Consider the following 57,671-nt stretch of genomic DNA (forward strand, 5'->3'; position numbering starts at 1 on the left):
GGCATCGGCTCCAACGCCGGTGTGTACTCGAGCGACGGCGGCCCGTTTTACGTCATGCGCGATTTCTTCGGCGCGCTCACGCCCAGCCTTGCCAAGGCCAACATGGGCGACGGCTACCCGCAGATGGTGCTCACGGTCGTGACCATGTTCGTGGGCCTGTTCCTGATCGTGCTGTTCGCGCACAAGAAGATCAAGGGCTCCGTGCTGCTGGGCATGCTCTGCGCGTCCGGCATCTACTGGGCGGGCGAGGCCATCTTCCTGCACACGAACCCGTTTGCGTCGCTCAAGGGCGCGTCGTTCGTGCCTGCGTTCGGCGACATGGCCGAGACGACCCTGTTCAAGTTCGACTTTTCCGCCCTCGGCGAGATCGGCTGGTTCACGGTCGTGACGCTCGTCATCACGTTCTGCATCATTGATATGTTCGACACCATCGGCACCCTTGTCGGCACGGCGAGCCGCGCCGGCATGGTCGACAAGGACGGCAACATGCCGCGCATGCGCGAGGCGCTGCTGGCCGACGCCGTCGGCACCGTCGCGGGCGCGTGCACCGGCACGTCCACCGTCACGACGTTCGTCGAGTCCGCCTCCGGCGTCGAGGCCGGCGGCCGCACGGGCCTGACCGCTCTGACGACCGGCGTGCTCTTCCTTGCGAGCATGTTCCTTGCGCCCATCGCCGCCATCATCCCCGCCGCTGCGACGAGCTCCGCGCTCATCTACGTCGGCCTGCTCATGCTCGGCGGTCTCAAGAAGATCGACTTTGACGATATCTATCAGAGCCTGCCGGTGGCCATCATGCTCATCTCCATGCCGATCTCCGGCTCGATCGGCCACGGCATCGGTCTGGGCCTCATCAGCTATTCCGTGCTCAAGCTCTGCACGGGCAAGGGCAAGGAGGTCTCGGTGCTGACGTATGTCATCTCGGTGATCTTCCTCGTGAAGTTCTTCCTCATCGCCTGAGGAAAAATATCCGTCCGCACGGCCGGGCGCGTCTGAATGGACGCGCCCGGTTTTTTGCGCCCTGCGCGCTGCCTTACGAAGATGTAAGCCAACTGTAAGCCAAAACGATGGCGATGTGATGCCGTCCGGGGCTATACTGATGCCAGAAACCGGGGCGGGAGCGCCCCATGGGAGGCAAGGATCATGACAAATCTTCTGGGCAGTATCCGGCTGGCGGCTTATGCGTTTCCGCTCATCGCGGTGCTGGTGGCCGTGCCGTTTTTTGACCGGCAGGTGCGTGCGCGCTGCTTCAACTGGGTGCGCACCGTGTTCGGCGGTCTGTTTTTGTTTTACGTGCTGTGCGTGCTGGCGCTCGTGTTCTTCCCGCTGCCGGATGCGGCGCAGGCGGCGCGGCTGAGCGGGTATGAGATCCAGCTCGTGCCGTTTCAGTTCGTGGCCGATTTCCTGCGCGAGACGCCGCTCGTGCTCTCCGATGCGCGCACGTATCTGCCGGCGCTTTTTGACCGCACGGTGCTGCAGGTCGTGTGCAACATTTTGATGCTGCTGCCGTTTGGTATGTACCTGCGCTATGTCTGCGGGCTGGATCTCGGCAAGGTCGCGCTCGCGTCGCTCGCGTTTTCGGCGTTCATTGAGCTGGGGCAGCTCACGGGGCTGTTTTTCGTGTTCCGCGGCTCGTACCGCCTGTGCGACGTGGACGACCTGATGCTCAACACGCTCGGCGGCCTGCTCGGCGGCGAGCTGGTGCACGCGCTGGAAGCGTATCTGCCGCCGCTCGATGCGTTCGACCGCTTCCCGGGCAGCAGCGCGCTGGCGATGCAGAGACTTGGATAAACATATTCCAACGAGGACCCAGCGAAGCGGTTCTCATTGGAGAAAAAAACAGCATGGCGTCGGCCATGCCGTTTTTTTGCTGCCGGGGCATTATGCCTCCTCCGTGTCGCCGTCGATTTCGTCGCGGCCGCGGAAGAGCAGGGAAATGCACCAGATCGCGGCCAGACCCACGAGCGTGTAGATCACGCGGGCGACCACGGAGGCCTGCCCGCCGCAGATCCACGCCACGAGATCGAACCGGAACAGACCGATGCTGCCCCAGTTGAGCCCGCCGATGATCGCAAGGATCAGCGCGATACGGTCGATCACCTGCATATGCTTCCATCTCCTTTGCTGTGTACTCCCGGTCAGTATGCCCCGGCGCGCGAAAAAAGATTCCGCCGCCGACAAAACAAGTGCCCGACCGACACCGTTCGCTCTTTACATTTTGCGCGCCCGGCGCTACAATACCATTACAGCTTATCCAATTGACTTCCGCAGTTTGGAAGCCACGGCTCATATCTTTATCCCACGACCCTGTTTTTGGCGGACTGTTTTCAGTCCGCCCTCTTTTTTTCTGCGCGCGCCCGATTTCGCCGCGTTTTGCGCAATATGTGGATTATTTTTGTGTTGTAAAACACAAGATATGGAGGGTGTGCTATGCAGTTTTCCAACCATCGCAGCCGCGCGGCCCGCGGCAGCATCGTGTATCTGGCGGTGGACGCGATCGCGCCGAGCGCGGTCCAGCCGCGGCAGAATTTTTCCCCGGCGCAGCTCGAGGAGCTCTCGCGCAGCATCGCCGAGTACGGCGTGCTCAGCCCGCTGACCGTGCGACCGCGGCAGGGCGGGTATGAGCTCGTGGCCGGGGAGCGCCGCCTGCGCGCCGCGCGCATGGCGGGGCTCCATGAGGTGCCGTGCATCATCATGGAGCTGGATCTCGAGGAGGCGAGCTTCATCGCGCTGGTGGAAAATCTCCAGCGCAACGACCTGGACTTTCTCGAGGAGGCGCGCGGCATCGCGCAGCTCATCCGGCTCTTCGGCCTGAGCCAGGAGGAGTGCGCGCGGCGGCTGGGCAAGTCGCAGTCGGCCGTGGCGAACAAGCTCCGCCTGCTGCGCCTGCCGGAGGATGTGCTCAACGCCATGCGCAACGCCGGACTCACCGAGCGGCACGGCCGCGCGCTGCTGCGCCTTGAGACACCGGCCGAGCAGCGCGAGGCGCTGGCCTATATCCTCAGCCGCGACCTGAACGTCGCCGCAACGGACGCCTACATCGAGCGCCTGCTCGAGGCCAAGACCGCGCCCGAGAGCGAGCAGCAGAAGACCTTCATCCTCAAGGACGTGCGCGTGTTTCTCAACACGATCTCGCACAGCCTCGACCTCATGAAGCAGGGCGGCATCGACGCCGGCATGCACCGGCAGGAGACGGACGAAGCGCTCATCCTGACGATCAACATCCCCAAGGCGCGGCGCAGAGAGCCGGCGCCGAAACAGGGCGAGCCCGTGCCGGTCGGGTAAAAAAATCGCGCGCAGCGCTTGACAGCGGCGCGGCGGCTTCCTATACTCTTACATAAAGAAGGGGCCGCCCGGCAGGGCGGACAAAGGAGGTCACTGCATGAAAACGCTGATCCTGTTCGCCTCGCGCTACGGCGCGACGGAGGAGATCGCCTATATGCTCAAAAGCGCCGTCGGCGGCGACGTGACGGTGCGCAACATCCGCGAGCGCGGCATTACGCTCGACGGGTACGACACGGTCATCATCGGCAGCTGCGTGTACATGTTCAAGCTCGATAAGCACATCCGGCACTTCCTGCGCCGGAACGAAAAGACGCTCATGGGCAAGCGCCTCGGGGTGTACCTGAGCTGCTACACCACGCCCGGCACGGAGGGGTATCTGGAGCACTTCTTCTCGCCGGAGCTGCTTGCGCACGCGGCCGCGAAGGACATTCTTGGCGGCAAGATGCAGTACGAGAAGATGAGCTATGCCTACAAGCAGCTCTTCGGCGCGCTGATGACATCGCCGCAGTACCGCGCGCAGTATGCCGAGCCGAAGCTCGACATCGCGCGCATCGACGCCTTCGCCGCCGCCATGCGCGGCTGAGCGGCCGGCAGAAAAAATCACCCGCATCCGACCCGGATGCGGGTGATTTTTTGCTTTTTGGAGTCTCAGTACGTGGTCACGCCGGTGAAGGCGAGCTCGGCGTTGCCGGTCAGGCGCACGCCGTCGTCGTCATAGGTGACGATCAGGTCGCCGCCGCTGACCTTGACGGTGATGGGTTCGCCCTTCGGGCACAGGCCGTTTTCCGTGGCGGCCACCACGGCCGCGCACGCGCCGGTGCCGCAGGCGCGGGTCTCGCCGTTGCCGCGCTCCCAGACGCGCATCTTGATCGTCGTGCGGTTGACGACGCGGATGAACTCCGTGTTCGTGCGCGCGGGGAAGATGTCCGCGTGCTCAAACTGCGGGCCGAGGTGCGCGACGTCCACCTCATCCACGCGATCGGCAAAGACGACGCAGTGGGGGTTGCCCATCGAGAGGCACGTGATGCGGTACTCCCCGCCGGCGATCGTCACCGGCCGGTCGATCACGCGCTCGCCCTCGAGCATCACGGGCACATTGGCGGGCTCAAACGCGGGCTTGCCCATGTCGACCGTCACGAGGCCGACCGTGCCGAAGCGCGTGTACAGGTGCAGCCGGTGCACGGTGCCGCCGGCCTCGATCGTGAGATCGTCGCGCGGCACGATGCCGTTGTCGTACAGGTACTTGGCCACGCAGCGGATGGCGTTGCCGCCCATGCCGCCGGCGCTGCCGTCGCGGTTGAAGACGCGCATTTTCGCGTCGGCCACGTCGCTGTGCTCGATGAGCACGATGCCGTAGCCGCCGATGCCGCGGTGGCGCGAGCAGAGCGGGATGCACAGCGACTCGGGGCAGGTGATGTGTCCGTCAAAGTTCTCGACGTAGATATAGTCGTCGCCGGTGGCCTGCATTTTCGCAAACTTCAGGCTCTGGCGCTCGGTGCGCATGTGGTTGATGTCCACGAGCTCGGTGTTGCGCTCGTTGTAGCGGCTGGCGATGATGTCCGCCAGGGCGTTGGCCGTGTCGAGCGAGGTGAAGCACGGGATGCCGAGCTGCAGCGCGCGGCGGTGCAGGGCAATGTAATCGTCCATGGTCGCGTCCTTGAGCGCGCCGGTGTAGACGATGTAGTCGATGCAGCCGCTCTCGAGCAGGGCGAAGGCGTGGTCGCTCTCGCGGATGCCGTCCACGGTCACGACGTCGATGCCGAGGCGCGCGATGGCGGCGGCGGTCTCCTCGGTCGCGTAGAGGGCGAAGTGCAGGTCGTCGAGCTTCTTGGCCAGCGACACGATCTCGCCGAGGTCGTGCGTGTCCACGCTCACGAACACGCCGTGGCGGCCGTCCGGGTGCTGGCCGACGACCATGCCGGCCGAGGTCAGGCCCTTGAACAGCGCCTCCTGCATCGTCTTGCCGAGGCCGAGCACCTCGCCCGTGGACTTCATCTCCGGGCCGAGGTAGGCGTTGACGTCGCCGAGCTTTTCAAACGAGAACACCGGCACCTTGACCGCGTAATACGGCGGGATGGGGTGCAGGCCGGTGCCGTAGCCGAGGCCAGCCAGCGGCGCGCCGAGCATGACGCGCGATGCCACGTCTACCATCGGCACGCCCGTGACCTTGCTGATGTACGGCACGGTGCGCGAGGCGCGGGGGTTGACCTCGATGACGTAGAGCTCGTTTTCCCAGATGAGGTACTGGATGTTCACAAGCCCCTTCGTGCCGAGCGCGAGGGCGAGCTTGCGCGAGCTGTCGACGATCTTGTCCGTCATCATGTCGTTGAGGTTGTACGGCGGGTAGACGGCGATGGAGTCGCCGCTGTGCACGCCGGCGCGCTCGATGTGCTCCATGATGCCGGGAATGAGCACGTCCGTGCCGTCGGAGATGACGTCCACCTCCAGCTCCGTGCCCATCATGTACTTGTCCACGAGCACGGGGTTGTCGATGCCCTGCGCGAGGATGCGCTGCATGTACGTCGTGACCTCGGCGTCGTCGTGGACGATCTTCATGTTCTGGCCGCCGATGACGTACGACGGGCGCAGCAGCACGGGGTAACCGAGCGTCTGCGCGGCGTGCAGGGCCTCGGGCAGCGTCTGCACGCCCATGCCCTTCGGGCGGGAGATGTGGAAGCGCTCGAGCAGCTCGTCAAACCGCTCGCGGTCCTCGGCGATGTCGATGCCCTCGGCCGATGTGCCGAGGATGCGGATGCCGTGGCGGTCGAGCGTCTGCGTGAGCGCGATGGCGGTCTGGCCGCCGAAGGCGACTACGACGCCGACGGGCTGCTCCACGTCGATGATCTGCAGCACGTCCTCGGCCGTGAGCGGCTCGAAATACAGCCGGTCGGCGGTGTCGTAGTCCGTGGAGACGGTCTCGGGGTTGTTGTTGACGATGACGACGTCATAGCCCATGGCCTTGAGCGTCCACACGCAGTGGACGGACGAATAGTCAAACTCGATGCCCTGGCCGATGCGGATCGGCCCGGAGCCGAGCACCATGACGACAGGCTTGCCGCTGCGCGGGAAGGTGCGCGCCTCGCAGCGCGCGTCCGCGCTGGCGTAGAAATACGGCGTCTGCGCGTCAAATTCGGCGGCGCAGGTGTCGACCATCTTGTAGCCCGCGCGGAAGGGGGGCAGCGTCTCGCTGCCGGACAGGCGGCGCAGCGCCGCGTCCGGATAGCCGAGGTACTTGCCGCGCTGATAAAGCTCCGGCGTCAGGCCGTTTTGAATGCTCGCCTCGTAGTCCACGAGGTTTTGCAGCCGGGACAAAAACCAGCGGTCGATGCGGGTGATGTCGTGGATCTCGTCGATGGACACGCCGCTGCACAGCGCCTCAAAGACGGTGAACAGGCGGTGATCGTCACAGTCGGCGAGCCGGTCGCGCACCGGGCGGTCAGACAGCGGTTTGGCGTGCAGCGTGTCGAGATGGATCTCGGCGCCGCGCACGGCCTTGAGCAGCGCGCTTTCAAAGTTCGTGCCGATGGCCATGACCTCGCCGGTGGCCTTCATCTGCGTGCCGAGGCGGCGGGACGCGCCGACGAACTTGTCAAACGGCCACTTGGGGAACTTCACGACGACGTAGTCCAGCGCGGGCTCGAAGCAGGCGCAGGTCTTGCCGGTGATGTCGTTTTGAATTTCATCGAGCGTGTAGCCGAGGGCGATCTTCGTCGTGATCTTGGCGATCGGGTAGCCGGTCGCCTTCGACGCGAGCGCCGACGAGCGCGACACGCGGGGGTTGACCTCGATAACGGCGTACTCAAAGCTGTCGGGGTTGAGCGCGAACTGGCAGTTGCAGCCGCCGACGATATCGAGCGCGGAGATGATGTTCAGCGCCGCGCTGCGCAGCATCTGAAACTCCTTGTCCGAGAGCGTCAGCGCCGGGGCGACGACGATGCTGTCGCCGGTGTGCACGCCGACGGGGTCGAAGTTTTCCATGCTGCACACGGCGATGACGTTGCCTACGCCGTCGCGCATGGTCTCAAACTCGATCTCTTTCCAGCCGTAGATGTAGCGCTCGACGAGGATCTGCGTGATCGGGGACGCGTCGAGGCCGGTCTGCGCAGCGGAGGAGAGCTCCTCCGGGCTGTAGGCCACGCCGCCGCCCGCGCCGCCGAGCGTGAACGCCGGGCGGATGATGACGGGGTAGCCGATGCGGTCTGCTACGGCGAGCGCCTCCGCCACGGTGTTGGCGATGCCGGAGGGGATGGTCGGCTCGCCGATGGCGGCCATGGTCTCCTTGAAGAGCTCGCGGTCCTCGGCCTTGTCGATGGCTTTGGCGTTCGTGCCGATGAGGCGGACGTTGTGCTGCTGCAAAAAGCCCTCCTTGTCGAGCTCCATCGCCAGCGTCAGGCCCGTCTGGCCGCCGAGACCGGCGAGAAGACTGTCCGGCTGCTCCTTTTCAATGATGCGCTTGACGGAGGTCAGCGTGAGCGGCTCGAGATAAATCTCATCCGCGAGGGCCTTGTCGGTCATGATCGTCGCGGGGTTGGAGTTGACGAGCACGACGTTCACGCCCGCGTCGTGCAGCACGCGGCACGCCTGCGCGCCGGCATAGTCAAACTCCGCCGCCTGACCGATCACGATCGGGCCAGAGCCGATGACCATGACTTTGCGGATGCTGGAATCAATCGGCATGGTGCGCACCTCCCATCAGGTCACAGAATCGGTCGAAGAGAAAGGCCGTGTCGTGCGGGCCCGAGCACGCCTCGGGGTGAAACTGCACGGAAAAGGCCCGCAGGTCGGGGTAGTCCACGCCCTCACACGTGCCGTCGTTGGCGTTGATGTAGCGGATGACGCCGGTCTTCACGCTCTCGGGCACGACGGCGTAGCCGTGGTTCTGGCTGGTGAGGAACGTGCGCGTGCCGCACACGTCGCGCGCCGGCTGGTTCACGCCGCGGTGGCCGTATTTGAGCTTCACGGTGCTGCCGCCCTGCGCCAGCGCCATGAGCTGGTGGCCGAGGCAGATGCCGAACATCGGGATGCGGCCGAAGAGTTTGGCGATCTCCGCGATCTGGTCGACGTTGTCCGTCGGGTCGCCGGGGCCATTGGAGAGCATGACGCCGTCATACCCGGCGGCGAGGATGTCCTTCGCTTTGGCAGAGCAGGGCAGCACCGTCACGGCGCAGCCGCGGCGGCAGAGCTCGCGCGCGATGTTGCGCTTCGCGCCGTAGTCGATGAGCGCCACGCGGTGCAGCACGCTCCCCTCCGGCTGGAGGGTGTAGGGCTCCGGCGTCGTCACCTGCGGCACGGGGTCCGTGATGCGGTAGGCGCGCAGGGGCGCAAGATCGTCCGGCACCGTGTCGCAGATGGCAGCGTTCATCGTGCCGGCCTCGCGCAGGATGCGCGTGACGGCGCGGGTGTCGATGCCGGCGATGCCGGGGATGTTGTTGGCTTTCAAAAATGCGTCGAGCGTTTCCTCGCACCGGAAGTTCGACGGCGTTTGGCACTGCTCGCGCACGACATAGCCGCGCACGCAGCACTTGCCCTCAAAATCGGCCGGGATGATGCCGTAGTTGCCGATGAGCGGGAACGTCTGCAGCACGATCTGGCCGCAGTAGCTCGGGTCGGTGAGCGTCTCGATGTAGCCGTTCATGCCGGTGGTGAACACCAGCTCGCCCACCGTGTCGCACGGTGCGCCGAAAGCGAGGCCCGCAAAGACCTCGCCGTTTTCGAGTACGAGATAGCGCTTCATAGCTCGATCTCCGCAAGCGTCGCCGCCATGACGGCCTTGATGGTGTGCATGCGGTTTTCGGCCTCCTGGAACACGACCGACTGCGCGCTTTCAAACACATCGTCCGTGACCTCCATCGCCTCGCGGCCGAAGCGCGTGCACATCTCGTTGCCGATGGCGGTCTTTTTGTCGTGATACGCCGGCAGGCAGTGCATGAAGATGGCGTTGGGGTCGGCCTTGGCCATGAGCGCCGCGTTGACCTGATACGGTGCGAGCGCGGCAATGCGCTCGGCCCAGACGCTCTCGGGTTCGCCCATGGAGACCCAGATGTCGGTATAGATCACGTTCGCGCCCTGCACGGCCGCGGCGGGGTCGGAGATGAAGTCGAGCGTCGCGCCCGTCTGCGCCGCGATGGCCTGACACTCGGCGACGAGCTGCGCATCGGGGAAGTAGCCCTCGGGTGCGCAGGCCGTGAAGTGCATGCCCATCTTCGCGCAGCCGACCATGAGGGAGTTGCCCATGTTGAAGCGCGCATCGCCCATGTAGACGAGGTGGATGTTCTCCAGCGAGCCGAAGTGCTCCCGGATGGTCAGAAAGTCCGCGAGGATCTGCGTCGGGTGGAACTCGTCCGTCAGGCCGTTCCAGACCGGGACGGAGGCGTACTGCGCCAGCTCCTCGACGATGCACTGGCCGAAGCCGCGGTACTCGATGCCGTCGAACATGCCCGAGAGCACGCGCGCCGTGTCGGCGATGCTCTCCTTCTTGCCGATCTGCGAGCCGGTGGAGTCGAGATACGTGCTGCCCATGCCCAAATCGTGCGCCGCGACCTCGAAGCTGCTGCGCGTGCGCGTGCTCGTCTTTTCAAAGATGAGCGCGACGTTTTTGCCCTCGCACAGGCGGTGCGGGATGCCGGCCTTTTTCTCTGCCTTGAGCTGGGCGGCGAGCCGGAGCAGATAGTCGATCTGCTCGGGGGTGTAGTCGAGCAGCTTGAGAAAATCGTTGCCTTTGAGATTCATGACGGTGTTCCTCCTTATTCTCCGGCGCAGACGTCTTTGAGCACGCTGACCGCCTGCTCGAGCTGCGCCATGGGGATGTTGAGCGCCGGCAGCAGGCGCACCTTGTTCTTTGCCGAGATGACGAGCACGCCGCGCGCCATGCATTCACTGATGACGTCCTTGACCGGGCGCTCGGTCTCCACACCGAGCATCAGGCCCAGGCCCGTGACGCTCCTGACGCCCTTGGCGCCGGTGAGAGCCTTGACGATGAAGTTGGACTTTTCCTGCACGGACTGCAGCAGCGGGCCGTCGAGCCGGTGCAGAATGCTCAGCGCGCCGGCGCAGCAGACGGGGTTGCCGCCGAAGGTAGAGCCGTGGCTGCCGGGGGTGAGCACGTCCTGCACCTTCTCGCCGAGCAGCGTCGCGCCCAGCGGCAGACCGCCGCCGAGGCCCTTGGCCGTGGAGACGATGTCCGGCGTGATGCCGTAGTGCATGTAGCCGTAGAGCTTGCCGCTGCGGCCGTTGCCGATCTGCACCTCGTCGCAGATGAGCAGCAGGTCCTGCTCGGCGGCGAGCTGGGCAGCACCTTTGACAAATTCCTGCGTCAGCGGGATGACGCCGCCCTCGCCCTGCACGACCTCCATCATGATGGCGGCGCACTTGTGCGCGGCGACCTGCGCCTTGAGATCGTCGAGGTTATTCGCCTCGGCGTAGGCAAAGCCCTCCGTCAGCGGCAGAAAGTCGTGGTGGAACACGTCCTGCCCGGTCGCGGCGAGCGTTGTGATCGTGCGGCCGTGGAAGCTGTTTTTGAGCGTGATGATGGTGTGGTACTCCGGGCCTTTGTGGTCGGCGGCGTACTTGCGCGCGGCCTTGATGGCGCACTCGTTGGCCTCCGCGCCGGAGTTGGAGAAGAAGACCTTCTTCATGCCAGTCTTCTCGCACAGCAGCTGCGCCAGCTGCGCGTCGGGCGCGGTGTAGTAGAGGTTGGATGCGTGCTGCACGGTGCACAGCTGCTCGGTCACGGCGCGGATCCACGCGGGGTCGGCGATGCCGAAGCTGTTGACGGCGATGCCCGTCGCCATGTCGATATAGACCTTGTCGTCCGTGTCCCAGACGAGCGAGCCCTTGCCGCGCGCGATCGTCACGGGGAAGCGGGCGTAAGTGTTGGCGATATAGGTACTGTCAAGTTGCGGAATGTTCATCTGTTTTTCCTCCTTGCCCGGCAACGAACATGGTGCCGATGCCTTCGTTTGTCAGCATTTCGATCAGGATGGCGTGCGGCACGCGGCCGTCGATGATAAAGACGCGGTGCACGCCCCAGCGGATGGCGTCGATGCAGCAGGTCACTTTCGGCAGCATGCCGCCGTTGATGACGCCGGACTCGATGAGCTGCAGCGCGTCCGCCGTGTGGATGACGGGGATGAGCGTGGAGGGGTCGTCCTTGTCGCGCAGGATGCCGCTGATGTCGGTCATGGCGATGAGGCTCTCGGCCCCCAGCTCGCCCGCGATGCGCGCGGCCGCCGTGTCGGCGTTGATGTTGTAGACGTGGCCCTGCGTGTCGCACCCGACGGTGGACACGACGGGGATGTAGCCCTTGTCGATCACATCGAGGATGGGGCGCACGTCGACCTTCGTGATCTCGCCCACGTAGCCGAGGCGCTCATCGCGCACGCGCGCCTGGATCATCTGCCCGTCGATGCCGGACAGGCCGATCGCCCGGCCGCCCTTGTGGCCGATGAGGTTGACGAGCGTCTTGTTGATCTTCCCGGCGAGGACCATCTGCACGACGTCGGCCGTCTCCGCGTCCGTGACGCGCAGGCCGTCGACAAACTGCGTCTGCTTGCCGAGTTTTTCGAGCGTTTCCGTGATCTCGGGCCCGCCGCCGTGCACGAGCACGACCTTCACCCCGATGAGCGACAGCAGCACGATGTCGCGCATGACGGAGTCTTTGAGCTTGGCGCTGATCATGGCGTTGCCGCCGTATTTGATGACGACGATCTTGCCGCTGTATTCCTGTATGTAGGGCAGCGCGTGGACGAGTACCTTCGCGCGCTGCGGATTCGTAATGTCCATGATGGTGTTCCTCCCGGTTCAGGTGCGGTAGTCGCCGTTGATCTTCACATAGTCATACGTCAGGTCGCAGCCCCAGGCGGTCGCGCCCTCGTCGCCGGACTTGAGGTCGACGAGGATCTCGATCTCCTTTTCGAGCAGGACCTTTTTGGCTTCCTCCTCGGAAAACGGGATGCCCGCGCCGTCGACGCACACGCGCACCGTACCGGCCGCCGAGCGGAAGGCGACGTCCACCTTGTGCACGTTTACAGGAGCGCCGCTGTAGCCGATGGCGCACAGCACGCGGCCCCAGTTGGCGTCCGCGCCGAACATGGCGGCCTTGACGAGCGACGAGCAGATGATGCTCTTGGCCACGGTTTTCGCGGTGCAGTGGTCAGCGGCACCGGTGACGCAGCACTCGAGCAGGCGCGTCGCGCCCTCGCCGTCGCCCGCGATCTGGCGGCAGAGCCAGACGGTCACGCTGTTGAGCGCGCTGCAAAACGCTGTGAAGTCCGCGCCGGGCGCGGTGATCTCGGCATTGCCGGCGAGGCCGTTTGCCAGCACGGCGACCATGTCGTTCGTAGACGTGTCGCCGTCGATGCTGACCATGTTGAACGTGTCCTGCACGTCGCCGGAGAGCGCGGCCTGCAGCATGGCGGGGCTGACGGCGCAGTCCGTCGTGAGGAAGACGAGCATGGTCGCAAGGTTCGGATGGATCATGCCGGAGCCCTTGGCGATGCCGCCGATCGTGCAGGTCCTGCCGCCGGCGGTGAACTGCACGGCGATCTCCTTCGGGTGCGTGTCGGTGGTCATGATGCCCTCGGCCGCCTGGCCGGAGTGGTCGCCGAGCGCGGCGGCGAGCTGCGGCAGGCCGGAGCGGATGGGCGTGAGATCGAGCGGCTGGCCGATCACGCCCGTGGACGCGACGATGACGTCCTGCGGCGCGATGTGCAGCTGCGCCGCCGTGAGCGCGCTCATCTCCTCGGCGACGGCGACGCCGTCAGCGTTGCAGGTGTTGGCGTTGCCGCTGTTGCAGATCACGGCCTGGGCCTTGCCGTCAGCCAGGTGCGCCTTCGTCACGGTCAGGGGCGCGCCCTTGACGAGGTTCGATGTATAGACCGCCGCGGCGCTGGCCGGGACGGCGCTGTAGATGAGCGCGAGGTCGCGCTTGGACTGATTTCTGCGGATGCCGCAGTGGATGCCTGCGGCGGAAAAACCCTGTGCGGCGCACACGCCGCCGGTGACTTGCTTCATCATGCGTTCCTCCTTACAGATCGAGGCCGAAGCCCTTTTCCCTGCCCATGACGAGGTTCAGGCACTCGAGCGCGGCGCCGGACGCGCCCTTGCCGAGGTTGTCGAACACGGACGTGAGCAGGATGCGCTCGTCATTGCCGGAGACGGACACGACCATGCTGTCCTTGCCGGACATGGCGGCGGCGGACAGGAAGCCGTCCGCACACGCGGGGTCGCGGTAGGTCACGACAGGGCCGGTATATTTCGCGGCGTAGGCGGCCTTGATATCTTCGGCCGTCTTGCCGGGGCAGAGCTGCGAGGCGAAGAGCGCGACACTCGTCTCCATGCCGCTGTAGAAATTCGCCACGATCGGCGCAAACACCGGCGCGTGCGTCAGGCCCGGGATGGCGCACATCTCGCGCAGGTGCTTGTGCTGCTGCGCAAGACCGTACTGCCGGGGGGCAACGTACAGGGGGTCGAGGGTGTCCGCCTCATACTCGGCGATCATCTTCTTGCCGCCGCCGCTGTAGCCCGTGAGCGAGTAGCACGTCAGCAGGGCGTCCGGCGGCAGGATGCCCGCCTCGACGAGCGGGTAGACCAGCACGATGAAGCCGCTGGCGTGGCAGCCGGGCACGGCGATGCGCTTGGCGGTACGGATCGCGGCCTCGCGCTCGGGCGACAGCTCCGGGAAGCCGTACGTCCAGCCGGGGGCCGTGCGGTGCGCGGTCGAGGTGTCGAGCACGACCGTGTCCGGGTTCTCGACCAGATCTGCCGCCGTGATCGCCGCCGCGTCCGGCAGGCACAAAAACGCGATGTCCGCGCGGTTGATGAGCTCGCGCTGGGCTTTAATGTCGTGGTGCAGCTCGGGCGGCAGGGTCAGCAGGTCAATATCTTCGCGCTGGGCCAGCCGGTCGTAAATGCGCAGGCCGGCCGTGCCGGAGCTGCCGTCGATGAAAATGGTCGTTTTTTCGTTATGCATATCTCGTCCCTCACAAGCGGATAAAAATCCATTTATATAAGGCCAATATACTACTGCGCGAATAAATATGCAAGACATTCATGAAAAATCCACTGCGATTTGTGGAATTTGAAAAAACACGCCCAGCGAGGAAAAAATGCCTTGTGCAGCATGTACATATCTGACCACGCGAAATTGGGACATTTGCCGGACAACGGGGGCAAAAAACCGCCGCCCGGCCATTTTTACAAATGGATAGGCGGCGGATATATGCATTAAATCTGGAATTCTTTGCTGTATTCGGAGTAGTATTCGTCAAAGCTGTGCGAGTGCATGGCCATGACGCTGTTGATATATTCGTGGGTGTCGAACGAGTCGGACTCGAGCTCGATCATGGCGACGGCGATGTTCGAGCAGTGGTCGGACACGCGCTCGCAGTTGGTGAGCAGGTCGTTGAACGCGAAGCCGTGGTTGAGCGTGCACTCGCCGGTCTGCAGGCGGTCGATGTGGTGCAGCTTCATCTCGTCGCAGAGGTTGTCGATGAGCTCCTCGAGCGGCTCGACGCGGTAGGCCGCGGCGACGTCGTTGTCGAGGAAGGCGTTGATCGTGATCTCGAGGATGCGCGTCACGGCCGCGAGCATGACCTTGAGCTCGCGCGCGCCGGTGGGTGAAAAGACGATCTTCTTCGTGTAGAGCTCCTGCGCCGTCTCGCCGATGTTGAGCGAGTGGTCGCTGATGCGCTCGAGGTCGCTGATCGTGTGCAGGTACTTCGACACATCGGCCGTCTGGCGCGGCGTGAGCTCCTTGCTCGTGATCTTGATGAGGTAGGTGCCGAGCTTGTCCTCGTAGTGGTCGATGGCTTCCTCGTTTTCCTGCAGGGCGGCGAACTGCTCGTCACTGAACTTGTCGAGCAGGGAGAACGCGGACAGGATGTTGTCCTGCGCTTGACGGGCCATGGAGTCGATGGCCAGGCGGCTCTGCTCGATGGCCAGCGCCGGGTGCGCGAGAAAGCGCTCCTCGAGCCGGTCGATGTCGGCGAGCGCGCCGGTGGACGCTTTGTCCGGGAACAGGAACGAGACGAGCTTTTCCAGCAGGGGGATCATCGGCGTGAGCAGCAGCACGGTCGCAAAGCGGAAGATCGTGTTGAGCAGGGCGATGCTCACGGTGGTCATGGTCGTGTCCGTAAACGGGAAGTGCACGGCTGCATTGACCGCGTAGAACACGACGCCCCAGACGACCGCGCCGATGACGTCGATGAGCAGGTAGACATAGGCGGTGCGCTTGCCCTTGACGCTCGCGCCGAGGGAGGACAGCAGCACCGGCACGGCCGCGCCGATGGCGATGCCGAGCGTGATGGGGAAGGCCACGGAGAACGTGATCGTGCCCGTGATGGCCAGCGCCTGCAGAATGCCGACGGCGGCCGACGCGCTCTGCAGGATGCAGGTGAACACCGTGCCGACGAGCACGCCGAGCAGCGGGTTGGAAAAGCGGGTCAGCAGCTGGATGAACGCGGCGCTGTCCTTGAGCGGGGCCACGGCGCCGCTCATGGAGGACATGCCGTACATGAGCACGGCGAAGCCGAGCAGAATGTCGCCGATGTGGTGTTTGGTCAGGTCCTTGCAGAACATGCGCAGCACGATGCCGACCACGGCGACGACGCCCGTGAGCGTCGCGGTGCTCAGCAGCGACACCCAGCCGGAGCCGCTGATGTCCGACAGGCAGAGAATCCAGCCCGTGATGCTCGTGCCGAGGATGGAGCCGAGCACGATGCCGATGGCCTGGCGCACCTGCATCATGCCGGAGTTGACGAAGCCGACGACCATGACGGACGTGGCCGAGGACGACTGGATCACGGCGGTGACACCCGTGCCGAGCAGGACGCCCTTGAGCGGGGTGCTCGTGAGTTTATAGAGTATGATCTCGAGCTTGTTGCCGGCCACTTTCTTCAGCCCGTCGCCCATGAGCGTCATGCCGAACAGGAACAGGGCCACGCCGCCAAGCAGAGAGATCACATTGTTGATCCCCAAAACGCTTCACGCTCCCTCTGTGATATTTTTGCGCTTACCTCTCACTATATCAGAAAGCGGTGCAAAGATAAATGCCGGAATTGCACTTGCGTGTGACGAAATTTGACGAAAAAACCGGACGATTTTTGTGCAGAATATGGCCTTTTCCACAAACGAACGGCCGTCGCAATCTTGACAATGTGCCGTCTGTCGTGCTATATTCCTATTATAATAATGTGTGTATATCTGCGCGCGGCTATGCGCGCGGGGAATGGAGGCACTTATGGCGGAAGAGAAGAAAAAGATCCTGATCCACACGGCGGACGGCGACCACGTGGTCTCCGTTGGGGAGCACAAGCCGAAGCAGACCTTCGGCGCCATGCCGGTCAAGGACTATGTGGCTGCGGTGGCGGACCCGGACGGCCTGCCGCAGGCGGGCAGTGTCGGCGCGGTCGTGTCGGCGCTGGCGGCGGCGATGGGGTCGCTGGCCGTGCGCGCGCTGCGCTCGGACGATGCGTCGCTGCAGAAAACGGCCGAGGAGCTGCGCCAGATGACCGACTACATGGTCTTTCAGATCGACGAGGAGCTGCGCGCGCGCGAGCCGCTTGACCGGCGCAGAGTCGAGGAGAACGTCACGCGCACCGATCTCGACAGCGCGCTGCGCGTTGCGAGCGACATTCCGAACGAGATCGTGTACATCATGTGCCGCTGCATCGAGCTCATGAAGGAGGTCGTGGACAAGGGCGACGACCTGACCGCGTGCAGCGCGCTCGCGGCCGTGCATCTGAGCATGGCGGCCATCCGCTGTATGCAGGCGGAGCTGCTGTCGTATGCCAAGATCATGGACGACGACGTGTTCGGCTACACGATCGTGCGCGAGGCCGAGCTGAACCTGGCCGACCATCAGGAGCTGGTGGACGGGCTGGTCGAAGAGCTCACGCGCCGTCTGACACGCGCGAAAAAGTAAGACATAAGGCAGAAAAGGACGCCCACCCGGGCGTCCTTTTTTGCGGCTTGCAAAGCCGGGCCGCGTGTGCTATGATGCACACGGAAATCTGAGCAATGCATTGGACAGAGTAGGAACAGCGCGTCAAGTGCGCCGGGATGGGAAGTTGTCCGGCGACGAAGGGGTCGCGCGCCCCGCGGTGCTGTTGCCGCTTCCGCTGCCACCAAGGGAAGACCCCCGCCGTGGCAACTGTCACGAAAGGAGTCTTGCAAATGCATACGAAATGGACCGCCCGCCGCCTCGCGGCGGACGCAATGTTTGCCGCCATGGTCACGGTGCTGGGGCTGGTGTCGATCAGCACCGGCAACCTGAAGATCACCGTCGAGGCGCTGCCGGTGTTTCTCGGTGCGCTGCTGCTCGGCCCGGTCGACGGGCTGGCCATCGGCGGGGTGGGTACGCTGCTGTACCAGCTGCTGCGCTTCGGCGTGAGTGCCACGACTGCGCTCTGGATCGCGCCGTATGTGCTGCTGGGGCTGTGCGTGGGCGCGGTGTCGGCGCGGCACGGTTACGATTGCACGCCGCGGCAGCTCGCGCTGCTGGCCGTGCTCGGTGAGCTGGGCATCACGGTGCTCAATACCGGGTCGCTGTATCTCGACAGCCTCATCTACGGGTACTATTCGCCGGTGTTCGTGTTCGGCACGCTGCCGCTGCGGCTGGCCATCTGCGCGGGCAAAGGTATCGTGCTCGCGCTGCTGCTGCCGACGCTGCTGCGCGTCACGCGCCGTGCGCTGCAGCCGCATACCAACTGAAGACCAGAAAACCGCCGCCCTGGCCGGGGCGGCGGTTTTTTGAGACTGTCAAAAAGTATTACTTTTTGACAAGGGGGGGTGCAGTCTGCTGCGCGCATAATTTGTGCGTCGCCGGCGCACAAATTCCACACTTGCAGCCTGAGAAGTATTTTCTTCGCCGCACATGTCGCCGAAGAAAATGATTGGACTTTCTTTGCGCCCGCAGGCGCAAACTCTACGAGGTCCCTTGACAGTCTGGCCGCCGCTCAACATGAGCGGCGGTTTTTGCGTGCCGCCGCGAAAAAGCAGCCCGGCAGGTATCTGCCGGGCTGCTCCATCCCTTGGGGCGGCGGGCCGCCCCGGTTCTCCCCCCTGCTGCACAAACGATCTACGCAGCAGCATTGGCACTTGGCCGGTGATCCGGCGGCGGGCATCCAAACCGCTGCCGGGTGATGACAAAAACTCAGTCGAATTTCGGCTGCTCGAGATAGTCGGTGTACTCGCGCAGGAACTTCTTTTCCTCCGGCTTGAGGTCCAGGCCGATCGTGCCGCCCGGATTCATGTTATAGTCGGGGTCAAAGTAGTCCTTGAGCACGCGGAACACGCCGTACTCCTTCTCGCCGATGTAGCCCTCGAGCCAGGGCGCGAACATCTTGCCGATGCCGTGGTGGTGGCTCACGGCCGCGCCGGAGCGCTGGATCGCGTCGAGAATCGTGGTGTGGTAGGCTTTGAAGGCGTCCTCATCCTGCATGCGGGTGAGGAAGATGAAATACAGGTTCGCACCCTGCGGATAGCAGTGCGACATGTGCGTCGTGACGACGGTGTTCGGCAGCGCGTGGCAGATCTTGCGCACGTCGGCGTGCACCTGCTCCATGTTCGACCAGTTGACCGTGCACTCGAGCGTGTCGGTCGTGATGCCGAAGTCCATGAGCGTGTCGCGCAGGTAGGGGTCGTTGAAGCGGCCCTTCTCCCAGCTGCGGGTGACGTAGCCGGTCAGCGGCATGCCGCCGTGACGGAGCGCGATCTTTGCAATGTTGCGCGCGACGTTGCGGCTGTAGCCCTTCTCGCCGTCGGTAAAGCCGAGGAAGAGGCAGCGCTCCATGTCCTTGTAGCCGAACTTGTCGAGCAGCGGCTGCAGCGGTGTCTCGTCGACGTTATAGAGCTTGAGCATGAGGTTGGTCTCTTCCGGGTCGGACAGGCGGAACACGGACGAGTAGCCGCACTCGCACTGCATCATCTCGCGGGCGGCCTTCATGGCCTCGTCCCACGTCTTGAAGATGTAGGAGAAGCGCTTGCGGTTTTGCGGCATCCAGCGGAAGATGCGCAGCGTGACCTCCGTCAGCACGCCGAACGTGCCCTCGGAGCCCATCATGATCTGGTTCAGGTTCGGGCCGGTGGCCTCGCGGGAGTAGTGGCTGGTCTGGATCGTGCCGATGGGCGTGGCGTACTTCTGGCTGAGGACGATGTCGGCGATCGTGCCGTAATACGTGCTGTTCTGGCCCGCGCCGCGCGTGACCGTCCAGCCGCCGACGCTCGAATACTCGAACGACTGCGGGAAGTGGCCGCAGGTGTACTGCCGCTTGGCGCCGAAGAGCTCCGGCGCGCTCTGGAGCGTCTTTTCCAGATCCGGGCCGGACATGCCGGCCTGCACGGTGATGGTCTGGTCGATCTCGTTGAAGCTGATGACCTTGTTGAAGTTGCGGCGCATATCCAGCGAGATGCCGCCCTTGACCGGCTCGACGCCGCGGGTGACGCTGCTGCCGCCGCCGTAGACGTACAGCGGGATGTGGTGCTCGGTGGAGTAGGCCACGATCTGCTCGACCTGCTCGGTCGTCTCGGGGTAGAGCACGACGTCGGGCACGCTGTCGATGCGCTTGTGGCGCAGACGCAGCAGGTCGTAGGCCGTGGCGCCGTAGGCCACGCTCAGACGGTCGTAGTCCGTGGTGGAGACATTCTGCTCGCCGACGATCTTTTTGAGCGCCTCGATGTGCTCGGCCGCGAGCTGCACCGGGTGATCGGGCAGCTCCACGGGGTCAAAGCCGGTGTCGTCGGAATATGCCTTGAAATCGTCGTCCGTCATCTGGAACTTCTCTTTCATGAGCGTGTACAGAGACTCCTTCGGGTATTTGAAGAAGTTCGGGTCGCCCCAGCGGAAGATGGAGCGGTAGCTGTCCGCCGGCGCGGGGGTGAGCAGCCATTTCGGCTCGAATCCTTTGTACGGTTTGTTGCTCATTGTGCAATCCTCCTCTTGACTTGGATCAGTTTCTGATAGATCGGGCGCAGGCGCGGGTAGATCTTGCGGTAGGCCTGCTCGTAAATGTCGTTATATACCTCGTGATTCCGCTCGTTTGGCTGGAACGTATCCTTGACGTGGACCATGGCTTTGGCCGCGGCGTCGAAATCGGCGAACACGCCCTTGGCCACGAACGCGACCATGGACGAACCGATGGAGCACGCCTCGTGCGTCTGCGAGCGCACGACCGGCAGGCCGAACACGTCCGCCGCGATCTGGCAGACCACGTCGCTCTTTGCGCCGCCGCCGCCGATGCGGATCTCGTGAATGGTCAGGCCCGAGCGGTCCTCCATGATGCGCAGCGCCATGTACAGCTCCAGGCACAGGCCCTCGATGATGGCGCGGTAGAAGTGGTAGCGCGTGTGGTAGTCGGAAAAGCCGATGACCGCGCCGAGCGAGTCCGGGTGCAGGATGCCGGCCGTCCAGTACGGCTGCAGGAGCAGACCGTCGCTGCCGGCGGGCAGGTCGCGGATGCGCTCGTCGAGCAGGGCCTCGGGCGCCATGCCTTTTTCCTTGGCATCGATGGCGTCGGCCGTGCCGAATTCCTTGACGAACCACGACAGCAGCCACAGACCGCGGTAGATCTCGATCTCGGGATTGTAGTGGTCGTTGAGCACGCCGGGGTAGGCGGGCAGAAACTGCTGCGGCTCGACGTACTCGGTCGTGCTGAACTGGATGGTAGCCGTCGTGCCCAGCGAGATGGACGCCTTGTCGGAATCGACGACGGCGAGGCCGAGCGTCTCGCAGCCCTTGTCCGAGCCGGTCGAGATCAGCGGCAGGCCGGCGGGGATGCCGGTCAGGGCACAGACCTCGTCCGTGACCGTGCCGATGACCGTGCCGGAGGGCACGAGGTCACACAGCTTTTCGTTCGGCACGTCGCAGAAGCAGCGCGTGAGGCTGCCGGGCTTCATCCAGCGGCGGTTTTTGTAGTCGAACGGGATGTGGCCGATCTGGTTCGAGGCCGAGTCGATGAGGTTGCCCGTGAGCTTGTAGTTCAGGTACGTGGGCAGCATGACGTATTTGGCGGTCCTGGCCCAGATCTCCGGCTCGTGGCGCATGATCCAGTTGCCGACGGAGGCGGCGTAGACTACCTTCGCCGTCGGCTCCATGCCGGCGACCTTGAAGAGCATCATGTTTTTGACAGGCATGGCGCCGTTCGGGTCAACGGTGCGCTTATCCAGCCAGAGAATGATGTCGCGCAGGGGCTCGTTGTTCGCGTCCAGACACACGACCGTGTCGCGGATGACGGTGATCGTCATGGCGATCACGTCCGGCAGCAGGGCGTTGCTGCGCGCGCACAGCTCGCGGCAGCACTCGCACAGGCGGTCGAAGTAGAAGTTCGGCTTCTGCTCGGCCCAGCCGGGCTCTTTGGAGAAGTAGGGCTCGGCATACTTGCTCTGCACGACGTCTACGATCCGGCCGTCCGGGTCGACGAGCAGGGCGCGTGCGCTCTGTGTGCCGATGTCGCACGTCAGCACCAGCGGTTTGCTCAAGATGATTCCCTCCTAAGATTTATTTTTGCTCTCGATACAAAATATTCATTCGGGTCTGTGCCTGAGGAGGCTGCTCGTGGCGATGACATCCACGCCGAGACCGAGCACGTCCGGGATCACGACATCGCCGCGGCCGATACGCTCGGATACGGTGACGGTTTTGAGCGCGTCCATGACATCGAAGATGCGGTCTTTCGGAATGTCGGCCGACACGCGCACCGGCAGCACCGGCGCGTCCGGGAAGGCCGTGCGCACGGTTGAGCAGATGGTGCGCCTGGGCGCGGTCATCTCCGAAACGGCAAACTCCCGGCCGCGGGGGCAGGTGTTGCCGGTGACGGACCAGCCGTCGCCGTCGCGTTCGATTTTCAAGGTGCAGCCGCGCGGGCAGCCGATACAGGTGAGTTCTTTCATGCCTCTGCCACCTCGATCGTAAAGTGGACATCGCGCGCGTGGGCGATGCCGAGCTTGTCAAAGTCCAGTGTGAGCTGCTGCATCTCGGGCGGGCGCAGGAAGGGGTAGCGCCGCGACCAGGTTTCCTTGCCGTCGATGGTCAGCACCACGCGGCACGGGCCGAGCACCGCCGCGCTGCGGAAATACAGCGTGACGCTGCTGTTGTCCTCCGTGCGGTCGAGCCGCTGGGGGACGAGATAGCCGAAATCGTCCGAGATCGTGAGCGCGATCTCGTCGCGTGTGTGCGCGGCAAAGTGCGCCGCGCTCTTGCCCGCCAGCTCGCCGGAGGCGGACACATAGTCCACGAGGTCGTTGACGTGCAGCGCGTTGCCGCACGAGAAGATGCCGGGCACTTCCGTCATGAGCTGCCCGTCGCACACAGGGCCGCGGGTGTGCCCGTCGAGCGGGACGCCGAGCGACTCCGCCAGCTCGTTTTCCGGGATGAGGCCGACGGACACGATCAGCGCGTCGCAGTCGATGCGCTGCTCCGTGCCGGGGATGGGGCGCATGGCCTCATCGACCTCCGCGACCTCCACGCCCGTGAGCCGGTCTGCGCCGAACACGCGCGTGACCGTGTGGCTCAGGTGCAGCGGGATATTGTAGTCATGCAGGCACTGGTGGATGTTGCGCGTCAGGCCAGAGGGAGTGGACTTGGCCTCGTACACGCCGAGGACCTCTGCGCCCTCGAGCGTCAGGCGGCGGGCCATGATGAGCCCGATGTCGCCGCTGCCGAGGATGACGCAGCGCCGGGTCGGCAGCTCGCCGAGCAGGTTCGTAAAATGCTGCGCGGTGCCGGCCGTGAACACGCCCGCCGGGCGCGTGCCGTGGATAAAGACCTGTTTTGCCGTGCGCTCGCGGCAGCCGGTGGCCAGCACGAGCGTGCGGGTGTCATAGCGCGCGACGCCGTCGCGGCTGACGGTGACGACCGCGAAGCCGGCGGGCGTTTTCTCCACGCGCGTGACGAACGTCTGTGTGTGCGCCTCAATGCCCAGATCCTCGAGCCGGTCGATGAAGCGCTCGACATATTCCGGCCCGGCCAGCCGCTCGCCGAAGCGGGCGAGGCCAAAGCCATCGTGAATGCACTGTTTGAGCATGCCGCCCAGGCGCGCCTCGCGCTCGATGAGCAGCACGTGCGCACCGTTTTCGTGCGCGGAGATGGCGGCCGCGAGCCCGCCGGGGCCGCCGCCGATGACGATGACGTCGTACATCATGCCTGCACCTCCCCGGATTTCGTCGGGCCGAACGTGATGGGCGCGTCGGCCGAGGACTTGCGCACCGCGCTGAGCGGCACGCCGAGATACTCCGCGATGATGCGCACCACCTGCGGTGAGCAGAACCCGCCCTGGCAGCGGCCCATGCCGGGCCGCACGCGCTTTTTCACGCCGTCGACCGTCGGCACGCACACGTTCGAGCGCAGCGCGTCGAGGATCTCGCCGCGGCTGATCTCCTCGCAGCGGCAGACGATGACGCCATAGTCGGGGTTTTTCGCAATGTACGCCGCGCGCGTGGCGTCGTCCATCTCCCGCAGGACGGGGATGCCCGGCCGGTGGGGGTCAAAGTCCGGATTGATGGCCACGGGGCGCTCGCGCGCGAGGATGCGCACGGCCATGTCCGCCACGTCGACCGCGACGGCGGGCGCCGTCGTCAGGCCGGGGGACTGGATGCCCGCGACGTGGATGAGGTTGTGCGTGCGGCGGCCGCGCTCGATGATGAAATCCTCCTCGAACGTAGGCGCGCGCACACCGGTGAAATAGGTGATGATGTCGCGCTCGGTCAGCGCGGGCATCGTGATCTTCTGCTTTTCGAATACGTGCGCGATGCTCTCGGGATATGTCGCCGTGTTCTCTTTTTCATAGGTCTCCACCGCGTCGGGCCCGATGAGCAGGTTGTCGTGCACGGTGTGCAGGATGCCGCCGCCCTTCGAGTGCGTTTTCGACACCATGTCGCTGCCCTTCACGGACGCGATCGAATGCATGAACGCGCCGGCCTTGCGGTCGAGGATGCTGTTCGTGCCGCGGCGGGGGTGGATGGAGAAAAAGCGGTCATCCGCCATGCGCGCCACGTCCTCGGCGAACACGCCGGCCGCGTTGATGACGAGCGCGGGGTGCAGCGTGCCGCGGTTGGTGTGCACGGCGGTGATCTGCCCGTCCGCGACGTCCATGCCCAGCACGGCGGTGTTGAGCGCGATGCGCGCGCCGTTTTGCACGGCGTTTTCCGCGTAGGCGATCGTCAGCCCGTAGGGGCAGACGCAGCCAGAGTCCGGATTCGAGATGGCAAAGCGGGTCTTTTTGTTGAAGTTCGGCTCGCGGCGCAGCAGCTCCCTGCCGGAGATGAGCTCGGTGTCGGCGATGCCGTCGTGATATTTGCGCCACATGCAGTAGCCCCACACGGCGGGACGCAGCCAGCCGTGCTGGAAGCAGACATATTGCCCCACGCGGTGAAACGGCACGTCGAGCTCCTTGCAGACCTGATCGTACATGGCGTTGCCGCGGCGGATGTATTTGTGCTTGATGCTGCCGCGCCCGAGGTCGATGCCCGGGTGCACCTCGCCGTCGTTGCGCCCGGAGGCGCCGAGCGCGAGGTCACATTCCTTATCTACGACGAGAATGTCGAGCTTCTGGCGCGCAAGCTCGCGCGCGATCGACACGCCCGAGATGCCGCCGCCGATGATGAGCACGTCGGGCGTCTGCCCGTCGAGCGCATCGTCATGCAGCGCGGGCACGCGCATGGGCGCGTCCTTGCCACCGGTGAACGTGATGTCATTGACGACATGGCACGTGGAATATTTCGTTGCGGCCATCTGGCCGGCGCGCACCACGTCGTCCCAGCGGTCGAGTTCGCCGCGCAGGACGATGCAGCCGTCGGCCAGCGCCGCCGTGACGCGGCCGCCGAAGGCGCGGTGCAGTTTTCGGTTCAATGCGGAGATCTTCATGAAAGACAGGCCTCCCGGAAGATGAGTCGGCCAAGCGGCCGACTGGATGTCACAAATATACCCTTTTTCGACCGGGAAGTCAAGGATTCGCCCTGGGTCAAATCTGCTGAAATTTCCCTGCCAGACTGGACAAATCGCCCAAAATCGCGTACAATAAGACACGATTTATCTCATAAGATCAGAAATGAGGAAAGCAAATGGCCGCTCCGCGCAACGACAATGTCAAGGAGAAGATCCTCGACGCCGCGACCGGCCTGTTGGACACGCAGACGTTTGCCGATATCTCGCTGGCCGAGATCGCCGCGGCGGCCGGCGTGTCCAAGGGGACGCTCTATTACTATTATAAAAATAAAACGGATATCCTTTTCGACATCACCAACCGCTATCTCGACCGCCAGTGGGACGAGCTGATTGCCTGGACGGAGAATAAGGACAAGGACACGTCCGTGCACCGGCTGGTGAAGTACGTCGTCGAGCGCAACACCGCCTCCGCCGGCATGCGCCTGCACCTGATCCACGCCGCCATGCTCGGCGACGAGGCGCTGCGCGCCAAGCTCATCGACCGCTACGCCGCGTTCGAGCGGCTCATCGCCGAGAAGATCGCCGAGCGCACCGACGTCGTCTCCGCCGACTATCTCACGCAGCTGATCCTGCTCGCGTCCGACGGCATGATCGTGCAGGAGGCGCTGCGCAACGACAACTTTGACGCCGCCGCCTTCGTGCGCCAGAGCGAGGCGTATCTGCGCGTTTTGCGCCCCGCCGACCGGATTTGAGTGTCATTTCTCAACAAATGTGTCGAAAGTCGCCCTCTTGTCCGGATTTGTGAAAGAATTAGCGTGTAACCGGTTGACACCGCATGGAACACGTGATATTTTTGTTATGACCAGGTGGTAGAGCAAGCGCCTGCTCGTTCCGCCGCGGCCAGGGGACGCCGCAAAGGCTTTTTTCGTATGTCGAAGGCGCCGGAATGCACCCGCATCCCGACGCTTTTTTACATAGCTGCAATGGGAATTATTTTGAAAGAAGGGACAATATGAAAGACCTGAAACATCTGATTTTCTTCGAAAATCTCCTGCAGGACGCGCAGAATGAGCTCGTCACGCAGGCGGTCAATGACGGGAAAATCGCCCTCGGGTACAACTGCTATTACATCCCCGAGGTTCTGCTCAACCTGCCGGGCTGCTTCTCGAGCCGCCTGCGCGCGCCGCGCTGCGAGTCGACCGACATTGCGACCTACTACATGACCAGCCGTGTCTGCCCGTATGTCCGCTCCATCCTCGAGCGTGCCATTGAGGGCGGCTACAACTACCTCAATGCGCTCTTCGGCGCCGAGTGCTGCGCGTCCATGGAGCGTATGGAAGAGCACTTCTTCCTCATCAATCCCGTGAAGAACGATCGCTTCTTCGTCACGCAGATCGATCCCCCGCTCAAGGGCGATAAGACCAGCTATGACTACTACAAGGGCCAGCTGCAGCTCAAGGTCGTTGACCAGCTTGCCGAGCGCTACGGCGTGGACACCTCCGATGCCGCCATGCGCGCGACCATCGAGAAGTTCAACGAGCTGTGCGATGTCATCACCGAGATCGGCAACTTCCGCAAGCTGCCCAACCCGCCCATTACCGGCTATGAGTTCCACGTCATCCAGCTCGTGAGCGAGGTCTGCCCGCACGACCTGATCCTCCCGTACCTCAAGGAGACGCTCGCCGAGATCAAAAAGCGCAAGCCCGAGAAGGAATTCCCCTTCCGCGCACGCGTCGTGGTCGCCGGCTCCGAGATCGACGATCCCGAGTTTACGAAGCTCCTCGAGACCTGCGGCGCCATGGTCGTGGCCGACCGCTACTGCTTCGGCAGCTTCCCGAGCCGTGAGCGCATCGAGATCCAGGACGGCGAGACCGCGTTTGACGCCATCTGCCGCCACTACCTGCACTGGAACCAGTGCGCCCGCTTCATGGAGGGTGCGAAGATCGACCAGCGCCATGCTGAGGTCAAGCGCCTTGTCGACGAGTTCCATGCCGACGGCGTGATCTACGAGAACATGAAGTTCTGCGAGTTCTGGAGCTATGAGAAGGTGCTCGCCTCCCATATCCTGACCGAGGAGATGGGCGTGCCGTGCTGCACGATCGAGAAGGAATACGCGCTCGGCTCCATCGGCCAGCTCCGTACCCGTTTCCAGGCCTTCGTCGAGAGTCTGGAAATCAAGAAAATCAATTCTTGACACAGGAGGGGAATGAAAACTATGAATTGCCCTGTTACGAAATTTATTGACTCCAAGATGCAGAGATTCGACCCCCTCTGGCAGGCTCAGAACGGTGTCGGCGGTCTCCGCAGCCGTTACTATGATAAGACCGGCGTCGCCAAGTACCGTGAGTGGCGTGGTCTGCACGACACCATGGTCGACTACCGTGCATGGCTCAAAAACGTCATGTCCATGGCTGCCATGGTCGCCTCCGCGCCGATCCCGTGCCTGAAGGGCTTCTGGGAATACCGCTGGATGGGCTCCTACCTCGGCACGTTCATGTTCATCGACCGTCTGTTTGAGGGCTACCGCGGCCCCGAGCTCGTGATCGCGCACATGAATATGCACGCCATCGTGCAGAGCCTGACCAAGAAGATCGCCCTTGTGCTGTCTCACGACCTGCGCATCGGCGGCAAGGACAGCGATAAGATCATCCCTGTGGACGAGGTCATGCCGCCGCTGTTCCTGACCGGCTTCAAAGACCTGATCCCCATCCCGCTGCAGACGCTACCGGAGTTCATCATCTGCGATGTTGACCAGCAGCTCGAGCCGTACTACATCGACGTAGCCGAGTCCTTCGGTCTGCCGGCAGACGTCTGCTCCCGCTGCGCGGCGGAGACCGGCGTTGCCCTCAACGACGACTTCCCGCTCTTCGGCAAGGCCATGCTCTCCACGAACATGCCCTGCAACGCCTCCGAGGCGACGTCCATGTTCCAGCGCCGCCGCATCGGCCTGCCGGACTTCCAGATCACCATGGCCATGATCCACAACGAGCCGGCCGCCCACCCGTACTCCGCGCAGGTCCTGCGCGACTGCATCGAATTCGTCGAAAAGGAATACGGCGTTGAGTATGACTGGAACGCCCTGTTCAAGCGCGCCAAGCACATGAACGAGCAAAACGAGATCGAGCTCGAGAAGTGGGATTACTTCAAGACTCCCTACTGCCCGCTGACCGGCATCAGCGAGACCCTGTACCGTCTGTACGCCTGGGCCTCCGCCAACGGCCAGGAGGACTACTTCACCAAGAACGACCGCAAGGTCATCAAGATCCTGCGCAAGTGCTACAAGAATAAGTACGTCCCGTATGGCGGCACCACGCGTCACCGTGCGTTCCTGTGGGGACCGTCCGCCGTGTACTACACCGACTTCCCGACCTGGACGCAGAACTGCTGGGGCATCAACATCGTCCTGAACATGGACTCCACCATGGGTCACAACATGATCAGCACGACCGACCCCGATCAGGCGCTCATGGATCTGGCGCTGTTCAGCGAAAAGGGCGTTATGCGTCACATGGCTGTCGGCGGCTGGGACAACGTCAACTCCGTCTGGGAGTGGGCCACGAACTTCAACTGCGACATGGTGCTCATGAACGACAACATCGCCTGCAAGGGTATGCTCGGCGTGCACGCCATGATGGAGGAGCAGGCACGCGACCTTGGCTTCCACTTCATCTTCATCGAGCACGACCTCGAGGACTGCCGCACCGTGCCGCGCCGCGATATGCGTAAGTGCGTCAACGAGTATATGTCCATCGTGCTCAACGAGCAGCCGCTCGACCCGACGCTGGTCGACTTCGACGACTCCGCGGCGTACTAAGAAAGGCAGGTACCGACTATGAATATGAAACTCGCTGCAAAGATTATGGGCAAGGTCGGCCTGGTCGGCTTTATCGGCTTCGTTGCGACCTTCACGATCTATATGTTCAATCTGGAGAACAAGCTCATCTACTATGTGCTGCGCCCCTTCCTGAACAAGCACTACGATTCTCAGGTGCGCGACAAGCGCATCGTCTGAGCGTTTCGCAAATCGCATAAATCGAAACCCCGCTGCTTCGGCAGCGGGGTTTTTGCGTGTGCCGCAGGCACACGCTCCACAGAGGACCGCTTCGCTGGGCCCTCTGTGGAAGAGATCGCAGCTCGCTGCAGCGCACGCATTGTACACCAAAGGCGCCCAATGCGCACGTTTGCGAGCCGAGCGGTATTTTCTCCGTCGTACACGCCGCCAGAGAAAATGATTGGAATTTTTTTGCATCTGCGGACGCAAACTCTGCGAGGCTTCGTGACGTTACGGAGCTTTTCGGTCGTCCGGCTGCGGAGGCTCGACCGCGGGTACGGGCGGAGACGAGGCTTTATGACGTCACAAATGCCGCAGGGCGCGAAAAAGCCCGCGTGCAGTGCACGCGGGCTGCTTTTCGCAAGGATCTTGTCCGATCTTACTTGATGCCGTACTTCTTGTTGAACTTGTCAACGCGGCCGCTGGTGTCAACGAGCTTCTGCTTGCCGGTGTAGAACGGGTGGCACTTGGAGCAGATCTCGATGGAGATGTTCTGCTTCGTGGAGCGGGTCTCGTACACGGCGCCGCAGGCGCAGCGGATCGTGGTCGGCTGGTAATTCGGATGGATACCGTCTTTCATAGTCATTCACCTCATAATAAGCTGTCTTGAGCACGGGCTGGTCCGTGGTTACAAAACGCAATCTGAATTCTAGCATACCGGTGACAAAATTGCAAGCGGTTTTCGCATTTTTTTACGCATCCGGGCCCGGCACGTCGCTGACCTGGCCGCAGTGCAGAAAATACAGCACGCGGCGGCAGACCGGCTGGCCGGTGATGCGCGCCATCGCCCCGGCGTAGGCGCGCAGCTGCGCGGCGTAGTACGCCGTGCGCGCCGGCACGCCCTCGGGGCGGATGCGGTCGGTCTTATAGTCCACGATGACGAGACCGTCCTTTGTTTCGAACCACGCATCGACCACGCCCTGCAGCAGCACCTGCTCCTCACCCGCGCCGGGGAAGAACGTCTCCGCCGGGCACAGCAGCGAGAAGCAAAACTCGCGCCGCAGCGTGCCGGCTGCCTCTGCCGCCGCGAGCTGCGCGCCGAGCTCGGTGCGGCCCAGCCGCAGGAGCGAGGCCGTGTCCACGGCCTGCGCCTCGCGCCCCGTGAGTTCACCGCGCGCGGTCAACGTTTCTACCTGCGCGCGGATGCCCTCCGGCGTGCGCGCGTCGGCAAAGCGCAGGTATTGCAGGATGCGGTGCGTGGCCGTGCCGCGCTCGGCCGCGGTGAGCTTGCGCGCGCGCGCCGAGAAGTCCGGCCGGCGAAAGGTCTGCGTGCGCGGCGCGCCCGCCAGCAGCGGCGCGCCGGCGTCCTCGGGCGGCGCATCCTCCGCCTCCAGCCGCTTGAGCTCCGTCGCCGTCACCTTTGACGGCAGGTCGACTGCCTGCGCGTGCGCGTAGCGGAACGTGAGCGCGCGCTCGAGCTGTGCCAGCAGGGCGGGGTCGGGCTTCGGCAGCGCGGGTCCGGTCTCCGTCTCCGCGCGCTCTGCCGCGGCGTCTGGCTTCAGATAGACGTAGTTCCGGCGCAGGAAGCGCTCGTCCCGGTCGAGCAGCGCGCTCTGCAGCAGCCAGAACAGGGGGCTGGCCATGCCGCGCAGCAGCTCCGGCGGGAGCGGCGCGCTCGCGGTGGCCTCCAGCCAGCCGGTCGTTTTGGCGATGCTGTGCGTCGTGCCCGTGATGATGAGGCGCTCCTTCGCGCGCGTCATGGCCACGTACAGCAGGCGCATCTCCTCCGAGAGCGTCTCGGTCAGCAGCTGCGCCGCGATCGCCTGCCGTGCGATGGTGGGGTACTCCACGCCGTGCTCGAGATCCGTGCACTTCGGCCCGAGGCCGAGCGCCGGGTGCACGAGCACGCTCGCGCGCGTGTCGGATTTGTTGAACAGGCGCGCCGTGTCGCACAAAAACACGAACGGGAACTCCAGCCCCTTGGATTTGTGGATGCTCAGGATGCGCACGCTGCGGCTCTCGCTGCCGGGGACGGTGGGCTCTTCGCCCTCGGCCGCCTGCCGCTGCATCCAGAGCAGGAAGCGGTGCAGCCCGCGCGCGCCGGTGCGCTCAAACTGCTGCGCCAGGTCGAGCAGGAGCAGTACGTTGCGCCGCCGCAGCTCGCCGTCCGGCATCGCGCTCGTGAGCGCCATGACGGCGCGGTCGTCCACGACGTGCCACAGAAATTCGCCCAGCGGCAGCTCGATCGACAGCGCGCGGTAGCGCGCGAGCACGTCGAGAAAGTCCCGGCAGTCGTCGCGCGTCTCGGCGGCGAGCGTGACTGCGGTGTAAAAATCGTGCTCGCGGTCGCACGTGCGCACGGCGGCCAGATCGTCCGCCGTCAGGCCGAACAGCGGCGAGCGCAGCGCCGCGATCAGCGGCACGTCCTGGTGCGGATTGTCCACCACCGCCAGCAGCGAGCAGAGCACCGACACCTCCTCGGACGTGTAGAACCCGCCGCTCGTCTCCGCCGATACGGGGATGCCCTGCGCCTCGAGCGCGGCGCGGTACACGGGGCCGACGCTGTTGGCGCTGCGCAGCAGGATGACCACGTCGCCGTAGTGCGCGGGGCGCTCGGCGCCGTTTTCCCACACGGATGCGCCGCCGTCGATCAGCGCGCGGATGCGCCGCGCGACGTAGTCCGCCTCCAGCACGGATTTTTCCGGCGTGGGCGCGTCGTCGTCCGCGTCCGGCAGTTCGAGCACGGCGAGCTCCGGCTTTTCGCCGTCGTCCGGGTAGGGTGCTCCGGCGCGCAGGCGGGCCGCGTCGTCATAGTCCAGCTCGCCGAGCGCGCGGGACATGATGTTGGAAAAGACGTGGTTGGCGCCGGCCAGCACCGCGCGGCGGGAGCGGAAATTCTCCCGCAGGAGGATGCGCCGCGGCGCACCGGGCAAGGCTGCGCGAAAATCTGCAAAGCGCGCGTATTTGTCGAGGAAGATCGTGGGGTCGGCGAGGCGGAAGCGATAGATCGACTGCTTGACATCGCCGACGAAAAAGAGGTTATTGCCGTCGCGCGACACGGCGCGGAAAATGAGATCCTGCACCTCCGACACGTCCTGATATTCATCGACCATGATCTCGGTGTAGCGCCCGGAGAGCTGGCGCGCCAGCTCCGTCGGCGCGCCGTCGTCGTCCGTGAGCAGCTGCGCGGTCATGTGCTCGAGGTCGGAGAAGTCCACAAGGCTGCGCCGCCGCTTTTCGGCGGCGTAGGCCGCGCCGAAGTCCAGCGTCAGCGCCAGCAGTGCCTGCATGGCCGGGGCGGTCGTGTGCAGGTCGGCCAGCGCCTGCGCGGAGGGGACATTGATCTGCTTTTGCAGCGCCTGGATGGCTTTTTTTGCCGCGTCGCGCTGCGCCTTGACGCGGTCGCGCACGTCCGGGTCGGGCGGCTTGCGCGTGCTGCCGAGGCGCGGGAACGGTACGTTCTGCAGCGCCGCCACGGCAGCGTCCCAGCTTTGATCGCAGGCGCGCACGACGGCGCGCAGACCATCGGCCGTCTCTGCGAAGCTCGTGCCGTAGATGCCGTAGAGCCACGCCATGTCCTGCGCCGCCATGATGTCCAGCTGTTTATCGAGCACGCCCGCCCAGTGCGCCGCGCTCTCGCGCACGCGCGCCAGCAGCGCCTGCCCCCACGGGGTAGCGCCGGCGTCGGTCACGCCGTCGAGCGCGAGCAGGTCCACCTGCCGCTGCGCCCACTGCTCGGGCCGTGCGTGGCACTGCATTTTGTCATAGAGCGAGAGCACCAGCTCGCCCAGGCGCGCATCGTCGCGCCCGCCGCCGACCGTGTCGGCCAGCAGGCGGAAGGGTGCGTCGGTGTCGAGGCGTGTATAGGCGCGCTCGAGCGTGTGCTCGAGCGCCGCTGCGCGCAGGGCGGCGCAGCGCTCGGTATCGGCGACCTGAAAGTCCGGCGCGAGGGCGAGGGCTGCACAGTTGGCGCGCAGGAAGTCGGCGCAGAAGCTGTGGATCGTGCCGATCTCGGCGCGGGCGCACAGCGCGACCTGCCGCCGCAGGCGGCGGTTTTCGGGGTCGGACGCAATGCGCGCATAGATTCCGTCGAGAATGCGGCTGCGCAGCTCGGCCGCGGCCGCGCGCGTGTAGGTGATGACGAGGAAATGGTCGATATCGACCGGATGTTCCGCGTCCGTGAGGTAGGCCATGAGCCGCTCGGTGAGCACGCGGGTCTTGCCGCTGCCCGCCGCCGCGGACACGAGCACGGTGCTGCCGCGCGTGTCGATCGCGGCGCGCTGCTCGGGCGTGAAGTTGAGTTCAGGCATCCGGCGTGCCTCCTTTCAGGTTGCTCCAGACCTTGTCGGCCGGGAGCTTGGTGAGCACACGGTGGCAGTCGCCCCCCATGCCGGGCGTGAAGTGGCAGACGGTCAGATAGTCGCAGTGCGTGCAGGCCGTGTCCTGCCCGGAGCGGAAGTAGGGGTCGGCCGTGATGCTACCGCCGCGCAGCTCGTGCGCGAGGTCGAGCAGTGTCGTTTCAATATGCCGCGCGAGCAGGCCGAGCTGCTCCGCGCTTGCGAGCGCGTCCGTTTTGCGACGGGGCGAGACGGGCAGGTACTGCGGCGTGTCGCTGTGCTCCATGGCGTGCAGCACGGCGGCATCGTCGAGCAGCAGGCCGGAGCGGCGCACAGCGCCGGCGCGCTCTCGGGCCGCCTCCTCCGGCGAGAGCCGGCGGTCGGCAGGGATGAGCACGTCGCGCGCCGGAACGTAGAGCACGCCGGCCGGCACGATCTCGTGCCCGTAGCGCGCAGGGCCGGAGCGCTCGAGCGCGAAGAGGTACAGCAGCATCTGCAGCCCCATGCCGTACCATACGTCCGAGAGCGAGAACGCCTTGCGCCCGGTCTTGTAGTCAACGACGCGCAGGTAGAGCTTGCCGTCGTGCAGCCAGCCGTCCACGCGGTCGGCCACGCCGCTCATGTTGAGCGTCACCTCACCGTCCGAGAGCGTGATCGGTGCGATCTGCTCGGGGTCTGCGAAGTTGAGTTCAAAATCCAGCGGCACGAAGTCGCCCGCGCGCAGCTCGTGCGCCATGTCGGCCACGACCTGCCGCACCTGCCGGCACAGGCGGCGGAAGAGGTAGGTAAAGCGCGCGGATTTCTCCCGAAAGTCATTGAGTTCGTCGTGGATGTAGCGCTGCGTCCAGCGGTCGGTAAACGCGCCGAGCTGCTCGTCCGTCACGGCGGCGAAGCCGCCGGCGTCCGTCGCGTCCTGCGCCGTGTGCTGCAGGACGTAGTGGAAGAACGTGCCGATCTCCGGCGGGTTGAACGCCGCCGGGCGGCGGGGCCTGGCTTTGAGCCCGTACTGCAGGAAGTAGGCGTACCGGCACGCGGAAAAGCGCTCGGCCTTCGACGCCGAGAGGTACAGCCGCTTGCCGTAGAGCGCGCGCACGCGCTCGGGCGAGAGCCGGCCGCGGGCGGTGTGGGCCGCGCGCGTGAGCGCGGCGAGCGCGGCGGGGTCGTGCTGCCGGAACCACGCGCGCGCCGCGACGGCGGCGGGATCGGTCGCCCCGCGCAGCGTGCGCCCGGCCAGCTCCAGCGCCGGGGCGGCGGCCAGCAGGCGCTGCGCGTCCGGGTTCGCGGGGCGGGGCAGCGTGCCGAAAAGCTGCGCGATGCGCGTGACGAGAAACGACGGGCGCGTGGGCGTGCCATTGCCGTCAAAGAGCGGGTAAGATACAGCGAGCGTCTCCGCCGGGAGCGTCACGCACTGGTAGATGAGGTTGTATTCGCGCCAGAGCGCGTCGTCCGTGCCGCCGCCGATGTCGAGCTCCAGCTCCAGCAGCTCGCGCCGCTCCTCGGGCGAGAATACGCCGTCCGGCTCGCCGGCGCGCGGCAGCCGGTCGTCCGACGCACCGAGCACGATCAGGTGCCGGATGCCGCGGCGGCGCATGCGGTCAAGGTCGCCGGCGGTCACGCGGTCGAGCGCGACGGGGATCGTGCCGATGTCGTAGCAGGCGAGCATGCGCACAAAGAGCGTCGCAAATGTGTCGGCATCCATCTCCGTGTCGCCGAGGATGGCGGCGAACTGCTCAAGCGCGCCGACCGTCAGCTCCCAGAGCTGGGCGTACTCGGCCGCGAGCGCGGCGCGCCCCTCGGCGCGCAGACTTTCGGCCAGCGCATCGAGCCGCTGCGCGAGGTGCAGCCGCTCGAGAAAATCCGCCAGCGCCATGGCCTGCGCCTCCGCCGTGGCGGCGGCGCTGCTCTCCGCGCCCAGCTGCCGCAGGGGCCCGGCCGCGCGCTGCCGCAGGTCATTGATCTCCTTCAGGCGGGCGGCGGATTCGTCCGTGTCCGGCGCGCCGTAGCCGTCCGGGTGCTGCTGCCACGGGGTCGGGCGTGTCCACGCGCTGCCGCGGATGGACCAGAGCAGGACGTAGTTTTCGAGCGTGTCCGTCTCCTCCGGCGTGAGCCCGGCGAGGCCCGTGCGCAGGTAGGCCGAGACGTCCTCGGCGTCCCAGCCGCCGGTCACGATGTCGTAGGCCGCGCGGATGAGCGCCACGAGCGGCTTTTGCATCAGGTCGGTGCGGCGGGCAAAATAGAGCGGCACGCCGTAGTAGGCGCACATGCGCTCGAGCGCGGGCGCGTAGTCGGAAAAGCCGCGCACGGCGATGGCAATGTCGCGCCAGCGGCAGCCCGACTGCACGATCTGCAGCGCGCGGGCGGCCGCCCATGCGCACTCGGCCGCGAGATCGTCCGCCGTGTGGACGGTGATCGTCTGCGCGGGATCGTCAAAGTGCGCGGAGGTGTAGGAAAACAGCTGCTGCTCGAGTACGCGCAGCGGCGTGTCGGCCGCGCGGGCGGGGCAGGACTCGACCGTGGCCTGCACGCCGCAGTCGTCCGCCATGTCGAGCAGGACGCGCGCCGTGCGCCGGGCAGCGCCGAAGATCTCGCTGCCGCCGGAGAGCTGATCGAGCGTGAGGCAGACCGTCACGTCCGCGCCGGCGGTCAGCAGCGCGCGCACGACGGCCAGCTCCTGCCGCGTGTAGTCGGTGAAGCCGTCGAGGTAAAAATGTCCCGTGCGGCCAAGCGTGCTCGCGGGGATGCGCTCGGCCAGGCGGGTCAGCCGGTCGGTGGGGTCTGCGTGCCCCTGCGCGGTCACGGCGTCATACGCCGCGAGCACGAGCGCAAGGTCGCGCAGCTTGTCGCCCAGATAGCCGGGGCAGCGCGCGGCCGTGGCCTCGAGCGCGTCGGGCGTGACGCACGCGGTCTTGAGCTCATCGACCGCGCCGAGGAGCGTCTGCTGCATCTGCGGCCGGCGGGCGGCCGCGCCGAACAGCCGCAGCCGCGGCGCCACCTGGCTCAGTGCCAGCGCCATGCACAGCAGCCGCCCGCCCTGATCGAGCAGCGGCGCCTCGCCCGCGCCGGTCTCGGCCGCGACGCGGCGCGCCAGCCCCGTGAAGCTCAGCACCTCGGCGTACAGACTCAGGCTGTCGCCGCAGGCGGCGCACAGCGCGCGCTCGGCCTCGTGGCTGTATTGCTCCGGCACGAGCAGCACCTGCCCCGGCGTGCGCGCCGCGACGGCTGTGCGGATGCGCCCCATGAGCAGGTCGGTCTTGCCGCTGGCGGCAGGGCCATAGAGCAGGTGCAGCATAAGATCCCTCCTTGCGATTTGGTTCGATGATAGCATATTTGCTGTCCCATTAAAAGGACACTTAAGCGGGGCTGCCTCGAGAAAAGCCCAAAAAACGAAAAAATTCCCAATTTATGATTGCGCATTGCGCGGATCTGTGATACCTGAAAGGTGTTTTCTGTGACGGTACCGGCGGCGGTCAGAGATTGCCGGAGTGCCGGAAATTGCGTGAATTGTGAGTGGATGATGTCATGAAATTCTTTTTCAATCTGCTTGGCAACATCATGGTTGCGATCGTTGTGCTTTTGCTGTTGGCCTTTCTCATTCCGAAAATTCTGTAATCGGCTTCCGGACGGCGGAAGTTACAGCTGCGATGGGCTGCCTGCTGGGAATACGCAGGCGGCCCTCTTTCTTTATTTGCGCTTTTTTGAGCGGAACGATGGGTGTGCCTTCTTTTGCCGCCTTACCACACCTGCCAGCGCAGGGCGAATGCGGCGAGATAGCCGAGCGAGGCGAGCGCGCTCAGGGCGGTAAGGACGCGCCCGGCGGTGCGCGCTCGCGTGCACTGCGCCAGTGCCAGCGGCACCGGCAGCAGCACGAGCAGGTAGCGCGGCGCGCTCAGCAGCCACGTCGCGCCGACGGCGACGATGTAATACGCGAGAAACCACGCCGTCTGGCTCGCGCGCAGCTTCGGCGCGGCCGCGGCCAGCAGGCCGAGCGCAGCAAAGCACGCGATCAGGTTCGGCAGCCAGAGGCCGAGCGCGTCGCGCCAGACGCCGGAGGTCAGACTGCGCAGAAAATAGTCCGTCTGATACGCGGCGGTGCTGAAAAACAGGCCCGTGCGCTGGTTCCAGTGCTCGCGCTGGTAGATGAGAAACTGAAACGGGTTTCCAGATACGCGCCAGTTGATATAACAATACGCCGCGAAGCCGAGCGGCACGAGCAGCGCGCCGACGACCTGCCGGGTGTCCACCCGGCGGCGCTGCACGGCGTCGTGCACGAGCTCCCACAGCAGCGGCACGAACAGCAGCAGCCCGAGCGAGCGCGTGAACGCGGCATAGGCTCCGCACAGCCCGCCGAGGATGGGCCGGCGCGTGCGGGCGAGGTAGAGCGCCGCGGCCGTCAGCAGCAGAAACAGACTTTCGCTCATGGGCGCGGCGAAGAAAAAGCACCCCGGCGCGAGCGCGAGAAAGCGCAGCGCGCGCACGGCGTCGCGGTGCGGCAGGTCGAGCCGCAGCAGCCGGTAGATCATGCACCCCGCGCCCGCGAAGCACAGCGCCGATGTGAGCAGCCCCGCGCAGATGTCCGAGGGAATGAGGCGCATCACCGCGCGCACCACGAGCGGGTAGCCCGGCAGGAACACGAGCTGCACGACGCGGTCGGGATCGCCGGCGGCGATGTAGCCGTCGCGCGCGATGTCAAGATAGTGCCGGCTGTCGGTGCAGCGCCAGAATTCGAGCGCCTGCGCGAGCGTTTCCGGCTGCCCGGCGAGGGCGCGGACGCTCCACGTGAGCAGGAGCAGGACGAGATCGAGCGCGAGCAGCGCAGCGAAAATGCGCGAGCCCATGTGCGCGGGTTCGGCCGCCGGAACGGCGGCGGGCGCATCGCCCTCACGCTGCCAGAAGTGCACCCACGCGGGCACGAACCGCAGCCCCACGGCGGCAAACAGCGCCGCGCTGCACCCGGCGGCGATGCCGCCCGGGACGGACAGACCCGGCGTGCGCACGCACCAGAGCACGAACAGTGCCGCGAGCGCGGCAAGGCCCAGCGCATCGAGCACGATGACGGCGCGGCGGGATCGCGGCTGCATGGCGGCACCTCCTGACAAGACGAGAATAATAAATTGTAGCACGTGCGGCGGGAAAAGACAATGCGCGGGCTGCGGTGGGGCAGCGCTGAAGGACGTTGAAAGCCTTCTCCTCAAGGAGAAGGCATCGCCAGGGGCGATGCATGATCTCATTCGAAGCGGGCCTTGCCCCCTCGGGCGCCCCTGCGGCTCAGACATCTTGGAATGATGCATGATTCGCGCCTCGATGAAATGCCTTCCGACGCATGGCGCAAAAACGGGGCTGACCGGCCGGTCAGCCCCGTTTCCTTTCCATAAAGTGTTATGCCACCTCGACGATGCCGCCGTCGAGCACGCGCACGGTCTGCCCCGTCTGCACGGCGGCGAGAAATTCGTCGCCCAGGCAGTCGATGACCGGCATATCGGCGTCCGTCCACACGGACGCGAGGATCGCGCCCGAGGCCGCCAGCGAGTCGATGTGCTTGGAAAAGAGCATGCACGCCGGCTGCTGCCCGGAGGCGCAGGCTGTGTAGAGCACCATGCCGCCGGTGGTCGAGCCGATCGTCTCCGGCAGGCACAGAGCCTTGCCGATCATCGGCTTTTTATACAGGTCGGGGTTGTTCTGGTCGCCGCATTTGACCTGCTTGTCGTGGAACATCAAGGCCATCTGATAGCTGGCGAGCGTGTTGAAGCCGCCGTGCGACACGAGGGCTTCCGCCTCGCACGTGCCGGGACAGATGACGCGGCCCTGAAACTGTTTCATATTAGTTGGCCCCCTTCGTAATCATGGTGATGATCTCATCCTCGGTGTAGTAGCGCGCGGTCGAATACGTGCGCAGCTTGTTCGACGAGGTGATGACGGGCATGGCTTTGCTGAGCGGGTTGTTCATGTACATGAGCGGGCAGATGTAGCTGAGCACGACGCCGGTGTTGCGCAGGCGGGGTGCGTACTCTGTCTTTTCAAATTCCTCGATAACGCCGGGTGCGGCGGTGAACACCGTCGGGATGCAGACCTTGCGCTGACCGTGCGCCCGGAGGCTGGCCTCGACGCGCTCGGTCGTGTCGATGAGCTGGTGGAGCGTCATGTGCGGGCAGCCCATGAAGCACAGCTTCGGCTTGGCGTTGAGATTCTTCCACACGCACGGATAGCTCTCGCGCACGCGCTGGAGCTCCGCGTCGTCGATGACGTACACGGGCGCACCGTCGCGGATGAGCGCCTCGCCCTGCTGCACGGCCTCGGGCGTGAGGTGCTCGATGTGGTACAGGCCCACGGCGCCGTTGGACGCGGTGGCTGCGCCGAAGTCCTTGAGATACGCGATGGCATCCTCATTGATCTCCGTGCCGATCCACTGGTCAAGCCCCTTGACATACGGCACTTTTTCCATGACCTTCATGCCGATGGCGGAGCCGAGCAGCTGCGGCTCGGGCTTTTTCGTCGTGCGCACCTCGACGATCCAGTCGGCCTTTCGTCCGTCGTCGGTCAGAAAACCGAAATACGGCACGCAGCCGGCGATAGAGCCCATGAGCTCGATCATGCCGGAGTTGCGGTTGCAGCGCGCGCCGAGCACGCTGTTGGCGTACACCACGGCGGACGACTCCGCCCACGAGAGCACCTCGCCCTGCTTGGGCTTGTTGCCCACCTCGTCGAGGTAGCAGGTGCAGGTGTAGTCCTTGTCGCTGAGGATGCCGAGCTTTCTCAGCTGGGCCTCGTAGCGCGCCTGCTGCTTATACATGAACTGGTGGAACACCAGATCCTGCAGCGGGTTCGAGGGGACGTTCTTGTCGAGCGGGAGCGGGTCGGCGGTGAATTTCTGCTCGGAAAACGCGCCGGCCTCGATCAGCTGGTCATACAGGTCATAGACCGGCTTCATGGCGTTGATGCCGAAGCTGATGACCGTGTGGCCGTAGGTGCTCGTGACGGGCACCATCTTTTCCGCGCCGAAGGCGTCGCCGTACATGACGAGCGTTTTCATGACCTTGGCCATGACGGCGCCCTTGCTGCCGTCGAGCACGGCCTGTTGTTCGGGTGTCAGTTTCATGGGGAATCGACCTCCTTGTACATACACTTTCTGTGAATTTCTTGACAAGAATTATAGCCCAATTTGGGCAAAAATGCAAGGGGCATTTGCGCGCAGCTGCGTGTGTGCGAAAAACCCCGCCGACCGGCGGGGTTTTGCTTATTTTCCCGCGCGGGCGGCCTTGGCCGGCAGCGGGATCTGCGCGAGGACGACGGCGAGGAACATCAGCGCGCAGCCGAGGTATTCGCGCGGGGTCATGTGCTGGTGTAGAATGATCGCGCCCGCGATGACGGCGAACACGCTCTCAAGGCTCAGCAGGATGGTGACGACCGTGGGGTTGGAGTCCTTCTGCGCGAGGATCTGCAGCGTGTAGCCCACACCGCACGAGAACACGCCCACATACAGCAGCGGCAGCGCGCACGAGAGCAGGGCGGCGGCGTCCACGTGCTCGAAAAACGGGATGCACACGGCCGACCACAGCCCCGCGAACAGAAACTGCACGCAGCTGAGCTTCACCCCATCGCACGTTGCACCGAAGTGGTCGATGACCAGAATGTGCACGGCAAAGCACACCGCGCACACGAGCACGAGCAGGTCGCCCGCGGCGAGGCGGAAGCTGCCCTTGATGCACAGCAGGTACAGGGATACGACCGACAGCACGACCGCGATCCATACCGGCAGGCTGACCTTGCGCCTGAAAAACAGGCCGAACACTGGCACGAGCACCACGTACAGCGCCGTGAGAAAGCCCGCCTTTCCGGCGTCCGTCCCGGCGGTGATGCCGGCCTGCTGGAAGTTCGAGGCGATGGCCAGCGCCGTGCCGCAGCAAAAGCCGCCGAGCCAGAGCTGTCTGCGTCCGGCGCGTTTTTCCGCCTCCGTGGGCTGCGGGCGGTCCTTATGCACGGCATGCAGCACCGCGATGAGCACCAGCAGCGCGAGCACGGCGATGAAATAGCGCACGGCGTTGAACGTGAATGTGCCGATCGTATCGGCGCAGACGTCCTGCGCGACGAAGGCGGTGCCCCAGATGAGCGCGGCCAGGATCGGGAAAACGACTTGACGGATCTGATTGTGTTTCATAGGCGGGACCCCTTGGCAATGTCGGCGGCAAATACAAAAGCAGTCAGACTTTCCTCGCCTGACTGCCGGTAGGTGCACACCTGTGTCCATAGCATAGTACAGGCGTGAACGCTTGTCAATCGGTTTTTTGCTGTAAATCGTGAAATTTCACGCCTTGTGCGCGCGGCCGCCGCTGTGCATGGCGGCGTGCTCCCTGGCGATCTCGGCGTAGAGCGCGGTGGCCGTCCAGGCGGCGTTCGTGTCCGTCAGCATGGCCTTGAGCGCGACGGGCGGGATGTGCGCGGCGCGCCATCCCTGCAGCATCCCCTCGAGCAGGCCGGGGCGAAAGTGCGCCATGACGAGCATCTCCCCCGGGAGCGGGGCGGCGGGGGCGTCCGGCTCGCGCGGCAGCACGCCGGCCAGCGCGCCGATCGTCTGGCCGAAGTCGGCCGGGTCGACCGCCTGCACCCGGATGCCGAGCCGCAGGCACACGATCTGCATTTTCCCGAGTTTTTTCGGGTCGATTTGATAGGCGAGTAGGGTGGGGGTCATATCAGATCACCTGCTTCCAGATCAGAATGAGATACACCACGGCCGCGCACTGCAGGCACAGCAGCGCGGGAAAGCCGAAGCGAAATTCCTTATGTTTCGTCTTGTGGTGGAACATGCGCATGCCCAGCGTGCCGCCGAGCGCCCCGCCGAGCGCGGCGAGGGCGAAGAGCGTGCCCTCCGCGATGCGCCATTTGCCCGCGCGGGCCTTCGCCTTGTCGATGCCCATGGCGGCGAAGGCGATGATGTTGATGGCGGCGAGGTAGAGAAAGAGATAGCTCATCGGCGGCCGCCTTTCCCGCGCGGGGGCTGCGTGCCCCTGCCGCCGGAGCGGGGCGCGCCCGGCTTGGCGGACGTTCCGGACCGGCCGGGTTTGCTGGATTTGGCGGACTTTCCGGCCCTGCCGCTCTGTGCGGCGCGGGCGGACGCGGGCTTTTTGCCGCCGCCGTAGACCTTGCCGTATTTGCGCTGGGGCGGCTGGGGTTCGGCGGGTCTGGCGGGCTTGCGCCGGTCGGTCATCGGGCGGACGAGACAGTCCTTGCCGAAGCCGATCAGATCCTCGCGCCCGGCCTCGTGCAGCGCCTGAATGACGAGCCGGCGCTTGTCCGGCCGGCGCCACTGCAGCAGCGCGCGTTGCATGTCCTTTTCATGCGGCGTCTTGGCGACGTAGACCGGCTGCATCGTGCGCGGATCGATGCCGGTGTGGTACATGCATGTGCTGATCGTGCCGGGGGTGGGGTAAAAATCCTGCACCTGCTCGGGCTGGCGGCCGCGGCGGTTGAGATACTCCGCGAGGGCCACGGCGTCGGCGAGCGTGCTGCCGGGGTGCGAGCTCATGAGGTACGGCACGACGTACTGTTCCTTATCATACCTGTGGTTGAGCTGGCGGTATTCGTCCATGAAGCGCTCGTACGTGCCAATGTGGGGCTTGCCCATATAGTCGAGCACGGAGTCGATGCAGTGCTCGGGCGCGACCTTGAGCTGGCCGGAGATGTGGTAGCGCACGAGCTCACGGAAGAACGCGTCGTTATCGTCGCAGAGCATGTAGTCATAGCGGATGCCGCTGCGCACGAACACCTTCTTCACGCCGGGGATCTGGCGCAGCTTGCGCAGCAGGGCGAGATAGTCCGAGTGGTCGGCGTCGATATTCGGGCACGGCGTCGGCGCGAGGCACAGCCGGTTCGGGCACATGCCGCGCTCCAGCTGCTGGCGGCACGATGGGTGGCGGAAATTTGCCGACGGGCCGCCGACATCGGATACGTACCCCTTCCAGAGCGGGTGGTGCGTCATGGCCTCGACCTCGCGGATGACGCTCGCGTGGCTGCGGCTCGTGATCATGCGGCCCTGGTGGAACGCCAGCGCGCAGAAATTGCACCCGCCGAAGCAGCCGCGGTTGTGGATCACGCTAAAGCGCACCTCCTCGATCGCGGGCACGCCGCCAAGCGGCTCGTACATGGGGTGCCACTCGCGGGTATAGGGCAGCTCGGCCACGCGGTCGAGCTCCTTCGTGTCGAGCGGCATGGCGGGCGGGTTGATGATCAGATAGCGCCCCTCGCACGGCTGGATCATGGCGCGGCCGCGGATGGGGTCGTGCTCGGCGTATTCGGTGCGCGTGGCCTCGGCATAGAGGCGCTTATCATCGCGCACGTCCTCGAACGACGGGAGCGTGATGTGGTCAAATTTGCACACGGAGGGGTCACGTGTGATGTAGCCCGTGCCGGGGATGTCCGTCATCGTGCGCACAGACTGCTTTTTCTTCAGGCGGTGGGCGATCTCGATCGTCGCTGCCTCGCCCATGCCGTAGACCAGCAGGTCGGCCGGGGCGTCGAAGAGGATGGCGCGGCGGACGGAATCGTCCCAGTAATCGTAGTGTGCGAAACGGCGCAGGCTCGCCTCGAGCGAGCCGAGGATGATCGGCATGTCGGGGCCGAAGGCCTCGCGCGCGCGGTTGCAGTAGACGATGGCCGCGCGGTCGGGCCGGCAGCCGGAGCGCTTGCCGGGGGAGTAAAAATCCTCGCTGCGGCGGCGCTTGGCCGCCGTGTAGTGCGCGACCATGGAGTCGAGATTGCCTGCGCCGATGAACACGCCCAGCCGCGGCCGGCCCATGGCGCGGAAGGCCTCCGCGTCGTGCCAGTCCGGCTGCGCGAGCACGGCCACGCGCAGGCCCTCGGCCTCGAGCACGCGGCTGATGACCGCCGTGCCGAAGCTCGGATGATCGACATATGCGTCGCCGCCGACGACGAGCGCATCGTACCACCACCAGCCGCGCTCGTGCATCTCCTCGGCGGAGACGGGCAGAAAATCACACCGTTCCATGCGTCACCGTCCTGTGGATGAGCCGGCCCATGAGCAGCAGGTGCGCGCGCACGCCGGGGTCGCGCCCGATCTGCACGAAGCCGCTGCGTTGGTAGAACGTGATGGCCCGGGCATTGTTTTCCGACACGTGCAGGCGCACGGCCGTACGGTCGTGATTCTCATAAAACCAGAACGCGTAGCCCAGCAGCTGGATCGCCCAGCCGCGGCCGCGGTACTCCGGCAGCATATACAGCAGGCTGATCCAGCCGCAGCCGGACTGCTCGTCGCGCCCGGGGTCGAGCTCGACGAGGCCGACGACGCGGTCCCCGCTCAGGACGCGCACGACGGAGCCGGGATGCTCCTGCGCGTGCCGGGCGGCGCTGCGGGCATAGAGCTCGGGCACGAAACCCTCGTCCGTCTCGTGCACGTTGCGCCAGGCGTCCCGGTAGCACTGGAGGTAAAACGCCTCGTCGCGCGGGAAGCGCAGCGGCTCATAGCGCAGATCCTCCACGCCGCTGCCGCTGCCGCGCCACCAGGTCTGGCGGCCGAAGGTGCTCAGCGCGGGCGGGAGGTGGCGGTTGTCGTTATAATACTCCACGGTCGTGCGCTCGCCGTCGACGAGCAGCAGGCTCACGGACGTGTTGTCGCCGTAGGGCAGGGTGGCCATCTCGCTGTTCGGGATGCCCAGCACCGTGCACAGATAGGCGCGGATGGCCATGCCGTGGCTCACGAGGACGATCGTCTGCCCGTCGTGCCGCGCGGCGAGATCCTCTATGGCGCGCTTCATGCGCTTTTGCACGTCGCGGAGCGGCTCGCAGCCGGGCACGGACCAGCGGTCGGGGTCGGTGTTGAAATAGCGCATCTGCTCCGGGAATTCGTGCTCGATATCGCCCCAGGCGCGGCCCTCCCACACGCCCATGCAGATCTCTGTCAGGCGCGGCGTGACCACGGCCGGAATGTCATGATAGCGCGTGATCGCCTCGGCCGTTGCGCGCGCGCGTGACAAATCGCTGCAGTAGAGCGCGTCGATGTGTTCGCGGCGGAACCGCTGCGCGAGCGCATCGATCTGCTGCAGGCCGAGCGGGGTGATGCTCCCGTCCCAGCGTCCCTGAATGCGGCGGTAGAGGTTGCCCTCCGCTTCCGCGTGCCGGATCAGATAAATTTTCGTCATTGCGGGCCTCCAAAACTTGACCATAGTGGAATCATACAGTATAATAATCTGAATCCGCGCTTTGATTTCGCGCGGGAATGCATAAGTGCCTGTACGAGCGCATTATACCGTGTTTTCGCGGCGCGCACAAGTGCTTTGGAGGGTAAAGTGAAAGTAATCCACGTGATCAGCGGAGGCGATACCGGCGGCGCCCGGACGCATGTTTACTCCGTGTTGAAATATCTCAATCAGATCATCGACGTGCAGCTCGTGTGCTTCCGCGCCGGCGATTTTGCCGACGGTGCGGCCGCGCTCGGTATCCCGACGATGGTGCTCGGCAAGGGCTTTTTGGCAAACCTCAGGGCGCTCAGGCGGATCATCCGCGACGGGGAGTATGACCTCGTGCACTGCCACGGCGCGCTCGCAAACGTTACCGGAGCGCTGCTGCGCCGGCATTTGCATGTGCCGGTCATCAGCACTGTGCACAGCGACTACCGGCTCGACTATCTCGGCCGGCCGTTCGCCCGCGCCGTCTACGGTACGCTCAATACCTGGGCCCTGCACCAACTCGATTACCGCGTGTGCGTGTCCGACCCCATCCGCCAGCGGCTCATCGACCGCGGCTTTGAGCCGAACCGGCTCTTTTCCATCTACAACGGGCTCGACTTTTCCCACGTCGTGCCCAAGACCGACCGTGCGGCGTATTTCGCGCAGTTCGGCTATACCGTGCATGAGGGCGACGTCATCGCGGGCATTGCCGCCCGGCTCGACCCCGTGAAGGATATCCCGACGCTCCTGCGCGCAGTGGCGCTGGCCAAAAAGGCCTGCCCGCAGCTGCGCCTCGCCATTGCGGGCGACGGTAAGGAGCGCAAAAAGCTCGAGGCGCTCACAAAGGAGCTGAACCTTGAGGACAGCGTGTTCTTCCTCGGCTGGGTCAACGACCTCGACAGCTTCTACGGCGCGCTCGATATCAACACGCTCTCGTCCGTGTCGGAGGCGTTTCCCTATGCGCTGCCAGAGGGCGCGCGCGCGCATCTGGCCACCGTAGCCTCGAACGTCGGCGGCGTGCCGGCCATCATCGAGCACGGCGTGACCGGCCTGCTCATCGAACCCGGCGACGTGCGCATGCTCGCGGCCTATCTCGCGCGCTACGCGCTCGACGAAAACTACCGCCGCGAGATGGGCGAGGCGCTCTACCGGCGCGGCAAGGCCGACTTTTCCGAGGAGGCCACCGGCCTGCGCCAGCTGGAGATCTACCACGCGGTCTTCCGCATGGAGCGCAACCGGCGCGACGGTGTGCGCGACGGCGTGCTCATCTGCGGCGCCTACGGCTTCGGCAACACCGGCGACGACGCCATTTTGCAGGCTATCATCGGCGAGATGCGCCGCATCGACCCGCATATGCCCGTGACCGTGCTCTCCCGCCGGCCGAAGGACACGCGCAGCGCCTGCGGCGTCAACGCCTGCCACCGGTTTCATCTTTTTGCCATCCGGCGCATCCTGCGCCGCAGCCTGCTGTTTATCAGCGGCGGCGGCAGCCTCATGCAGGACGTCACGAGCCGGCTGAGCTTATGGTATTATCTCGGCACGATCCGCATGGCGCACCGCTGCGGCTGCAAGGTGCAGATGTACGGCTGCGGCATCGGCCCGATCGTTTATGAGCGCGACCGGCAGCTCGCCGCGCGCATCATCAACGACTGCGTCGACAAGATCACCCTCCGCGAGCCGGACAGCCGCGAGACGCTCAGCGATTTCGGCGTCACGGACCCGGAGGTCATCCTCGCGTCCGACCCCGCGCTCACGCTGCCGGCCGCAGAGCGCAGCCGCATCGACCGCATTCTGCGCGAGCACGATATGGACCCGGACGGCAAGTATATCGGCTTCGTGCTGCGCAAGTGGCCCGGCATTGAGGAAAAGGCCACCGTGTTCGCCGCCGGCGCTGTGTACGCCTACCTGAAATACGGCCTGACGCCGGTGTTCCTCAGCATCAATTTCCGCACCGACGGCGAGGCCAGCCGGCTCGTCACGGAGCATTTGAGCATCCCGTATTATATGATCGACGAGCAGATGTCCACCGGCGAGGTCATCGGCGTGCTCTCGCGCATGACGACGGTCGTGTCCATGCGGCTGCACGGACTGATTTTTGCCGCCGGACAGGGCGTGCCGCTCATCGGCGTTGCCTATGACCCGAAGGTCACGGCGTTTCTCGACTATGTCGAGCAGAATAACTATATGCAGTTCGAGGCGCTCAACGAGAAGGACCTGTCCGACCTGATCGATTCGGCCGTCGCGCTCGCCGGCAGAGGCGAGGAGCTGCGCCGCCGCACCGAGCTGCTCAACCGTCAGGAGGACAATAACCGCGCCACGGCCGCACGGCTGCTTGGGAAGGAGTAAACGAGCAAAATGATCCGCAGTGCTGTTCTGGTTTCCGGCAAGGGAACAAAATTGCAAAGTCTGCTGGACTCCGTGTTTTTCGGCGAGATCCCGGAGCTGCAGCTCGTCGCCGTCATCTCGTCCGACGCCAATGCCTACGCGCTCAAGCGCGCGCGCAACGCCGGCATCGAGACCGTCGTCGTCGAGCCGGCCATGTTCCCGAACGACACGTCGTACGACATGGCCATCCGCAACAAGCTCAAGGACATGGACATCGAGCTCGTCATCAACGCGGGGTTTTATCCCGGCGTCGGCCGCGAGACGGCCAGGAGCTTCCACAACAAGGTCATCGCGGTGCAGCCGTCGCTCATCCCGGCGTTTGAGACGCTGCGCGGCGACGCGGTGCATGAGGCGGTGCTCGCCCGCGGCCTGAAGGTCACGGGGGCGACGGCGTACCTCGTGGACGAGAACGGAGGCGTTGGCCCGGTGCTGCTGCAAAAGGCCGTGCCCGTGCTTGAGGACGACGATCTCACGACGCTCAAGCGCCGCGTGCTCACTGACGCGGAGTGGAAGCTGCTGCCTGAGGCGGTCAAGCGCTTCTGCGCCGGGAAGATCCGCCTGCACGGCGGCCGCGCGCAGCTGCTCGAGTGAAAAGATAAATCGATATGAAGCGAAAACAGCCTCGGACCGTAATTGGCCCGGGGCTGTAAAACTGTTGGAACCTGCGCGCAAGTGCAAAGCGGACAGAGCAGCGGGGGAGCTCGAGGGGGCAAGGCCCGCCTCGAATCCGATTTTGCTGTCCGTCTGTTAAAAAGTTCGGCACGGACTTTTTAACGGACGGACATCCCCGGATCGTGTCGATCCGGGGATGCTTTTTCGTTTGCTTTTTTCTTCAGCCGGCCATGAGGTGCACGCGGATGATGCCCTCGGCCGCTTTGAGCGCCGCCATGAACGCCTCCATCGTCGTCTGCATGTTCTCGGTCGCGGCCGTGATCGTCACCGGGGCGACGCCGCTCGTCGGAATGCTCTGGTTGATGGTGAGTATATTTGCGCCGTTTTCGGCAAAAATAGCAAGGACGGACGACAGCACGCCCTGCCGGTCGAGCAGCTCGAGGTTGAACGTCACGAGATGGCCGCGCGACATGTCCTGAAACGGGGACACGAAGTCCTTGTATTTATAAAACGCGCTGCGGCTGATGTCCACGCGCGCCACGGCGTCCGCCACCGTGCGCACTTGGCCGGTCTCGAGCAGCTCCTTGGCCTCGATCACCTTGGCAAAGATCTCGGGCAGGACGCTCGCCTCCACGAGATAGTATTTCGGTTTGCTGCCTGCGGCCATAAACAGCCCCTCCTTTGTTCGCGTGCTGCGGGCAAATGTTTTTCAGTACGACACAGTGTAACACATTTCGCGCGGCAGTGCAAGGATTATTCGGAAGGAGCCGATGAATTTTGGGTGGATTTCTCGCGTGCATCCTCGCCGGGGCGGCGATGAGCATTCAGGGCGTGATGAACACGCGCCTGAGCGAACACATCGGTACGATGGAGACCAATGCCTTCGTGCAGTGCGTGGCGGCGGTGCTGTCGCTGCTGGTGCTGGTGCTCTGGCGCACGGGCAGCTTTGCCGCGCTGGGCGCCGCGCCGAAATACTGCTGGTTCGGCGGTGTGCTGGCGCTGGCCATCACGGTCACGGTCATGCTCGGCATGGGCAGGCTCGGCCCGACGCTCGCCGTGGCGACGATCCTCATCGCGCAGCTTTCTGCGGCCGCGGCCATCGACGCCTTCGGCATCATGGGCACGGAAAAGCTCGCCTTCGGCTGGAGCAAGTGGGCGGGGCTCGCGCTGATGACGGGCGGCGTGCTGCTCTTTAAAATGAAATAAAATGAAATGAGGCGGCGAGCCACGCTCGCCGCCTCATGTTTTGCTTTTCTTACAGGCCGATGCTCGCCAGCAGGTCCGCGATGCCGGAGGACTTGATGAGGGCGAAGATCGCACCGATGTCGTAGTGCTCATACGCCGCTTCCCAGATGCGGTCGGGGCTGCCGCCGGTCGCAAGACCGACGCCAAGCACGATCTCGCCGACGATCAGGACGCACAGCGCGATGATGAGAATGGTTTTCCAGGCTTTTTTCATGCGGCGATCTCCTTTCTGCACCAGCGCTTACCCAGGCGCACAAGCAGCCGGACCCAGCCGATGACCATGCGGATGAACAGCCAGATGGCCAGCCAGATCACGACCAGCGCGATGGCGATCACGGCGGCGCCGCCGCCGAGCAGGATGAGCATATCCGCCACCATGGGCAGGCCGATGAAGGCCGTTGCGATCAGGCCCACGCCGCCGGCGCCGCACGCGACGCCGATGGCCAGCACGGCCAGATCCAGCACCAGCAGCACGGCCAGCACCGGCACGCCGATCACGATCGCGCCGAGCGTGTAGAGAACGGCCAGAAAGACGTTCGTCTTGTAGGCCGGCTCGTCCTCGTAATAGGCCTCGTCATAATACCCTTCCTCGCCGTCGGTGGCGTAGTTCGGGTCGTCATAGTCGTCGTCGCCGGCAGGCTGCTCGTCGTAGTAGCCGTCGTCGCCGGCAGGCTGCTCGTCGTAGTAGCCGTCGTCGCCGGCGGGTTGCTCGTCGTAGTAGCCGTCGTCACCGGCAGGCTGCTCGTCGTAGTAGCCGTCGTCCGTGGGCTGTTCGTCATAGTAGCCTTCCTCGGGCTGCTCGTCAAACGAGAACTGACCGTCGAGCACGGGCGCTTCGTCCGTTTCGGGCTCGTCGGGGTTCTCCAGCGGCTCCGGGAACGTGAACGACGGCGCGGGCTTTTGCGCCGCGGCCGCGGTCATCGGGCGGTACTGCTCGGCACGCGGGCGCGGCTGCGGCGTGCGCTTCGGCGCCTGCTCGGGCGCAACGACGGGCGCGGCGGCCGGCGTGACCTTGCCGCTGTCGGCATACCGGATGAGGGCAACGGCCACTTTCGTCGGGTTGCCGATCTCTTGAATGAGGCGCTCCTCATCGGGGGCGTTATCAAACATGTTCTCCATCTGCGCGATGAGCGCCTGACGGGTATTGTCGTCGGTGATCAGGCCGAGCAGGCTGCTGATCTCCGCCATGTAACTCTGTCTGTTAATAGATGGTCACCTCCAGGGGGTTCGATTGCATCTTGAAATAGCATCACTAATTTACATATTATATTGCACGAATGGTGTGCGGTCAAGCCCGAAATGCACTTTTCGACCGGATTCGGGTGCTTGACAGGCGGCCTGCGGCGGGGTATCCTGAGGAAAAAGGACCGGTTTTCCGAAAAACCGGAAAGGAGTGGAACGCATGGAACAAGAGCGCCCCTACACCGAAACGGAACCCGAAACCGCGGCCGAAACCGTCGAAACTGTGCCCGAGACGGCCGAAACGCCGGCCGAAACGGGCGAGCCCGCGCCGAAACAGCCGCGCGAGTCGTTTTTCCGCCGCCAGCGCCGCGAGCTTTCAGACGCCTGGCGCGAGATCTACTGCAACAGCCGCGCGCGGCGCATCCGCACGTGGCAGATCGCGGTGTTCGCACTGCTGATCGTGGAGGTGACGGTCATGGCCGTCGCGCTCAACCCGGTCTACTGGATCGGCACCGGCCTGCTCGTGTTCTGGTGCGTGGGCCAGCTGTTTGACCGCCGGCCGGCGCGGCACTCCGTCGCCGCGGTCGTGATGTACTTTCTCATCGCCGTCATGATCGGAATTTTCGCGGTGCAGGAGCTGCTTGGCGCTTGACAAGCGGCGGCGGATTCTATACACTATATAAGTTACCCCATACATTATGAATACGCCCGCGCGGGATCTCTGCGCGGCATACAGAGGAGTGTTGCGCTTATGGCCAAAGAAAAGAAGGTCGAGCAGATCACCGATATGGAAGTCGACTTCGCCCAGTGGTTCACCGACGTGTGTATCAAGGCGGAGCTCGTGGACTATTCCGATGTCAAGGGCCTGTTCATCATGCGCCCGTATGGCTACGCCATCTGGGAGAACATCCAGAAGATACTCGACGGCAAGTTCAAGGCGACCGGCCACCAGAACGTGGCCATGCCGATGCTGATCCCCGAGAGCCTGCTGCAGAAGGAGAAGGATCACGTCGAGGGCTTCGCGCCCGAGTGCGCGTGGGTCACGATGGGCGGCAGCGAGGAGCTGCCGGAGCGCCTGTGCGTGCGCCCGACGTCCGAGACGCTCTTCTGCCAGCACTGGAGCCACATCGTGCACAGCTGGCGCGACCTGCCGTGCCTGTATAACCAGTGGTGCAGCGTCATGCGCTGGGAAAAGACCACCCGCCCGTTCCTGCGCGGGCGTGAGTTCCTCTGGCAGGAGGGCCACACCCTGCACGCCACTGAGGCCGAGGCCCGCAAGGAGACGCTGCAGATGCTCGAAATTTATGCCGAGACCTGCGAGCAGGAGCTGGCCATGCCTGTCATCCGCGGCAACAAGACCGACAAGGAGAAGTTCGCCGGCGCCGAAAACACCTACACCATCGAGTGCATGATGCACGACCACAAGGCGCTCCAGTCCGGCACGAGCCACTACTTCGGCGACGGGTTTGCCCGCGCGTTCGATATCACCTACACCGACAAGAACAACCAGCAGGCCTATCCGCACCAGACCTCGTGGGGCATGTCCACGCGCGTTATCGGCGGCCTCATCATGACCCACGGCGACAACAACGGTCTCGTCCTGCCGCCGCACATTGCGCCGATCCAGGTCATCGTGCTGCCCATCGCGGCGCACAAGCCCGGCGTGACCGAGAAGGCCGAGGAGCTCATCGCGCGCCTGAAGGCCGCCGGCCTGCGCGCGCAGGGCGACTTCAGCGACAACAGCCCCGGCTGGAAGTTCGCCAACTGGGAGATGAAGGGCGTGCCGCTGCGCGTCGAGATCGGCCCGAAGGACATCGAGGCCGGCCACTGCGTCGCCGTCCGCCGCGACAACGGCGAGAAGATCACCGTCGCGCTCGATGAGCTGGAGGCGCGCATCCCTGAGCTGCTCGAGACCGTGCAGCAGGGCCTGTTCGACAAGGCCAAGCGCAACCTCGACGAGCACACCTATGCTGCGCACTCGCTGGCCGAGGCCAAGGAACTGCAGGAGAAAAACGGCGGCTTCATCAAGACCATGTGGTGCGGCGACCTCGCCTGCGAGCTCGAGATGAAGGACAAGGCCGGCATGTCCAGCCGCTGCATCCCGTTTGAGCAGGAGCACCTCGACGATGTGTGCCCCGTGTGCGGCAAGCCCGCCAAGTGCATGATCTACTGGGGCGTGGCGTACTGAGCGCTCCCAAAACAGAAAAACCAACCGCCCGCTGCGATCGCAGTGGGCGGCCTTTTTTCACTCGTTTTCGATATAGAAGATCTTGTGCAGTGTCTGCACCGGGAGCTTCACGATGCTGCGGTCATAGGTCACGAGACCGTTGAGCTCGTGCTCCACGTCGCTCAGCTGCGTGTACACCGCGGCGCTGAGGCCCTGCGCGATGGCGGGGCGGATCTGCTCGTCATAGAGCGCCTGGAGCGCGTACTCGAGCGAGAGCGGGGCGTCGCACGTCTTGTAGCCGACGCTCTTGCCGCCGATGGCGTGGCCCTCGACGCGGTGGACATAGCCGCCGAACTCCGACAGCAGCGTGGCGCGGCCGAGCTTATCGGGCTGGAACCTGTACTTCTGGAAATACACGTGCAGGCTGCGCACATCGCCGAAGCCCTGATCGTGCCAGCCGCTGGCCGGGTCGATCGTGCGCGTCTTGTCCACGGACCGGATGACCTGCACGGCCGTCTGGCTGTCAAACTGACCCCAGCCCTCGTTGAACGGCACCCACACGGCGATGCACGGGTGGTTGTAGAGCGTGGTGACCATGTCGCGCAGCTCGTTCAAAAACGCCTTGCGCGCCGTCACGTTCGTGCGGCCGAAGAGGGGATACCAGCTGTCGTCGAGATGCCAGCCCGTCACGAGCGGGGTGGAGACGATGAGCGGGTCGTAGCGCCTGCCGCCGCAGGGCATGTCCTGCCAGACGAGCATGCCCAGCCGGTCGCAGTGATAGTACCAGCGGTCGCACTCGACCTTGATGTGCTTGCGCAGCATGTTGAAGCCCATGTCCTTGGCCAGCTGGATGTCGTAGACGAGCGCGTCGTCGCTCGGCGCGGTGTAGAGTCCGTCCGGCCAGTAGCCCTGGTCGAGCAGGCCGTTGTGAAAATACGGTTTGCCGTTGAGAAACAGGCGGCGCACGCCGTCCTTGTCCGTCTCGACGCTGCACTTGCGCATGGCAAAGTAGCTGTAGACCGTGTCGTCCCCGAGCGTCACACTGAAGGGGTAGAGCGTCGGGTGCTCCGGCGACCAGGGGCGAAACGACTGCACCGGCACGTGCGCCGGCACGCCCGCGGGGAACGTGAAGCGCTTGCCCTCGAGGTCGATCGTGCACTGACCTTCGCCCGCGACGGTGATCTCCACCTGATGCGCGTCAAACAGCGGCGTCACGTGCAGGGAGCGGATGTAGTTCTGCGGCACGCTCTCGAGCCAGACCGTCTGCCAGATGCCGCTCTGCGGCGTGTACCAGATGCCGTGCGGGTGCAGCGTCTGCTTGCCGCGCGGGAGCTGGGACTTGTTCGTCGCGTCGCGCACGCACACAAGGATCGTGTTTTCCTTGGCCAGCACCTCGGTGATGTCCACCGTGAACGGCAGGTAGCCGCCCGTGTGCGTGGCCAGCTCCACGCCGTTGCACCACACGGTCGCGGTCTGGTCGACCGCGCCGAAGTGCAGCAGCACGCGGCCGACGTTGAATCCGTCCGGCAGCGTGACCGTGCGGATGTACCACAGGTATTCCTCCGGCTGCAGGACGTGCCCCACGCCGGACAGCTCGCTCTCGGGCGAGAAGGGCACAAGGATCGTGCCGTCGGCCTGCGCGGGCTTGTTTGCGCTCGTCGTGATCGCGTAGCTCCACGGGCCGTTGAGATTCAGGTAGCTGTCGCGCACCATCTGCGGCCGGGGATACTCCGGCAGGGGCTGCGCGCGGTCGAGCGTATCCGCCCAGGGTGTCAGCATAACGTGGCCTCCTTTCTGCCGGCGGCGCGCCGGCAGCGCATTTGCTATCTATTTTACAGGATTTTTCCGCGCTTGTTAAGCCCCGGACGCGGATTTTTTTCCGCGCCGCGGACCGCGGCGGCGAAAAATCCAGCCAATATGCACAAAATGTTGCAAAGTTTCCGGAAATGTTGGATTTGTCAGCTTTTTTGCAGGTTCGTTAATATTTAAATTAGTACAATTTGATGTTTTTCCGCCATTTTTGGTGGACGAAATTAGGTTGGCGTGCTAATATATGTGGGTCAAAAAATAGAGAGGTGATGCAAATGCCCTTTAAGTTTCATGGCGGAGTTCATCCCAACTACATGAAGGCGCCGGATGTCCCGGTGACCGTCATTGCTCCTCCGCCGCAGGTCGTGCTCCCGATGATGCAGCATATCGGCGCACCCTGCAAACCGCTGGTCGCGGTGGGCGATTATGTGAAGATGGGTCAGAAGATCGCTGACAATCCGGCACCCGTCTCCGCTCCCATCCACGCGACGGTCTCCGGTAAGGTGATCGCCATCGAGCCGAGACCCCACCCCCTGGGCGATATGATCCCCGCGATCGTGATCGAAAATGACTTCCAGGACACCCCCTGCACGGATCTCGCGCCCCTGACGCCCGAGCAGATGAAGGATCCCGAAGCCATCCTTGACCGCATCCGCGAGGCCGGTATCGTCGGTCACGGCGGTGCCATGTTCCCGACCGCGTTCAAGATCCGCGGCGGCCTTGGCAAAGTCGATACCCTCATCATCAACGGCGCAGAGTGCGAGCCGTACCTCAACGGCGACCACCTGACCATGAAGAACCACCCCGAGGAGCTGCTCAAGGGCATCGAGCTGGCGCGCATCGCGTCCGGCCTCGACAAGGCTTACTATGGCATCGAGAAGAACAAGCAGGACGCCATCGACCTGCTCCTGTCCAAAAACCCCGCGCAGTACGGCGTGGAGATCGTGCCGGAGAACGTCAAGTACCCGCAGGGCGCTGAGAAGATGCAGATCAAGGCCATCACGAACCGTGAGGTCAAGCCCGGCGGCCTGCCGTCCGGCGTCGGCTGCAACGTCATCAGTACCCAGACGGCTTACGCCATCTACCGCGCCTGCTACGAAGGCATGCCCAGCATCGAGCGTGTCCTTACCGTTGCCGGCAGCGCCATGGGCGATAAGTCCTACAACCTGCAGTGCCGCTTCGGCACGCCGTTCAGCTACATCGTCGAGCAGTGCGGCGGCTTCGTCGTCGAGCCGAAGAAGATCGTCCTCGGCGGCCCCATGATGGGCCTGATCGCCACGAATCTCGAGGCGCCCAACATCAAGGGCACCGCGGGCATCCTGTTCTTCACCGACAAGGAAGACCGCTCCGTCGAGAATCCGACGTGCATCCACTGCGGCAAGTGCCTGACCGTCTGCCCGATGAAGCTCGAGCCGCTGTACATGTATAAGTACTATCAGAAGCGCGACTTCGAGAATATGCAGAAGTATCACATTCTCGACTGCTTCGAGTGCGGCAGCTGCTCGTACAATTGCCCGGGCCGTCTGCCCCTGACCCATACCTTCAAGACCGCGAAGCTCCTCTTCGCCGCCCGCGCGGCCGAAGAAAAGGCCCGCGCGGAAGCCGCTGCAAAGGAGGCTGAAACGAAATGACACCGAAAGAATATACCTTTGACGCTGCCTATCAGCCTCAGGTTCGCGCCAAGCGCGGCACGCGCGAGATCATGCTCGACGTGATCATCGCCCTGCTCCCGGCGCTGTGCGTCGGCGTGTGGCAGTTCGGCGCGCAGGCGCTCATCCCGCTGGCCGTGTCCATCGTGTCGTGCGTGTTCTTTGAGTGGGCTTACCGCAAGCTCATGAAAAAGCCCGACTCCATCGGCGACCTGTCCGCCGTGGTCACGGGCATCCTGCTCGCGTACACCCTGCCGGCCAACTGCAAGTGGTGGCTGCCGATCATCGGCGCGTTCTTCGCCATCGTGGTCGTCAAGCAGCTCTACGGCGGCATCGGCAAGAACTTCCTCAACCCGGCGCTCGCCGGCCGTGCGTTCCTGCTCGCCTCCTACGCGCTGTTCATGACCACCTGGGTCGTGCCCGGCAGCCTGACGTCCGTCATCGGCGCGGACGCGACCACCATGGCCACCCCGCTCAGCTACATGAAGGCCGGCGAGGCGCTGCCGCAGTACTTCACTTATAAGTCCATGTTCCTCGGCACCATGCCCGGCTGCCTCGGCGAAGTCAGCGCGCTCGCGCTGCTCATCGGCGGCGTGTACCTGCTGTGCCGCAAGGTCATCACCTGGCACATCCCCGTGTCGTTCATCGGCACCGTCGCGCTGCTGACGCTCATCTTCGGAAGCAAAAACGGCGGCGGCTACACCCACGTCGAGTGGATGCTCGACAACCTCCTGTCCGGCGGCCTGCTGCTCGGCGCGTTCTTCATGGCGACCGACTACAGCACCAGCCCCGTCACCGCTCCCGGCCGCATCATCTACGGCGTCGGCTGCGGCGCGCTGACCGTGCTCATCCGCGTGTTCGGCGGCTTCCCGGAGGGCGTTTCCTTTGCCATCCTCATCATGAACTGCTGCGCATGGATGTTCGACAAGCACACCCAGCGCCGTCAGTTCGGCGTCAGCCGT

General features: G+C 64.7%; 46 protein-coding genes and 1 riboswitch (2 of these 47 only partly in view). Of the genes, 17 read left to right on the plus strand and 29 right to left on the minus strand.

The features are described from left to right. Nucleotides 1-957: the 3' portion of an NCS2 family permease gene (locus OGM61_03165; GenBank protein ID UYI85081.1), read on the plus strand. Its footprint begins 471 nt before the window's first position; the window shows 957 of its 1,428 coding nt (coding positions 472-1,428); its start codon lies off the left edge, out of view; the stop codon is at nt 955-957. A 183-nt stretch (nt 958-1,140) separates the two neighbouring features. After that, nucleotides 1,141-1,788: a VanZ family protein gene (locus tag OGM61_03170; protein UYI85082.1), complete on the plus strand. Its 648-nt coding sequence runs from the start codon at nt 1,141-1,143 to the stop codon at nt 1,786-1,788. 90 nt (nt 1,789-1,878) lie between these two features. On the opposite strand, the gene OGM61_03175 is transcribed toward OGM61_03170, so the two are convergent. Beyond that, on the minus strand, nt 1,879-2,103 hold the full coding sequence (locus tag OGM61_03175) for a DUF378 domain-containing protein (GenBank protein UYI85083.1): 225 nt from the start codon (nt 2,101-2,103) through the stop codon (nt 1,879-1,881). Between the two features lie 324 nt (nt 2,104-2,427). On the opposite strand from OGM61_03175, the gene OGM61_03180 reads away from it, so the two are divergent. Beyond that, nucleotides 2,428-3,282 (plus strand): ParB/RepB/Spo0J family partition protein, encoded by an 855-nt coding sequence (locus OGM61_03180; GenBank protein ID UYI85084.1) that lies wholly within the window; start codon nt 2,428-2,430, stop codon nt 3,280-3,282. Between the two features lie 97 nt (nt 3,283-3,379). After that, entirely contained in the window at nt 3,380-3,865 is a 486-nt protein-coding gene (locus OGM61_03185) for a flavodoxin domain-containing protein (GenBank protein ID UYI85085.1), read from the plus strand. A gap of 65 nt (nt 3,866-3,930) precedes the next feature. Here OGM61_03185 and carB read toward each other — a convergent pair whose 3' ends face one another. From carB to OGM61_03225, 8 genes are all read right to left on the minus strand, one after another. After that, a complete protein-coding gene (carB, locus tag OGM61_03190) occupies nt 3,931-7,959 on the minus strand; it encodes a carbamoyl-phosphate synthase large subunit (GenBank protein UYI85086.1) in 4,029 nt (1,342 codons plus the stop codon). After that, the gene (locus tag OGM61_03195; protein ID UYI85087.1) at nt 7,949-9,016 is read right to left on the minus strand and encodes a carbamoyl phosphate synthase small subunit; all 1,068 of its coding nucleotides are present in this window, start codon (nt 9,014-9,016) and stop codon (nt 7,949-7,951) included. Before OGM61_03195 ends, carB begins: the two co-directional genes overlap by 11 nt. Continuing rightward, nucleotides 9,013-10,011, minus strand: a complete 999-nt coding sequence (gene argF, locus OGM61_03200; protein UYI85088.1) for an ornithine carbamoyltransferase — start codon at nt 10,009-10,011, stop codon at nt 9,013-9,015. The genes OGM61_03195 and argF overlap by 4 nt, the downstream gene beginning before the upstream one ends. A gap of 14 nt (nt 10,012-10,025) precedes the next feature. Next, complete coding sequence (locus tag OGM61_03205) at nt 10,026-11,192, minus strand: acetylornithine/succinylornithine family transaminase (GenBank protein ID UYI85089.1); 1,167 nt, start codon at nt 11,190-11,192, stop codon at nt 10,026-10,028. Next, entirely contained in the window at nt 11,173-12,063 is an 891-nt protein-coding gene (gene argB, locus OGM61_03210; protein UYI85090.1) for an acetylglutamate kinase, read from the minus strand. The genes OGM61_03205 and argB overlap by 20 nt, the downstream gene beginning before the upstream one ends. A gap of 18 nt (nt 12,064-12,081) precedes the next feature. Beyond that, nucleotides 12,082-13,293 (minus strand): bifunctional glutamate N-acetyltransferase/amino-acid acetyltransferase ArgJ, encoded by a 1,212-nt coding sequence (gene argJ, locus OGM61_03215; GenBank protein UYI85091.1) that lies wholly within the window; start codon nt 13,291-13,293, stop codon nt 12,082-12,084. Nucleotides 13,294-13,306: 13 nt separating this feature from the next. After that, the gene (argC, locus tag OGM61_03220) at nt 13,307-14,251 is read right to left on the minus strand and encodes an N-acetyl-gamma-glutamyl-phosphate reductase (GenBank protein ID UYI85092.1); all 945 of its coding nucleotides are present in this window, start codon (nt 14,249-14,251) and stop codon (nt 13,307-13,309) included. Nucleotides 14,252-14,505: 254 nt separating this feature from the next. Then, on the minus strand, nt 14,506-16,257 hold the full coding sequence (locus tag OGM61_03225) for a Na/Pi cotransporter family protein (protein UYI85093.1): 1,752 nt from the start codon (nt 16,255-16,257) through the stop codon (nt 14,506-14,508). 262 nt (nt 16,258-16,519) lie between these two features. Here OGM61_03225 and OGM61_03230 point away from each other — a divergent pair, with 262 nt between their 5' ends. Continuing rightward, nucleotides 16,520-17,203, plus strand: coding sequence for a cyclodeaminase/cyclohydrolase family protein (locus OGM61_03230; GenBank protein ID UYI85094.1), 684 nt, complete (start codon nt 16,520-16,522; stop codon nt 17,201-17,203). Nucleotides 17,204-17,306: 103 nt separating this feature from the next. After that, nucleotides 17,307-17,404: riboswitch (THF riboswitch) on the plus strand. A gap of 50 nt (nt 17,405-17,454) precedes the next feature. Next, nucleotides 17,455-17,991 carry an ECF transporter S component gene (locus OGM61_03235; protein ID UYI85095.1) on the plus strand — a complete coding sequence of 179 codons (537 nt, stop codon included), beginning with the start codon at nt 17,455-17,457 and terminating at the stop codon, nt 17,989-17,991. Between the two features lie 442 nt (nt 17,992-18,433). On the opposite strand, the gene OGM61_03240 is transcribed toward OGM61_03235, so the two are convergent. Genes OGM61_03240 through OGM61_03260 form a run of 5 tightly spaced genes read right to left on the minus strand, consistent with a single transcriptional unit; the run spans nt 18,434 to nt 25,138 of the window. Further along, a complete protein-coding gene (locus OGM61_03240) occupies nt 18,434-20,203 on the minus strand; it encodes an FAD-binding oxidoreductase (protein ID UYI85096.1) in 1,770 nt (589 codons plus the stop codon). After that, on the minus strand, nt 20,200-21,756 hold the full coding sequence (locus OGM61_03245; GenBank protein UYI85097.1) for an FGGY-family carbohydrate kinase: 1,557 nt from the start codon (nt 21,754-21,756) through the stop codon (nt 20,200-20,202). The genes OGM61_03240 and OGM61_03245 overlap by 4 nt, the downstream gene beginning before the upstream one ends. 45 nt (nt 21,757-21,801) lie before the next feature. After that, nucleotides 21,802-22,167 (minus strand): DUF1667 domain-containing protein, encoded by a 366-nt coding sequence (locus tag OGM61_03250; GenBank protein ID UYI85098.1) that lies wholly within the window; start codon nt 22,165-22,167, stop codon nt 21,802-21,804. Continuing rightward, nucleotides 22,164-23,417 (minus strand): NAD(P)/FAD-dependent oxidoreductase, encoded by a 1,254-nt coding sequence (locus tag OGM61_03255; GenBank protein UYI85099.1) that lies wholly within the window; start codon nt 23,415-23,417, stop codon nt 22,164-22,166. The genes OGM61_03250 and OGM61_03255 overlap by 4 nt, the downstream gene beginning before the upstream one ends. After that, complete coding sequence (locus tag OGM61_03260; protein UYI85100.1) at nt 23,414-25,138, minus strand: FAD-dependent oxidoreductase; 1,725 nt, start codon at nt 25,136-25,138, stop codon at nt 23,414-23,416. The genes OGM61_03255 and OGM61_03260 overlap by 4 nt, the downstream gene beginning before the upstream one ends. A gap of 197 nt (nt 25,139-25,335) precedes the next feature. On the opposite strand from OGM61_03260, the gene OGM61_03265 reads away from it, so the two are divergent. The 4 genes from OGM61_03265 to OGM61_03280 all read left to right on the plus strand — a co-directional run bounded on the left by OGM61_03265 (nt 25,336) and on the right by OGM61_03280 (nt 29,171). Continuing rightward, nucleotides 25,336-25,911 carry a TetR/AcrR family transcriptional regulator gene (locus OGM61_03265; protein ID UYI85101.1) on the plus strand — a complete coding sequence of 192 codons (576 nt, stop codon included), beginning with the start codon at nt 25,336-25,338 and terminating at the stop codon, nt 25,909-25,911. Nucleotides 25,912-26,171: 260 nt separating this feature from the next. Then, complete coding sequence (locus tag OGM61_03270; protein UYI85102.1) at nt 26,172-27,353, plus strand: 2-hydroxyacyl-CoA dehydratase family protein; 1,182 nt, start codon at nt 26,172-26,174, stop codon at nt 27,351-27,353. 12 nt (nt 27,354-27,365) lie between these two features. Beyond that, a complete protein-coding gene (locus OGM61_03275) occupies nt 27,366-28,973 on the plus strand; it encodes a 2-hydroxyacyl-CoA dehydratase family protein (protein UYI85103.1) in 1,608 nt (535 codons plus the stop codon). Nucleotides 28,974-28,991: 18 nt separating this feature from the next. Beyond that, nucleotides 28,992-29,171 (plus strand): hypothetical protein, encoded by a 180-nt coding sequence (locus tag OGM61_03280; GenBank protein UYI85104.1) that lies wholly within the window; start codon nt 28,992-28,994, stop codon nt 29,169-29,171. 418 nt (nt 29,172-29,589) lie between these two features. Here OGM61_03280 and rpmE read toward each other — a convergent pair whose 3' ends face one another. The 11 genes from rpmE to OGM61_03335 form a co-directional block, all read right to left on the minus strand. Next, nucleotides 29,590-29,790 (minus strand): 50S ribosomal protein L31, encoded by a 201-nt coding sequence (gene rpmE / locus OGM61_03285; GenBank protein UYI85105.1) that lies wholly within the window; start codon nt 29,788-29,790, stop codon nt 29,590-29,592. Between the two features lie 112 nt (nt 29,791-29,902). Then, on the minus strand, nt 29,903-33,460 hold the full coding sequence (gene addA / locus OGM61_03290; GenBank protein UYI85106.1) for a helicase-exonuclease AddAB subunit AddA: 3,558 nt from the start codon (nt 33,458-33,460) through the stop codon (nt 29,903-29,905). Next, nucleotides 33,453-36,776, minus strand: a complete 3,324-nt coding sequence (locus OGM61_03295) for a PD-(D/E)XK nuclease family protein (protein ID UYI85107.1) — start codon at nt 36,774-36,776, stop codon at nt 33,453-33,455. Before OGM61_03295 ends, addA begins: the two co-directional genes overlap by 8 nt. Nucleotides 36,777-37,218: 442 nt before the next feature. Next, the gene (locus OGM61_03300) at nt 37,219-38,565 is read right to left on the minus strand and encodes a hypothetical protein (GenBank protein UYI85108.1); all 1,347 of its coding nucleotides are present in this window, start codon (nt 38,563-38,565) and stop codon (nt 37,219-37,221) included. A gap of 298 nt (nt 38,566-38,863) precedes the next feature. Next, nucleotides 38,864-39,304, minus strand: coding sequence for a DUF126 domain-containing protein (locus OGM61_03305; protein ID UYI85109.1), 441 nt, complete (start codon nt 39,302-39,304; stop codon nt 38,864-38,866). A gap of 1 nt (nt 39,305) precedes the next feature. Beyond that, on the minus strand, nt 39,306-40,580 hold the full coding sequence (locus tag OGM61_03310; protein ID UYI85110.1) for an aconitase X catalytic domain-containing protein: 1,275 nt from the start codon (nt 40,578-40,580) through the stop codon (nt 39,306-39,308). Between the two features lie 138 nt (nt 40,581-40,718). Beyond that, complete coding sequence (locus OGM61_03315) at nt 40,719-41,639, minus strand: DMT family transporter (GenBank protein UYI85111.1); 921 nt, start codon at nt 41,637-41,639, stop codon at nt 40,719-40,721. A gap of 147 nt (nt 41,640-41,786) precedes the next feature. After that, on the minus strand, nt 41,787-42,170 hold the full coding sequence (locus tag OGM61_03320; GenBank protein UYI85112.1) for a DUF3783 domain-containing protein: 384 nt from the start codon (nt 42,168-42,170) through the stop codon (nt 41,787-41,789). Nucleotide 42,171: 1 nt separating this feature from the next. Then, entirely contained in the window at nt 42,172-42,450 is a 279-nt protein-coding gene (locus OGM61_03325) for a DUF1294 domain-containing protein (GenBank protein ID UYI85113.1), read from the minus strand. Then, nucleotides 42,447-44,483, minus strand: a complete 2,037-nt coding sequence (locus tag OGM61_03330) for a YgiQ family radical SAM protein (GenBank protein UYI85114.1) — start codon at nt 44,481-44,483, stop codon at nt 42,447-42,449. Before OGM61_03330 ends, OGM61_03325 begins: the two co-directional genes overlap by 4 nt. Further along, on the minus strand, nt 44,470-45,633 hold the full coding sequence (locus tag OGM61_03335) for a bifunctional histidine phosphatase family protein/GNAT family N-acetyltransferase (GenBank protein ID UYI85115.1): 1,164 nt from the start codon (nt 45,631-45,633) through the stop codon (nt 44,470-44,472). The genes OGM61_03330 and OGM61_03335 overlap by 14 nt, the downstream gene beginning before the upstream one ends. A 213-nt stretch (nt 45,634-45,846) precedes the next feature. Between OGM61_03335 and csaB the strand changes: the two genes are divergently transcribed. Then, nucleotides 45,847-48,006, plus strand: coding sequence for a polysaccharide pyruvyl transferase CsaB (csaB, locus tag OGM61_03340; GenBank protein UYI85116.1), 2,160 nt, complete (start codon nt 45,847-45,849; stop codon nt 48,004-48,006). A gap of 9 nt (nt 48,007-48,015) precedes the next feature. Beyond that, nucleotides 48,016-48,636, plus strand: a complete 621-nt coding sequence (locus tag OGM61_03345) for a formyltransferase family protein (GenBank protein UYI85117.1) — start codon at nt 48,016-48,018, stop codon at nt 48,634-48,636. 241 nt (nt 48,637-48,877) lie between these two features. Here the strand turns inward: OGM61_03345 and OGM61_03350 are convergent, their stop codons facing one another. Beyond that, on the minus strand, nt 48,878-49,324 hold the full coding sequence (locus OGM61_03350) for an ACT domain-containing protein (protein ID UYI85118.1): 447 nt from the start codon (nt 49,322-49,324) through the stop codon (nt 48,878-48,880). A gap of 110 nt (nt 49,325-49,434) precedes the next feature. On the opposite strand from OGM61_03350, the gene OGM61_03355 reads away from it, so the two are divergent. Beyond that, nucleotides 49,435-49,863: a DMT family transporter gene (locus OGM61_03355; protein ID UYI85119.1), complete on the plus strand. Its 429-nt coding sequence runs from the start codon at nt 49,435-49,437 to the stop codon at nt 49,861-49,863. A 49-nt stretch (nt 49,864-49,912) separates the two neighbouring features. On the opposite strand, the gene OGM61_03360 is transcribed toward OGM61_03355, so the two are convergent. Continuing rightward, nucleotides 49,913-50,116 carry a hypothetical protein gene (locus OGM61_03360; GenBank protein ID UYI85120.1) on the minus strand — a complete coding sequence of 68 codons (204 nt, stop codon included), beginning with the start codon at nt 50,114-50,116 and terminating at the stop codon, nt 49,913-49,915. Continuing rightward, nucleotides 50,113-51,090, minus strand: coding sequence for a hypothetical protein (locus OGM61_03365; GenBank protein UYI85121.1), 978 nt, complete (start codon nt 51,088-51,090; stop codon nt 50,113-50,115). The genes OGM61_03360 and OGM61_03365 overlap by 4 nt, the downstream gene beginning before the upstream one ends. A gap of 214 nt (nt 51,091-51,304) precedes the next feature. Here OGM61_03365 and OGM61_03370 point away from each other — a divergent pair, with 214 nt between their 5' ends. Together OGM61_03370 and proS are read left to right on the plus strand one after the other, a co-directional pair. Further along, entirely contained in the window at nt 51,305-51,736 is a 432-nt protein-coding gene (locus tag OGM61_03370) for a hypothetical protein (protein UYI85122.1), read from the plus strand. A 99-nt stretch (nt 51,737-51,835) separates the two neighbouring features. Next, entirely contained in the window at nt 51,836-53,272 is a 1,437-nt protein-coding gene (gene proS / locus OGM61_03375) for a proline--tRNA ligase (GenBank protein UYI85123.1), read from the plus strand. A gap of 57 nt (nt 53,273-53,329) precedes the next feature. Here proS and OGM61_03380 read toward each other — a convergent pair whose 3' ends face one another. Further along, on the minus strand, nt 53,330-55,030 hold the full coding sequence (locus tag OGM61_03380; GenBank protein UYI85124.1) for a glycoside hydrolase family 2: 1,701 nt from the start codon (nt 55,028-55,030) through the stop codon (nt 53,330-53,332). Between the two features lie 305 nt (nt 55,031-55,335). On the opposite strand from OGM61_03380, the gene rsxC reads away from it, so the two are divergent. Together rsxC and OGM61_03390 are read left to right on the plus strand one after the other, a co-directional pair. Then, nucleotides 55,336-56,691 carry an electron transport complex subunit RsxC gene (gene rsxC / locus OGM61_03385; GenBank protein ID UYI85125.1) on the plus strand — a complete coding sequence of 452 codons (1,356 nt, stop codon included), beginning with the start codon at nt 55,336-55,338 and terminating at the stop codon, nt 56,689-56,691. Further along, a protein-coding gene (locus OGM61_03390) for an RnfABCDGE type electron transport complex subunit D (GenBank protein ID UYI85126.1) crosses the window boundary here: on the plus strand, nt 56,688-57,671 show its 5' portion. It continues 75 nt past the right edge of the window; only the first 984 of its 1,059 coding nucleotides appear in the window; its start codon is at nt 56,688-56,690; its stop codon lies off the right edge, out of view. The genes rsxC and OGM61_03390 overlap by 4 nt, the downstream gene beginning before the upstream one ends.

Source organism: Clostridiales bacterium (genome assembly GCA_025757645.1).
Lineage (GTDB): Bacteria > Bacillota > Clostridia > Oscillospirales > Oscillospiraceae > CAG-103.

Coding starts and splice junctions, on each gene's coding strand:
- OGM61_03170 (UYI85082.1), top strand. CDS start 1,141: ATGACAAATCTTCTGGGCAGTATCCGGCTGGCGGCTTATGCGTTTCCG.
- OGM61_03175 (UYI85083.1), bottom strand. CDS start 2,103: ATGCAGGTGATCGACCGTATCGCGCTGATCCTTGCGATCATCGGCGGG.
- OGM61_03180 (UYI85084.1), top strand. CDS start 2,428: ATGCAGTTTTCCAACCATCGCAGCCGCGCGGCCCGCGGCAGCATCGTG.
- OGM61_03185 (UYI85085.1), top strand. CDS start 3,380: ATGAAAACGCTGATCCTGTTCGCCTCGCGCTACGGCGCGACGGAGGAG.
- carB (UYI85086.1), bottom strand. CDS start 7,959: ATGCCGATTGATTCCAGCATCCGCAAAGTCATGGTCATCGGCTCTGGC.
- OGM61_03195 (UYI85087.1), bottom strand. CDS start 9,016: ATGAAGCGCTATCTCGTACTCGAAAACGGCGAGGTCTTTGCGGGCCTC.
- argF (UYI85088.1), bottom strand. CDS start 10,011: ATGAATCTCAAAGGCAACGATTTTCTCAAGCTGCTCGACTACACCCCC.
- OGM61_03205 (UYI85089.1), bottom strand. CDS start 11,192: ATGAACATTCCGCAACTTGACAGTACCTATATCGCCAACACTTACGCC.
- argB (UYI85090.1), bottom strand. CDS start 12,063: ATGGACATTACGAATCCGCAGCGCGCGAAGGTACTCGTCCACGCGCTG.
- argJ (UYI85091.1), bottom strand. CDS start 13,293: ATGAAGCAAGTCACCGGCGGCGTGTGCGCCGCACAGGGTTTTTCCGCC.
- argC (UYI85092.1), bottom strand. CDS start 14,251: ATGCATAACGAAAAAACGACCATTTTCATCGACGGCAGCTCCGGCACG.
- OGM61_03230 (UYI85094.1), top strand. CDS start 16,520: ATGGCGGAAGAGAAGAAAAAGATCCTGATCCACACGGCGGACGGCGAC.
- OGM61_03235 (UYI85095.1), top strand. CDS start 17,455: ATGCATACGAAATGGACCGCCCGCCGCCTCGCGGCGGACGCAATGTTT.
- OGM61_03240 (UYI85096.1), bottom strand. CDS start 20,203: ATGAGCAACAAACCGTACAAAGGATTCGAGCCGAAATGGCTGCTCACC.
- OGM61_03250 (UYI85098.1), bottom strand. CDS start 22,167: ATGAAAGAACTCACCTGTATCGGCTGCCCGCGCGGCTGCACCTTGAAA.
- OGM61_03255 (UYI85099.1), bottom strand. CDS start 23,417: ATGATGTACGACGTCATCGTCATCGGCGGCGGCCCCGGCGGGCTCGCG.
- OGM61_03260 (UYI85100.1), bottom strand. CDS start 25,138: ATGAAGATCTCCGCATTGAACCGAAAACTGCACCGCGCCTTCGGCGGC.
- OGM61_03265 (UYI85101.1), top strand. CDS start 25,336: ATGGCCGCTCCGCGCAACGACAATGTCAAGGAGAAGATCCTCGACGCC.
- OGM61_03270 (UYI85102.1), top strand. CDS start 26,172: ATGAAAGACCTGAAACATCTGATTTTCTTCGAAAATCTCCTGCAGGAC.
- OGM61_03275 (UYI85103.1), top strand. CDS start 27,366: ATGAAAACTATGAATTGCCCTGTTACGAAATTTATTGACTCCAAGATG.
- OGM61_03280 (UYI85104.1), top strand. CDS start 28,992: ATGAATATGAAACTCGCTGCAAAGATTATGGGCAAGGTCGGCCTGGTC.
- rpmE (UYI85105.1), bottom strand. CDS start 29,790: ATGAAAGACGGTATCCATCCGAATTACCAGCCGACCACGATCCGCTGC.
- addA (UYI85106.1), bottom strand. CDS start 33,460: ATGCCTGAACTCAACTTCACGCCCGAGCAGCGCGCCGCGATCGACACG.
- OGM61_03295 (UYI85107.1), bottom strand. CDS start 36,776: ATGCTGCACCTGCTCTATGGCCCTGCCGCCAGCGGCAAGACCGACCTG.
- OGM61_03300 (UYI85108.1), bottom strand. CDS start 38,565: ATGCAGCCGCGATCCCGCCGCGCCGTCATCGTGCTCGATGCGCTGGGC.
- OGM61_03305 (UYI85109.1), bottom strand. CDS start 39,304: ATGAAACAGTTTCAGGGCCGCGTCATCTGTCCCGGCACGTGCGAGGCG.
- OGM61_03310 (UYI85110.1), bottom strand. CDS start 40,580: ATGAAACTGACACCCGAACAACAGGCCGTGCTCGACGGCAGCAAGGGC.
- OGM61_03315 (UYI85111.1), bottom strand. CDS start 41,639: ATGAAACACAATCAGATCCGTCAAGTCGTTTTCCCGATCCTGGCCGCG.
- OGM61_03320 (UYI85112.1), bottom strand. CDS start 42,170: ATGACCCCCACCCTACTCGCCTATCAAATCGACCCGAAAAAACTCGGG.
- OGM61_03325 (UYI85113.1), bottom strand. CDS start 42,450: ATGAGCTATCTCTTTCTCTACCTCGCCGCCATCAACATCATCGCCTTC.
- OGM61_03330 (UYI85114.1), bottom strand. CDS start 44,483: ATGGAACGGTGTGATTTTCTGCCCGTCTCCGCCGAGGAGATGCACGAG.
- OGM61_03335 (UYI85115.1), bottom strand. CDS start 45,633: ATGACGAAAATTTATCTGATCCGGCACGCGGAAGCGGAGGGCAACCTC.
- OGM61_03345 (UYI85117.1), top strand. CDS start 48,016: ATGATCCGCAGTGCTGTTCTGGTTTCCGGCAAGGGAACAAAATTGCAA.
- OGM61_03350 (UYI85118.1), bottom strand. CDS start 49,324: ATGGCCGCAGGCAGCAAACCGAAATACTATCTCGTGGAGGCGAGCGTC.
- OGM61_03360 (UYI85120.1), bottom strand. CDS start 50,116: ATGAAAAAAGCCTGGAAAACCATTCTCATCATCGCGCTGTGCGTCCTG.
- OGM61_03365 (UYI85121.1), bottom strand. CDS start 51,090: ATGGCGGAGATCAGCAGCCTGCTCGGCCTGATCACCGACGACAATACC.
- OGM61_03370 (UYI85122.1), top strand. CDS start 51,305: ATGGAACAAGAGCGCCCCTACACCGAAACGGAACCCGAAACCGCGGCC.
- proS (UYI85123.1), top strand. CDS start 51,836: ATGGCCAAAGAAAAGAAGGTCGAGCAGATCACCGATATGGAAGTCGAC.
- OGM61_03380 (UYI85124.1), bottom strand. CDS start 55,030: ATGCTGACACCCTGGGCGGATACGCTCGACCGCGCGCAGCCCCTGCCG.
- rsxC (UYI85125.1), top strand. CDS start 55,336: ATGCCCTTTAAGTTTCATGGCGGAGTTCATCCCAACTACATGAAGGCG.